The organism is Clostridium caldaquaticum, from assembly GCF_023806125.1.
Classification (GTDB): domain Bacteria; phylum Bacillota; class Clostridia; order Clostridiales; family Clostridiaceae; genus Clostridium_AT; species Clostridium_AT caldaquaticum.
Genome location: NZ_JAMSKT010000010.1, coordinates 57,672 through 115,342, shown reverse-complemented (window position 1 = coordinate 115,342; position 57,671 = coordinate 57,672). Strand labels below are relative to the sequence as shown.

The window sequence follows — 57,671 nt, the reverse complement described above, 5'->3', positions numbered from 1 at the left end:
TATTTTAGTATTACTATCTATAGCTACTGCACATCTGGCATTTACATAAATTTCTTCAGCCTTTGCCTTTAAACCTAAAATATTTATACTAAAAAAAACAGCAATCATAATATATGTTATTTTTTTAAAATTCCTATATTTCATTTATTTCACCTCACTTATAAAGCTGCCGCCTACTATTTATTTTTTTCATTTTTACTTTTAATAGTCATAAAATATTTGGAAGCTAATCATTAACTTTACAAATTATTGCTTTATTTTACTAATAAATTATATATAGTTGGTTATAATATCACATATAAGGTATGGAGGATATAATTATGCCATTAATTTGTTTTTTGTTTTTTTTAATCGTACTAATACTCTTACCAATTCCAATAAAATTAAAATTAGAATCAACAAATGAAGATTTTTCCTTTTATATATATAATTTCAAAATAATATTGAAAAGTAATATTAAAAAGAAAAAAATATCAATTAGTAATGAAAAAAAGAAAAAAAAGATTAACCTTAAGTTTAATGATTTTAAAATTATAGTTCATAATATTGACTGTTTAAAATTCAAGCCAACCTTAAGGATGCATATTAATTTAAACTTTAGCCTAGATGATGCAGCTGCAACAGCTGTAATTTCAGGTTTTTTATATTCTTTATCACCTATATTATATAGATGCTTATCAATTGTTTTTAAACCTAAATTTTATAGTTTCAATGTAAATCCTGATTATAATGATAAGATGTTAAAAACTCAGATTACCAGTATAATATTTATAAACTTAGCAAAAATTATTTATATGTTTATAGCAGTAATAAAAACTTTAAAATACATAAAAAAATTAAACCATTATAAATGTACTAACGCTTAGAATTGGAGGAATACTCATGGAAAACCATCCTATTGATAATTTAATGAAAACAACTATGGAACATATTAAAGAAATGGTAGATGTAAATACAATAGTAGGAGATCCTATACAATCTAAAGATGGTTCTATTATTATACCAATTTCAAAAGTTTCTTTTGGATTTGCTTCTGGAGGAAGTGAATTTAATTCAACTGAATGTAAAACAGAAAAATCAAAATTCCCTTTTGGAGGAGGGGCTGGCGCTGGTGTAACAATACGTCCTATAGCCTTCATAGTTATAAGAAATGAATCAATAAAGCTATTGCCTGTAGAATATGACAATCCCCTGGATAAACTCATAGATTCTATACCACAATTAATTGAAACACTGAAAAACTTGTCCAATAAAAATAAACATAAAACTACTACCTTCCATGAAAATGGAGATCCTATAGTAAAATAGACTATTTTCATAATTAAATATAAATATAAAAATATGCTGTATCTTAATCTACAGCATATTTTTATTCTGAGGCATTATCTAAGATGTTTTCACCCTCTATACTATTATCACTTAAATTTAACAGCTCCTCTAAAATGGGCATCTGATTTAAGTTTTCCAAACCAAAATGCACAAAAAATTTGTCGGTAGTAACATAAAGCATTGGTCTTCCAACTACATCCATTTTCCCAGCCTCCTTAATAAGGCCTTTTTCTAATAAAGTCTGAACTGCTCTATCACTCTTAACTCCTCTTATTTCATCAATGTTGACTCTTGTTATTGGCTGTTTATAAGCAATTATGGCTAAAGTTTCCAGAGCTGCTTGTGAAAGAGATTGTCTCGTATTAGTCTTTAAAAGCTTTTGTATATAACTACTGTTTTCGGCTTTAGTAACAAGCTGATATTCATTATTTATACTTATAAGTTTTATCCCTCTTCCTGAAGCTTTATATTCTTCCTTTAGCTCCTCAATAAATTCCTTAGTTGTTTCAATGTCGCATTCTATAATAGAAGCAATCTCCTTTAATTTTAAAGGCTCTCCTGCTACAAAAAGTAACGACTCGATAATAGAAAAATAAAAATTCTTTTTTGATAAGTTTTCAATTTCTATTTGATTAATATAATTCTTTTTCAATTTCTTCTATCCTCTCTAAATAAATTTCACTAAAATTTGTTTCTTGTACTACTTTAACACTTTTTAACTTAATCAATTCCAAAAGAGCAAGAAAAGTGACAACTACCTCTATTTTATTTGAACACTCTTTTATTATGCTTGAAAATACTATATTTTTATTTGATGATACTTTTTCCCTCAAGAAGGTTATCTTATCTTCTATTTTATATATATCTACCACTATTTCCTTATCCACAATATTTTCCTTATTTATTTTTTCTTTGTATTTATTTATTAATTCATTATAAATATTGTATAAATCAAGCATAGTAGTACCATTAAGTATAAGCTTGTCATCACTTGCACTATTTCTATCTTCAATTATTTCAGGTTTTTTAGAAAATACAATACCAAAGTTCTGTTCTCTGCTACGCAAAAATTGGGCTACATATTTAAACTTTTTATATTCCACAAGCTTATCAACAAGCACTTTTCTAGGATCATTATCTGATTCTGCTGCAACTTCTTCATCTACAGAACTAGGTAGCAACATTTTGGATTTTATCTCAAGCAAAGTTGCAGCAATAACTATAAACTCAGAAGTAACTTCTAAATCCATTTCTTTCATTGCATTAATATACTCAAGATATTGATTTGTTATTTCGTATATCATTATATTATATATATCCATTTTATTTTTCTTAATTAAGTGAAGAAGTAAATCAAATGGTCCTTCAAAATTATCAATTTTTATATTCAATGCCACTATAATCTCTCCTAATAATTTTAATAAATAGTTTCTATAAGTATTTTAAAATGTTTTAAGAATTTTTACAAATAAAAAACTCAAAGATTACCAAGAATCTTCGAGTTTTTTTATTTTTATATTGCATTTTCATATAATCTCTTCAAGTTATTCTTTAAATTTTCAAATACTCCCCCTATTTTAAAATCTCTATCACTATATATATCAACTTTATCTACTAACTTATCGTTGATATATATTTCACAATAACCTACCAATTCACCCTTTTTAACCTCTTTTTTATTTTTATCTATATTAACTACACATTTTTTCAATATATTATTTTGAGCTCCTTTTTCTGTTATTATTACTTTATCTTCTTTTGCTTTAGCTATAAAAAATTTATCACTTTGCTTTCCTAATAGTATTTTTTCAACATCTTCGTCCTTAGTTACAATCTTTTTAGACTCAAATTTTGAAAAACCATAGTTCATTAACATACTAGCATCTCTATTTCTTACTTTGTAAGTTGGAGCTCCCATTATTACTGCCAACATTCTTACTCCGTCTCTTACTGCAGTAGCTGAAATGCAGTATTTAGCTTCTTCTGTAAAACCTGTCTTTATTCCATCGCATCCATTAAAAAACCTAACAAGTTTATTATGGTTAACAAGTCCTATAGGTGTTTTTCTTCCTTCAGAGATTGTTTCCATATATGTTCCTGAATATTTTAATATTGTAGGATGTTTTAAAAGTTCCCTAGACATAATTGCTATGTCATACGCACTGGTTACATGTCCTGGAGCACTTAAACCATTGCAGTTTTTAAAGGTAGTATCATTCATTCCTAGTGCTTTTGCTCTTTCATTCATAAGTTTAACAAAGGCTTCTTCACTTCCGGCTAAGTATTCAGCCATTGCAACTGCAGCATCATTTCCTGAAGCTATTGCAATACCCTTTAAAATTTCCTCAACAGTTCTAATTTCTCCTGTTTCTAACAGCATTGTGCTTCCGCCCATTTTTTTAGCATTTTCACTTGCAGTAATTTTATCTGTTAGTTTTATTTTACCGCTGTCTATAGCTTCCATAGCAAGAAGCATTGTCATTATTTTTGTAACAGAAGCTGGAGCTAATTTTTCATGTGAATTTTTTTCATATATTATCTTACCTGATATTGGCTCCATAAGTATTGCAGATTTAGCATCAACATTTAAGCTGCTTTCCTCTGCTTTTACTTTAGTAGCGAATATTTGTGTAATAAATAATGTAGATAATATAAAACCTATTATTTTTTTAGTTTTTTTCATTTTACTCCTCCTCTCCACAACCTTAGTTTTACCACTTTCCCAAAGATTATCACATTTTTCAATTGTTAAATTATAACATATAAAGAGAGGAGAGGTATGCTTTAGACACTTTATTAAGTTTTTCTTTTTCCGTAAAATTATAATATTACTTCATAGATATACTTATTAAATTTTATTTCTTCACTTCCAATATTATAAGCATTCCTAGCCATAGTTTCAGCTTCACTACAATCTTTTAGGTTAGTATGAAGAATACATATAGTATCATTTTCTTTTACTAAATCTCCTGCTTTTTTTACCATTGTAATTCCTGCAGCATGATCTATAGTATCTTCTTTAGTTTTTCTTCCTGCACCAAGTAGCATAGCTGATATTCCTATGTTTTCAGCATTTATAGAAGTTATATAGCCTTCCTTTAATGCTTTAACTTCTATATGATATTTTGCCTGTGGAAGTTTAGACGGTATATCTATATAATCTGAATTTCCACCTTGTATTCTTATAAGTTCCTTTAGTTTTTCAATAGCTTTTCCAGAATAAATTATATTCTTTAACTTTTTATAAGCACTTTCAAAGTCATCAAAAGCGCCGCCAAGCACAGCCATATGTGATGCTATTGTTAAAGCTACTGTTGTTTCATCTTCTGAACCTTTTCCCTTCAGAACTTCAATAGCTTCTCTAATTTCATTAGCATTTCCAACTTCATATCCTAAAGGCTGACTCATATCAGTAACGACTGCCACAGTTTTTCTATTTAGGGATTTACCGATATCAACCATCTGCCTAGCTAATTCTTTAGCTTTATCAATAGATTTCATAAAGGCTCCAGAACCTACTTTAACATCAAGAACTATAGCATCAGCACCTGAAGCAATTTTTTTACTCATAATAGAGCTTGCTATAAGAGGTATGCTGTCTACTGTTGCAGTTACATCTCTAAGAGCGTATATCTTCTTATCTGCTGGAGTTAAATTAGCAGACTGCCCTACAATAGCCATTTTATAGGTATTAACATTTGTAATGAATTCCTCCATAGTAAGTTCTGTTTTAAAGCCCTCTATTGTTTCAAGTTTATCTATAGTACCGCCTGTATGGCCTAAACCTCTGCCAGACATCTTAGCCACTGGAACTCCTACGGAAGCTACAAGAGGTATTACAATTAAACTAATCTTATCTCCAACACCACCTGTAGAATGTTTATCTACCTTAATACCTTCTATCTGCGATAAGTTTATTTGATCCCCGCTATTTACAAAAGCTAAAGTCAAATCTGCAGTTTCTCTGCTCGACATACCTTTAAAGTATATTGCCATCAAAAGTGATGACATTTGATAATCAGGTATACTCCCTTTTGTATACCCCTGTATCACGAAGTCAATTTCATCCTTAGACAATTCTCCGCCAGCTTTCTTTTTTTGAATAATGTCTACCATTCTCATTTTGGATCACCTCCAAATTTTACATATTTCCAACAGTTTCTTTAACTAAAGCAACAAATTTAATCATAGCTCTATTAGCAGTTTCCACTACTCTAGAATGGTCAAGGGGTTCTAAATTATCTGCTAAAGCCATATCAGTTATACAGGATATTCCTATAACCTTCATTCCCATATGATTTGCAACTATAACTTCCGGAACAGTAGACATACCTACTGCATCTCCACCTATTAATCTCATCATTCTTAACTCTGCAGGTGTTTCATAAGTAGGGCCGGATACAGCAAGGTATACACCCTTTTGCACCTTTATGTTTAACTTTTCAGCACATTTTTCTACTACATTAGATAGATTTTTATCATAAGCATTAGACATATCAGGAAACCTTGGTCCGAGTTCTTCGTAATTTCTCCCTATAAGAGGATTTACTCCTATCATATTGATATGATCAGTTATAATCATTAAATCACCTGCCTCGAATTCTGGATTCATTCCTCCTGCTGCATTTGAAACTATTATTTTTTCAACACCTAAAGCTTTTATCACTCTAACAGGAAAAGTAACTTGTTCCATGGCATAGCCTTCATAAAAATGAAATCTTCCATTTAGAGCTATAACTTTTTTACCATTTAAATCTCCAATTATAAGTTCTCCAACATGACCTGCCACTGTAGAAACAGGAAACTCTGGTATATCCTTATATTTAATAATTATTTTGTTTTCAATTTCATTAACCAAGCTTCCTAGTCCAGTGCCAAGTATTACCGCTACATCAAGTTTTTTGGCATAATACTTTGAAATATATTCTTTTGCAACTTTTATTTTTTCTAATAAATCCATTTGTAACTACCTCCATTTATATCTTACTTATAATATTACTAACTAAAGCTATAAACCTATCCTTTGCCTTAGCAGAAGTTTCAATTACTTCCTTATGGTCTAAAGGTTGATCCAGTATTCCTGCTGCCATGTTAGTTATGCAGGAAATTCCAAGGAGCTTAAGGTCGCAGTGGTTGGCTGCTATGGCTTCAGGCACTGTAGACATTCCAACTGCATCTCCTCCTAAGATTCTAACCATTCTTATCTCTGCTGGCGTTTCATAGGTTGGTCCCGTAAACATAAAGTAAGTGCCTTCCTTAACATTAATATTCAAATCTTTTGCAATTTTTTTAGCAAGGTTAACAAGTTCTTTATTATAAACATCAGACATATCAGGAAATCTAGGACCTATCTTTTCATCATTTTTTCCTATTAGAGGATTATTAAAAGCAAAATTTATATGATCTTTAATAATCATCAGGTCACCTGGCTCAAAACTTGTGTTTACTCCTCCAGCAGCATTTGTAATAATAAGAGTTTCTACTCCTAAATATTTCATTATATATACAGGCATAGCTACTGCTTCCATGCTGTTTCCTTCATAAAAATGAAATCTTCCCTGCATCATAACTACGTTTTTATTATTTAACTTTCCAAATACAAACTGTCCCTTATGACCTACTACAGTGGATTCTGGAAGATTAGGTATATCAGAATACTTAATAACCACCTTATCTTCTACATTTTCAGCCATTTCACCTAATCCAGATCCCAATATAACTCCAATGCTTGGAGACTCGCAGATTTTTTGCTTTATACAGTTTACACTTTCCATTATTTTATTAATATTCAAGTCCTATTCCTCCCTTAAAATCTGTTTAGCAAAGCTTTGTCCATAAAGCTCATTTTTCACATTTAAAAGTTCAAGCACCGTTTTTCCTATGTCGCAAAAGCTTTTTCTAGTTCCAATATTAACCCCTGCTTTTATCTTTTCTCCATAAACCACTACAGGGACATATTCTCTTGAATGGTCTGTGCTTTCTGTGGTAGGATCACAGCCATGGTCAGCTGTTAAAATAAGTACATCTTCTTTACTCATCAAGTGTATAATCTCTGGAAGCCTGTTATCAAAGTCTTGTAAAGCTTTTGCATAACCTTTATAGTCATTTCTATGTCCATAAATCATATCAAAATCAACTAGATTAGTGAAAATCAGACCTGATTTGTTAGTTTTCATATACTCAATTGTTTTATCCACACCTTCCATATTATTTTTAATGTGCACTGCATCTGTAATGCCCTTACCATTGTAAATATCTTCTATTTTCCCTACTGCCATAACATTGTTTCCAGTTTCTTTAATATAATCAAGCATGGTTTTATTAAAAGGATCCAGAGCATAATCCTTTCTATTAGAAGTTCTACTATATGCTCCATTTTTTCCAACAAAAGGTCTTGCTATTACTCTTCCGACAATTCTATCTCCTACTAGCATTTCTCGTGCAATTTTGCACATGCTGTACAATTCTTCTAAAGGTATTACTTCCTCATGGGCAGCAATTTGAAATACGCTATCAGCAGAAGTGTATACAATAGGATAGCCAGTTTTTACATGCTCATCTCCTAATTCTTTAATAATTTCTGTACCCGAAGCAACCTTGTTCCCAAGTACCTTTCTCCCTATTTTATTTTCAAATTCTTCTATTATATCCTTAGGAAATCCTTCTGAATATGTATTTAGAGGCCTCTTAAGAATTACTCCTGCAATTTCCCAATGCCCTGTTATCGTATCCTTTCCTACAGACATCTCACTGCACTTTCCAAATGTACCTTTTGGATTATCGAATTTTACTATATTCTTTATACCATCTATATTTCCTAGTCCTAACCTTTCCATATTAGGCAGCCTAAGTCCTCCAACAGCCTTAGAAATATTGCCTAAAGTATCACTTCCTTTATCTCCGAACTTATCTGCATCTGGAAGTTCACCTATACCAACACTATCGAGCACAATTAAAATAACTCTATTAACCATAAGTGTGTCTCCTTTCGCTAATATATATTTAAATTAGATATCTATAGTCTTTAACTTTATTAAATAATAAATGCGTGCAATATAAAATTTAATGCACGCTTTCTTTATAATACAAATATAAACTTTTTACGAATTTTTGCCAAGTATTATTTTGCTAACGCATTATTAAAAGTTTAATATCATTTTTAATATGTACACGTAATTATAAAGCAATCTACTGTTTTTATCCATAACCTTACTCACAAATATACTGTTATGATAAATATTAGACTTTGATATTATAAATAATAGTTCATCAATAGCTTTAGGAAGATAAATACCTAAAATTATTATTATTAAAAAACATTTAAAGAGTATAATAATAAATTGTATTAATGTACTATATTTATTCAATCCAGAACACATCCTATGACATAATAAATTTTATTAAATTAGGTGTAACTAAAGTCTCTAATAAAAAACCAGAGCACATAACAGCAAAAATCATAACAAATATTATTGTATAGGAGACAATTCTAATACCTATACCACCAATCCAATGTTTTTTTGCTCTGCTATCCTTTAATATATTCAAAGAAAATTCCATAGCTATAACGGAAGAAAGCATAATACAAGGTATATAAATAATATTTTGAGGTAATACTCCGAGCAAAACCATACCTATACCTTTTGCTCCAAAACTTTTTATCATAAAACTTATAGTAAAACCAATAGTAAAGCCTTTTATTACATCTATTATTAAAATAACTGGTATGCCAACCATGGTCAAACCTAAAAACCAAATAGCTATTATTAGAGGAAAGTTATTTTTTAATATATCTAAAAACATATTTTTGTACTGAAAACTAACCCCAGCTATATTTTTAGTAAAATCATTTAAATAACTTAAAAGATTCTCATTTTCAACAATCCCCATATACTTAACTGCATATATTCCAAGCACAATGCCAGTAAATACACAAAGCATGCTAATTATATACAACCAAAAATTATCTTCAATATGTTTATTAAAATTAATAATTCTTCTTCCATTAGTCATAATTTTCTCCCCCTTTGTTTACCATCTCCTAATATTTATGATTTAAAAAAAGAAAATATGACTATATTAATAAAATTAAATCTAACTAGTCTTATTTAAGTCTTCACGCACACCAAGAAGATAAAAAAGTATTATAAATAATAATAAAAAATACCCAATAGAGTAATTTTTTTCATTGTCAACTCTATTGGGTACATTTTAAAATTTTATATCTTCATTAGCTTACTTTATTTTTTAATCTTAACTTATCAGCTACCATAGCAATGAACTCTGAATTTGTAGGCTTACCCTTATCATTATGTATAGTATAGCCAAAGAGCTTGTTTATAGTATCAACTTGACCTCTGCCCCAAGCTACTTCTATAGCATGTCTTATTGCTCTTTCAACTCTGCTTGCTGTAGTATTAAATTTTTTAGCTATAGAAGGATATAACTCCTTTGTTACAGCAGATAAAAGCTCTATATCATTTACAACCATACTAATAGCTTCTCTTAAATACATGTAGCCTTTAATGTGTGCAGGTACACCTATCTCATGAATTATGCTAGTAATCTCTGATTCTAAATCAATTGGTTCAGTTCTATTTACCCTTATTTCTGGAGCCTCCATAATTGATACTGTCTTTTTTACTTCATCACTAGAAATAGTATTATTGAACATTTGTCTTATTCTCTTTGTAAATACATCCATATCAAAAGGTTTAACCACATAATAATCCGCACCTAAGGTTATGGCTCTTTGTGTTATCTTATCTTGTCCCACTGCAGATAAAACAATTATTCTAGGCATAGGATTTATATTCATTGTATTTAATCTCTCTAATACACCCAAACCATCCAGATGAGGCATAATTATATCAAGTATTACTAAATCAGGTTTTCTTTCCTGTATAAGTTTTAATGCTTCAACCCCATCTTTTGCTATCCCTGTAACTAATATGTCTCTTTGATTCAACAAATAGTCATTTAGAATATTACAAAATTCTTTGTTGTCATCTGCGATAATTACGCTGATTTTCGATTCTTCCATATTCAAATACTCCCCTCATTAACTAATTCCATATACTAACAAATAATAAATTCGACAAAACTACGATAATTCCTTCTTAAAGGATAAATTTTTTTTGTAAATTTTGCCTAATAATAAATAATAAATAATAAATAATAAATGAGTATAAAACAATCCTGCTGAATTTTATACTCATTTATTTATAATACTATCACTAATATTAATAACGACTTATTTTGTTAAAATATCAGCATCTTTTAGCATCCATTCTATATAAATTCCATATCCAACATCAGGTTTATTTATGAGGACATGTGTTACAGCTCCGACAATTTTATCGTTCTGAATTATAGGACTTCCACTCATTCCTTGGACTATTCCACCTGTTTTTTGCAAAAGTTCTGAATCTGTAACTTTAATAATCATGCTCTTAGGCCCTGGAGTATCTTGTTGAAGCAGTTTTTCAATTTCTATATCGTAAGTTTTTGGACTTTCTCCATCAATAGTAGTTATTATTTTTGCAGGACCTGTTTTTATTTCATTTCTCAAACCTATTTTCATAGGTCTATTAAACTTGCTGTTTATTAAATCTTTGCTGCTACTTCCAAATATACCACAATCAGTATTTTTATATATATCACCTAGAGTTATATCTTCATCTATAAAAATACCTTTAAGTTCTCCAGGATTTCCTCTGGTACCTTTTCTAATAGATACTATTGAAGAGGATACTATCTGCCCTGAACTTATACTTAATATTGTACCTGTATCTCCATCAGTTATAGGATGACCTAATGCAGCAAATTTTTTTGTTTTTTCATCATAAAAAGTTAAGGTACCTACACCAGCAGTAGAATCTCTTATCCATAAACCTATTTTGTATTTATTGTCATCTAAACTCTTAATTGGTCTTATTTTTTTAGATAATTCAGTACCTTTTCTATCTATTATCAATGTTAAATCTTTACCTTCACAAGAATTAACTATTTGAGCTACTTGTTCTGAGCTAATTATAGGTATATCATTAATTTTTATTATATTATCCCCAATTTGTACTCCAGCTACAGCACCTGGACTGGTGGTTTTTCCATTTTCAGTTTCTACATCAGATAATGCAACTATTAAAACTCCCTTCGTATTTAATTTAACTCCTACTGGCTGACCTCCAGGATATAGACTAATTTCCGATGGTATAGCTTTAACTGAAACAGATTTAATTGGAACCAATCCTAATAATGTAGCTTTTGCTTTTCTATTATATTTATCATCTATTAAATTTGTAACTTTAATATCTTTATATTCTGTAAGCTTGACAAAGTAGCTGCTTTTTAGTTCTGCACCTTCTCTTATAAAAATTGTAGCAGGAATGCTATTTATAATATAGTAAATACCTAAAGCTAAAAAAATCATAGGAGTTAAAATCCAGCATAACATCTTCATATATTTTTTTCTCATGCTTTTTTCCTCCTGCCTTTAATGATTTTCTAACTTTAAGTTGCCCTTTAAAATATGTTATTATGCTATTATAAAGTTTCATATAAAGTTAAAGCTTTATCTTAAAATCTAATTTATGATAAAAAATAAAATATTTAATTAATAATTTTTATCATTAAAACAAAATAAAGGTATAACTTTTAAAAGTTATACCTTTATTTTTCCACACAAATAGAAATTTTATTTATAAATTGACACTATATTATAAATTTTTTAAATTTACTTTTTTCTCTTCAGCCATGTAAATTAATTCTTTAGCATGATCCAAAGTTAATTTTGTAACTTCAGCTCCTCCTACCATCCTTGCTATTTCATACTGCTTTTGTTCTTCGTTCATCTTTGTAACTAAAGTATAAGTTTTGTCTTTTTTTACTTCTTTAGAAATTAAAAAATGTATATCTGACATACATGCTATCTGCGGCAAATGAGTAACACAGAAAACTTGATGTTTTTTTGAAATTAAGTACATCTTTTCAGCTACGCTTTGAGCTATTCTTCCACTTATACCTACATCTATCTCATCAAAAATTACTGAAGGTATCATATCTTTGTCAACAAATACAGTTTTCAGAGCCAGCATTATTCTTGACAGTTCTCCTCCAGAAACTATTTTTTCCATAGATTTTAACGGTTCTCCAGGATTTGTAGAAATTAAAAATTGTACTTTATCTTCACCATCTTCGTTAAAGTTTCCAGTGGAAAGAACTTCTATTTTAAATACGCTCTTCTCCAATCCTATATAAGATAATTCTTTTTTTACTGCACTTTCAAGCTCTAATGAAACCTCTTTTCTTATTTGATGAAGTTTACCCGCTAAAATCTTAATTTCACTTAAAATCTTATTTTTTTCTATTTTAAGCTGTTCTATCCTTTCACTGCTATTTACTAAATCATGATATTGGATTTCAATTTTATTTCTGTAGTCCAATATATCTTTTATAGTACCTCCATATTTTTTCTTATAGAGACTTATTTGATAAATTCTACTATTTATGAATTCAAGTTTATTTTCATCATATTGAATATTATCTTTTAGCTTTCTAATCTCTTCTATATATTCTTCTATATTATAATATACTGTTTCTATGCCATCAGCTATAGATTTAACTTTATCTACATGTTTTTGTATGCTTCTAAGTTCTTTAATTACAATGCCTAAACTATCATATACAGAAAGAGCACTATCACTACCATTATTTAAAATTTCATAACAGCTAATTAATGCTTTATTTATTTTTTCAGCATTAGACAATATTGAATATTGGCTTTCAAGTTCAATATCTTCATCTATTTTTAAATTAGCTTTATTTATTTCGTCCAGCTGATATTTGTAAAAATCTATTAATTTGTCCTTTTCACCTTCTTTTCCTTCTATATTATAAATATTATTCTCTACTTCTAATAATTTTTTATACTTATTTCTATAATTTTTTAAAGCCTCATTTATTTTTTCACCGCCAAAATAATCCAAGTAAGAAATATGGTTACCAGAGTCTAACAGATTTTGATTTTCATGTTGTCCATGTATATCAAGTAAAGTAGAACTGATAGATTTAATGTTAGAAATCAAAAGCGACTTTCCATTTACTTTGGCAATGCTTTTACCTGATTGAAAAGTTTCACGACTAATTATAACTAAATCCTCAAATTCTACTTCTAAAGCTGAAAGAATCTCTTCTGTTTTGGTATTTTCCACAGTAAAAACAGCTTCAACAAAAGTTTTTTCTTCACCAGTTCTTATTAAATCCTTACTAAACTTACCACCTAGTACATAGTTTATAGCATCAATTAATATAGATTTTCCTGCTCCTGTTTCACCAGTTAATACATTAAAACCTTTATCAAAATTTATAGTTAAATTTTCAATAAGTGCAAAATTTCTTATATTTAATTGCAGAAGCATGTTAAGCCTCCTGTTCACTTATCATTTTTTTTATCTTTTGAACTAACTGGTTAGCTTGTTCACTAGTTCTTACTAAAATAAAAATAGTATTATCTCCCGCAATAGTACCAGCAATTCCCTCGAAATTAAGGGAATCAATAGCCTCTGCAGCTGCGGAAGCTGAACCAGACATGGTTTTTACTACAATAAATTTATCAATATTCTCTACAGAAAGTACCGTCTGGCTAAAAATGCTAACAAGTTTATCTGACATAAATTTTTCAACCGGAGAAATAGAAGCATATTTGTACTTGCCGCTGTTTGATAATACTTTAGTAAGTTTTAATTCCTTAATATCTCTAGATACAGTAGCTTGAGTAACATCCATTCCCATATTTTTCAGTTCTTCAGCCAGTTCTTCTTGAGTTTCTATATCTTTTTCATTAATAATCTCTAAAATCTTTGCTTGCCTAGCAATTTTCATTCTTTATCACCTTCACACTCTTTAGTTCTTGAAGTTATTTTTTTTCTTAAAATATTAAAATAATCATATCCATCAAGTTTTATTAATCTGCACTTATTATTGGACATACTTATATTAATTCTATCTTTTTCACTTAATTCAAGTGACTGTTGACCATCAACAGTTAAAAATACACTTTCATATTTTTTCATTATTCGTATACACACCTTACTGCTGCCATCTATAACAATGGTTCTAGCACCTAGAGAATGTGGACATATTGGGGTTATAGACATTAATTTTAAGTCAGGAAACATAATAGGGCCTCCAGCAGAAAGAGAATATGCAGTTGAACCTGTAGGGGTTGAAACTATTACTCCATCTGCTGTAAAAGAAGAATAAAATTTATCATCTATATATATTTCATATTTAGCCATTCTAGCAAGAGTTCCTTTAGAAAGCACTACGTCATTTAGACCTATAAAATTACCGTATTTTCCATCACCAACTATATTGCAATCCAGCATTATTCTATCTTCTAAATAATATCTACCTTCCTGTATACTATAAATAGCCTCTTCTACTTCTGAACTTTCAACTTCTGTAAGAAATCCAAGATTACCAATATTTACTCCCATTATAGGTATATTATATCTAGCAATCTCCCTAGCCGTACCTAGAAGAGTTCCATCGCCGCCAAGTGACATAATAAAATCTAAATCTTTAGTTGCTTTTTGTGTCAATCCTTGAGTGTCATAAAATATTCTAATATCTGAATTTAATATAATATTTTTAATAATATTTATAATTGAGGATAATATTTTTCCTTCCTTATCCTTTGACTTATTCACATTAATGCCTATATTTCTCATAATTCCTCCCAAGCGGCCATATTACTTTAAAGTATCATGTGCATATTCAACTATTTTATTTATATAACCCATTTCAAAGTTCCCCTCATATTGTTTATCTTTTGTAAAATAGATAAGATATTCTATATTCCCTTCAGGCCCTCTTATAGGCGAATAATCTAAATTTATAATTTTCATTCCTTTATCTAATATGAAGTTAGCTATTGAATAAATGACTTCTTTGTGCGTTGAAGGCTCTTTTACTACACCTTTTTTACCAACCTTTTCTCTACCAGCCTCAAATTGAGGTTTTATAAGCGCCATCACTTCACCATTATCATTAAGCAAGTTTACAACCGGCTCTATTACCTTTTTCAGTGAAATAAAAGAAACATCTATGCTTGCAAAGTCACCAATTTCACCAACCTGTTCCAAAGTAACATATCTTACATTAGTCCTTTCAAGACAAAGTACTCTAGGGTCAGTTCTGAGCTTCCAAGCAAATTGTCCATAGCCAACATCTATTGCTACTACTTTTCTTGCTCCGTTTTGAAGCATACAGTCGGTAAAACCTCCTGTAGAAGCACCTATATCAAAGCATATCTTATCCTTTAATTTTATATTAAAAGTATTAACAGCCTTTTCGAGTTTCAGTCCTCCTCTGCTTACATAAGGAAGCTGTTCACCCTTAAACTCTATATTGGCATTTTTTTTTACTTTTTCTCCGCACTTATCAATTCTTTGTCCTTCTACAAATATTTGTCCTGCCATAATACTAGCTCTTGCTTTTTCTCTAGATGAGAACATACCCTTATTAACAAGCAGTACATCTAATCTTTCTTTTGTTTCAGACATATTATCCTCCTGCATTATTTATTCTTCACATATCCATTTATCTAATCAGCTGCTTTTAATAAGCTTTTAATTATCCCGTTTACATCCAGACCATATAGCTTATATAATATATCAATACTTCCATGTGTAATAAATTCATCTTTAAACCCAAGGTTTAAAACTTTTGTTTTGTTATTTAAACTAGATACATATTGAATTACAGAAGCTCCCAAGCCTCCATGTATTACATTATCTTCTATTGTAACAATAATATTGCCCTCTTCTACCAAACTCTTCAACATATCTTCATCTATTGGCTTTATGAAGCAAGCATTAACTATTGTTAAATCTATAGGATACTGAGTTAACTTTTCCTTTGTAAGCAAAGCAGACTGAACCATTTTCCCTGCAGCTATAACAGCTATTTTTTTATGTTTTTCATTATATTTTTCAGGTGAATATAAAATTTCCCATTTACCTCTTGAAAAATTTTTCAAAGCATAAAGTTTTACTTTATCACTGTCTCCACCTCTCGGGTATCTTATGGCAACAGGATAATTTTGCTTTACAGACCATCTTAACATAAATCTAAGCTCTTCAGTACATTTAGGTGTCATGATAGTCATATTTGGCATATGTGAAAGATATGACAAATCAAATACTCCCTGATGAGTTTCCCCATCTTCTCCTACAATACCAGCTCTATCAATTGCTAATACTACAGGTAGTTTTTGTATGCATACATCATGTAGAATCTGATCATACGCTCTTTGCAAAAAAGTAGAATATACAGCAAATACAGGTTTAAGTCCTTGGCTTGCCATACCTGCAGCCATTGTAACAGCATGCTGTTCTGCAATTCCTACGTCAAAAAACCTTTCTGGAAATTCTTTTGCAAACTGTCTTAATCCTGTACTGTCTCTCATTGCTGCCGTAATAGCTACTATATTTTTGTTTGAAGCTGCCAACTCCACAATTTCTTTTCCAAAAACATTTGAATAAGTTTCAACAGTAGAAGTTACACTTACTTCTCCACTGTCACAATCAAAAGGCCCTACACCATGGTATTTATCTGGACTTTTTTCAGCATACTCATAGCCTTTTCCTTTTTGAGTTACAACATGGATTATTACAGGTTCACTTATACTCTTTGCCATTGACATAACTTTGCTAAGTTCTTTAATATTATGACCATCTATAGGTCCTAGATATTTTAGTCCCATATCTTCAAACAGCATGCTTGGAACTATAACCTGCTTTATTCCATCCTTAAGCTTCTCAAGCGAATCCGCCATACCTTTCCCAATGCTTGGTATCTTTCTTAAAGTTGTATTAAGCTCTTTCTTTAACCAATTGTACTTTGGGTCTGCTCTTAGCTTGCTAAGATAAGTGGACAATCCCCCTACATTCCTCCCTATAGACATTTCATTATCATTTAGAATAACTATTATCTTAGTTTTTCTATATCCAACATCGTTCAACGCTTCAAGTGCCATACCTCCAGTTAAGGCACCATCTCCAATAACTGCAACTACATTATATTTTTTTTTATTTAAATCCCTTGCTCTAGCCATTCCAAGTGCTGCTGATATTGAAGTGCTGCTATGACCTGTTTCAAACATATCAAAAGGACTTTCTTCTCTCTTAGGAAAACCGCTGATTCCACCAAATTTTCTTAAAGTGTCAAACTTATCTCTTCTACCAGTTAATATCTTGTGAATATAAGCTTGATGTCCCACATCCCAAATAAGCCTATCCTCATTAAAATCAAATACATTATATAAACTTAAAGTAAGCTCAACTACGCCTAAATTTGAAGCTAAATGACCGCCCGTTTTAGAAACTTTATCTATTAAAAAACTTCTTATATCATTTGCTAAATATTCTAATTCAGCAAGAGACATACCTTTAATATCTTTAATGTCCCTATATTTATTTAACATTTCATACATAAGTATCTTTCCTTTTTAAAGAGTTTATTTTGTTTTCACTTTATTATCTCTATTTTTAAACCACTATTTATTATGCTAACCTTATAATAAAATCAATATACTATTAATCTAAATTTGAAAATGTAAAGTTTTCCCTTTATAAGCATAATAAAAGCTACTAACTTATCCTTCTTAGTAGCTTACAATTGTTATTATATCATAGTGATATACTTTTTTCAAAATATGTTACTATCTAATGTTAAAATTGTCTTTCAAGCAAAAACATTGTCAACTCTTGCAAGGAATCAGTATTTCTTCCTAATTCTTTTAACAATGAAATACACTCTTTTGTAAGACTTTCGCACATCACTTTACACTTCTCAAGGCCATAAGCAGTTATAAAATTAGTTTTTTCATTTTCTAAATCACTGTTTACGCTTTTACCTAATAATTCCTTATTGCCGATGACATTTAATATATCATCTCTAATTTGGAAAGTTAAACCTAACTTTTCACCATACTCTTTAAGCAATTTTATATCATTTTCCGGCACCTCTGCAAGAAATGCACCTGCTAGTATTGATGCTGTAATTAATGCTCCGGTTTTTTTACTGTGCATATAGGTCAATTCATCACTAGATATGCTTTTACCTTCGCTTAATATATCTACTACCTGGCCACCAATCATACCTTCAGCTCCAGCGGAATCTGCTATAATACTGCAAGCTTTTAATTCCTTGTAACCTCTTTGAAGACAATAGCTGAACATTATGCTTACAGCCTCATTTAAAAGAGCATCTCCTGCAAGCACAGCTATTGCCTCTCCAAAAACTTTATGATTAGAAGGTTTTCCTCTTCTAAAATCATCATTATCCATGCAGGGTAAATCATCATGAATTAATGAATATGTATGAATCATCTCTATAGCTGCAGCTACAGGTAAAATTTCTTTATAATCCTTATTGTACATGTTATAAACCAGAAGCATTAATATAGGTCTAATCCTTTTACCGCCTAAATTAATACTGTAACTCATAGCCTCGTAAATTTTTTTATTATAAGAACCCTTAGATTCAAAATATTGCTTTAAGAAAGTTTCCACTTCCTCTTTTAACCTTTTTATATCCATTTTTATTCCTCATTATTCAAAAAATCTTCTTCTTTATTATCAATAAGTATTTTTACCTTATTCTCAGCATCATTTAAAGCTTTATACAGCTTATTGCAAAGCTTAATACCCTCTTCATAGTGTTTCATAGATTTCTCTAAGCTTAACTGCTCACTTTCCATAATTTTCACAAGATCCTCTAATTTATTCATCATATTTTCAAAGGATTCACTTTTTTTTGTCATATTAAGTTCCTCCACAATATACTTATAGTTCATCTAAACATTGAATATTTGCATTAATATTTCCATCTTTAAATATAATTTTAACAGAGTTACTTTCTTTAAGTACCCTTTTTTCACTTATTATGTTTCCTGCCAAATCTTCAATTACTGCATATCCTTTACTTAATACCTTAAGAGGATTATGTGCTTCAATTAAAGCATAAATTTTGTTAAGATTTTCTTTTTTCATAGCTATATTAATATTCATTGTATAATTCAGCTTATCTTGTAAACTAGATATATAATTATATTGATTTAATATGTAATTCATAGGACTGTGTATATTTAAAGATTTATTTAATATTTGAATTCTATTATACTTATCTCTTATAATTCTATTCATATTAAAAATTAAATTTTCTTTAAGATTATCTATTCTTGAATTTAATTCCAGCAAGCTAGGAATAACTATTTCTGCAGCTGCTGAAGGGGTTGATGCTCTTCTGTCACTTACAAAATCAACTATAGTAAAATCAGTTTCATGGCCTACACCAGTTACGATAGGCTTTTTAGAATTATAAACTGAGTAAGCCAATTTTTCATTATTAAAAGCCCAAAGCTCCTCTAAAGATCCTCCACCTCTAGCCAAAATAATTACATCTACATTTTCGATTTTATTTAATGTTTCTATACCCTTTATAATATCTTCACTGGCATTTTCTCCTTGAACTAAGGCAGGATATATAAGTAGCTCTACAGAGCTGTTCCTTCTAGTAGAAACATTTATAATGTCTCTTATTGCAGCTCCTGTAGGAGAAGTTATTATTCCTACTTTTCTAGGATATTTAGGTAAAGGCCTTTTGTGTGCTGAACTAAACAAACCTTCTCTTTCAAGCTTTAATTTAAGCTGCTGAAAAGCAACATAGAGTTCTCCAATGCCCTGTTGTATCATTTCATGACAGTACAGCTGGTAGACTCCTTCTTTTTCATAAACGGACAGCTTTCCTTTTATTATTACATTATCTCCATCTTTTGGAATAAAATTTAAAGCCCTCGCATAGTCTTTAAACATTATACAATTTATTTTACTTCTATCATCTTTTAAGGAAAAATACAAATGTCCGCTTGAATGCATTTTAAAGTTTGATATTTCACCCTTTACATTTATATTGTTCAGTATAAAATCAGAATCAATTATCTTTTTTACATAGTTATTAAGTGCAGTAACAGATAAAGTTTTAATATACATTTTTAATCCAAGCCTCGCATGTATTTTTTATCAGCATTGTAGTAGTCATAGCTCCAACTCCACCTGGTACTGGTGTTAAGAAAGAAGCTATAGGCATTACTTCATCAAATAGTACATCACCTTTTATTTTACCTTCAACCATAGTAGTTCCAACATCTATAACTATAGCTCCCTCTTTAACATATTCCTTATTTATAAAAGAAGGTTTTCCAAGAGCACAAACCAATATATCTGCACTTTTGCAAACTTCTTTTAGATTCTTTGTTTTTGAATGACATATAGTAACAGTAGCATTTTCACTTAAAAGAAGTGCAGCAGCAGGTTTTCCTACGATATTGCTTCTTCCAACTACTACTGCGTGCTTGCCTTCAATACTACAACCAGTATTTTTTATAAGTTTTATAATACTTTGAGGAGTACATGGCACAAAAGAACTCTCACCTTTATAAAACTTCCCTAAATTAATATCTGTTAATCCATCTACATCTTTTAAATAGCTTAATCTTGATGTTATTTTCTTTTCATCTAAATGCTTAGGCAAAGGGAGCTGAATTATTATACCATCAACTTCTTTATCATTATTTAATCTATCTAAAAGCTCTAAAAACTCTTTCTCACTTACTTTATCACTTAAAGAAATTTTTCTATACTCCACACCTAATTCATCGCAAAGTTTCTTTTGATTGTTAGTATAGCTTATAGAACCTCCATCACTACCAGCAAGTACTGCAGCTAGGCATGGTCCTCTTAACCCTTCAGCTTTTTTTTTATCAATCTGCTCTTTTATTTCCATTTTTAAGTTCTTGGCAATAACTTTTCCATCAATTATGTTTCCCATTGATTTACCCCCTTGTTCTAAACATTACTCTCTTTTATCATTCTATCTAATACTCCATTAATAAATCCAAAAGATTTTTCATCTGAATATTTTTTTGCAAGTTCCACGCCTTCATTAACAGAAACCTTTTCAGGTATATCTTTTTCATAAAATATTTCAAAAGTTGAAATTCTTAATATTGCCAAATCGATTTTAGACAATCTATACAGCTTCCAATTCACTAAATATTTTTCAATTTTACTGTCTATATCTGTACTATTTTCCTGAACCCCTTTTAACACTCTTATAATGTAATCAAAATCTAAATTCTTTAAATCTAAGTCTGTATGTTCCTTAAAATTCTCTAAAATATGCTCGTAACTCTCTTTATTAATAGACATTTCAAAAAGCAACTTCATAGCAATTTCTCTAGATTTTCTTCTGTTCATTTTGTTCCTCCTAATAATAAACTAGCACCATTGGTAAGTTCATCAATTATTTATATTATTCTATATTTGAATTATTATCAAGTTAAATATAATTATACCAATATAAGATTTTTTTACAATAATTGTTTAGCTTTTATCTTAAAATAAAAGCACAAGAAAAAACCCTCTGTAATCTCAGAGGGAAATATTACTCTTCATATTCAACCTGATTTTCATCTTGCTTAGGGATTACCACATTTTGAACATGTACGTTTACTGCAGAAACTTCAAGTCCTGTCATAGTTTCTACTGTCTTTTTAACATTTTCCTGTACTTGCCTGCAAACATCCGGTATCTTAACCCCATACTCAACAACCACATATAATTCAATTGTTGAACTGCTCTCTCCTACATTTACCTTAACTCCCTTGGAAAGATTCTTCTTTCCTGTGAGAATTTGAGTTATACCTCCTACAAGATTAGCACTCATTCCTACTATGCCTTTAATCTCCGTAGCAGCTAAACCCGCAATAACTCCAACAACCTCATCAGATATTTTTACTATCCCCATATCCATTTCTTCTCTTTGATTTTCTTCCATCTCAGTACCTCCTTGCTTATGCAAGTAATAGTTTTTTCTTATGTACATTATATCAAATGTATTATAATTTTACAAATATTATTGTTTCATAGCAATTTCAACGTCCTTAATCTTTGTTATGCCTAATACTATATTTTTAATATCTTTAGTCTGCTTTTCTGTAAGCTTCTCAGCAGTCTTTACATATACCATAACCTTATCTTCTGATATTTGACAGAAAGAATCTTCATATCCTTTTCCTTGCAGTGCAGCTTCTATTTTTTGTTCGTTTGTATTATTTGTAGTTAATGTTTGAAGCTTCTTAGCCATAGTTTCTTTTGTTTCTTTTGCAGCATTGGGGTCATCTATTATAGTTTTATATGTAGGAACATCCGTAGCATACCTTTGCTCACGTTTCAGCTTTTGCTCTGTAAAGAAGTCACTTTTGGAACTTGAAGCATCTGTCTTCTGTATTTCTGTGGAGTCAACATATAATGGGCTGTTGACCTTTGTGGCAAGTATTCCTGCACACACAATTAATACTAGTAAAGTGGCAATAATAAAGGCTTGTTTCTTATTCATTTATATCTTCCTCCCATCAAATCTTTCTAATGCATTATATGATTATTTTTTATAATATATTCTAATTTTCCATAGGATATACGCTAACTTTATCTGATGTCAGGTTATATAGTCTAGTTACAACCTGTGTTATCTGAAGTTGTACTACTTTATCCTTTGCCCCTTCTGCAATAACGCAAACCCCAATAATCTTTGGTTTTTTAGTTTGAACTATAAGAGGTTGATTTTTCACTCCATCATTTGTTACTACAATAGTACTTCCACTATTTTTTTGGGTTGTATCCCTAGTCCCTCCTGCATCATCCCTTTCCTTTGTAATACTTGTTGAATCATTTATATTAACAGCAGGTATCTGTTCTTCGCTTCCTTCTACAGTTATCATAACTTTTGTTTTTCCAACACCTTTCATGTCCTCAAGAACAGATTTTAATTTATTTTCAGCTGCTGTTTCGTAATCCTCAGTACTTGTATTAGTTTTCACCGATACAACATTAGCTTCTGTATTTATTTTAGCTGTGCTGGTACTTTTAAAATAGTCAGTACCTATCACCACTAATATGCCAATGAGTACAATACTTAAACAGGCAATTAAGAAATTGGGCAGCTTATTATTCTTGCTTTTTTCAACTTTGTTCTCCTTAGATGTAAATAACTTCTTTAATTCTTTAATAATACCATCTAAAATTTTATTTAAATCCATAGTTTACCCTCCTGTATTCCTATTCTGTACACAAAGATTATTAATCTTCGCGCCTCCTGTATTCCTTATAAACATATAACAATTAACAATTGTTATGCTTCTTGTTATATTTAAATTTTATGTAAATATCCATAAAAAACTAAATACAGACTACTGCTTGTATACTTCAATTACATCTGAAGAAACTCCCAGCTCCTTGCTTAAGTAATCTTTAAGCAGCCTGCTCTTTTCGTCATTCAATACCTGTACTGAGTTTTCCAGATCACTTTTTGTGCTTACTTCTACCTTTTTAACCTTTTCCACTTTTCCATCTTGTAATCCTATCTTTAAATTTTTAATAAAAACACTGTTATTGCTTTCGTCATAACCAACAGCTGCATCAACTTTATAGTTGTTTTTAGGAAATTTTTCCTTTAACTTTTTCTCACACTGATTTTCTAAATTTAACTTAAAAATATTCAAAGTATTAGTCATGCTGTTTTCTTTATATTTTTCAAAATTTTGTTCGTAACCTTTTTGGTCAAAATATTGCACAGCTTTGTTTGCATAATCATCAATATTAAAGTTCCTATCGAACAGCTTGATAATTGGATTAATTAAAACTGTAATAAGTATTAATCCTAAAACAAATTTTGTATACTTTTTAAAGCTGTTATTTGGCATAACCATTTCTACGGCTGTTATAAATATTACAGCTGTACATATAGAAATAATCCAAGTCCTTAGTTCTTCAATCATATTCACACCTACTTTTATCCTATTATTTGATTTTCATCACCCTCCTACTGCCATTTTTCCAGCGGATGCTATTATAGATACCATAATAAAAAACATAATCGATACGCTTATAACACAAGACATAAGCATCGTTAAGGAATTTCCTACTGATGTTATACAATTTACAATTTTACTGTCACTTATAGGCTCAATTAACGCAGCAGTAAGCTTATACATAAAAGACATTATAAGTATTTTAAGTATTGGGAAAATCACAATAGCTAAAATTATTACTAATCCTAAAGCACTAAGTGCATTTTTTAACAAAAGAGAATATCCAGCAACTGTAGCAATAGCATCCGATAAAGCCTTTCCAATAATAGGTACAAAATTATCAACAGCATATTTAGCTGTTTTAATTGTAACTTGATCTATGGTCTTAGAGGTTATTCCTCGTATTGTTATAATTCCTATGAAAATAGTCATCACAAAGCCTTGAGTCCATAAAGCTATCTGATTGAGAAGCTTTGTAAGCTTCTCAATTTTAAATTCATGAGATATATTATTTACAAACTGAAGAACAAAACTCATAAAAATTATAGGTATTATAATGTTTACATATATTTTTGCATTAATATTAATTGCAGCTATTATTATAGGATCCATAACTGCCGCCTCTGTAAAACCTCCTACACTTGCCAACAGTACCATAAGTACAGGTATGAGAGCTGACATAAAATCTGAAGTTCTATTTATAGTATCCTTTGCTACTCCAACTGCAGTATAAAAACTTTTTGTTACAAGTATGATTATCATAGCATAGCAGGCAAAATAGGCTATATTTGATAGTTCTTCTTTACTAAAAGCCTTTTGCAAATTATTCAAAAGAGCACATACTATAGCGATTATTACTAGTATAGATACTGTCTTAAGTATTGCTGCTACTTCTCTAAAACTGTAGATAAATAAAGCGTTAGATATTTTCTTAATAGAAAACTTCCCATCTCCTGTTTTCATAAATTCATTGACAAATTGTTTTGCATCCAAGTCTTTTAAAACTTCATATTCTGTTTTCATATTTAATATATAATCATATAATCGTTCAACCTGCTGACTTTCATCTTTATCTATATTATTTCCGCTTCCTTGTGCAGCCTGGACATTTAAAGGAAAAAGAATAATCATTAAAACTACTATAATAATTTTTTTCATAATTCCCTCCTGTATTCCTTTTAAGCATGCAATAATTTTTAATCATTGCATCTTTTACATTATCTTCAGAATTGATTGAAGCACTGCCATTAATATTGGTATGGCAAGTACCAATATTAATATTTTTCCTGCAAATTCAACCTTAGAAGCTATATTCCCTTCCCCTGCATCCCTGCATATTTCTGCACAAAATGAAGCTAAATATGCTATACCTAATATTTTAAAAACAGTGTTTATATATACATAATCTATGTTCGCTTTTATAGCTAACTGCTGAAGCAGCTGTAATATAGCTGTAATTTTTGATATCATAAATAGAAATATTAGTATACCTACCACTGTGCTCAGCTGTATTGCCAATACTCCATTTTCTTTTCTTAATATAAACACTATAAACAGAGCAATAAATGCAAATGCTACAATTTTGACTATTTCCATAATCCCTCCTGTATGCCTTTTAAGCACATAACAATTATTAATCGTTATGACTTCTATAATGTAAACATGGTTTTTACGCTGCTAAATAACTTACTTATTAGATTTATAACCATAGTTAAAATTATAATAATACCTGTAAGATTAGCTATTGTAGCAAAGTCATCCTTTCCTGAGGATTTAAGAACCTTGTCTAGTATTATTAATATTATTGCTAAACCGCCAATTTTGAATATTATATTTATATCCAACATCTTGTCCACCTCCTATACCAAAACTATTACTATCATGGCACCAATACTAAAACCTAAGTAGCGGTACATCTTAACATTTTTATTCATTTCAATCTCTGCACTACTTATTCTCTTTTTTAAATTACTAATAAAAAGAGAAAATATTTTTTTATGACCTTCTAAATCTGACTCCCCCAATGATTTGGACAGATCTAAAATTATATTTATATCTTCTTTATTTATATTTAAAGCTATATCCTTATCATTAAAACATCTGATAAATGCCTCATGTACAGTCTCTACTTCATTTGAATAAAGTAAATTTGACGCTTTCATAAAAATATCACTGATTGGATTTTCGCTCTTTTTTGACACATTGTACAAGGCTTCTGGCAAAGGAGTATAGGTATATTCTATTTCATTTTGAAGCTGGTTTATTGCTCTTTCTAATTCATTAAGCTGTTTAACCCTTTTTTTAAAACCTTCACCATATATAATGCCTCCTGCTGTTGATGCCGCCAAAATTAATAAACAACCCATAACCTTAATCATTTTATCCCCTCCATAGTTCTTCTTTTTTTTCAAAGTCATAAACATATTCTATTGTGCCAGCCCCGTAACGAGTACTTAATACTACAGCTCTCCTAAATACATGATTTTCAACTATTTCTTTAAAAACAAGCCTGTTGAATAAATCTTCAATTCCATAACCATGTATAGTAGTTATAAGATTAATGCCTGAATTAAGAGCCATTATAATACTTTCCATATCTTTATGAGTTCCGATTTCATCACAAACTATGGCTTCTGGGGACATACTTCTAATGGCCATCATAATCCCTTCTGCTTTAGGACAATTGTCTAATACATCAGTGCGAACTCCTACATTCATTTGAGGAATACCATTATAGCATCCGCTTATTTCACTTCTTTCATCTATGATACAAACTTTTTTACCTTTAAAATTTATTTTTTTAATACCATCTGATAAATTTCTAGCTATATCTCTAATTAAAGTTGTTTTTCCACATCTAGGAGGAGATATAATTATTGTATTCATTAATTTATTATCTTTAACAATATAAGGCATTAAATTATCAGAACAACCTTCTACTTCCTTACATACTCTTATATTTATAGAACCTATACTTTTAATAGTTTTTATTTTGTTATTCTCAATGACACAGCTACCGCACAAACCAACTCGATGTCCACCCTTTATAGTTATATATCCCTGCTTAATTTCTTCTTCAAAAGCATAAATAGAATAATTGCTTATATGCTGAATAATAAGCTTTATATCTTGTACTGATACTATAACTCCTGTAATTACCTCTTCATTCCCTAATTGTAAAATCAATGGTTTGTCCACTTTTAATCTAATCTCCTGCAAGGTATCCAGTCCCTTTATGTCCTTAATTACAGACTTTATATTACTAGGTAAGATATCTAAAACATCTTTAGTATTCTTCATCTTTTATCCTCCCTTCCTATATAATTCCTATTATAATTTTAGTGAAATTATTCCACTTAATTCTAAAATTATTCAAGCAAAAAAAGACACATAAGGCAAAACCTTGTGTGTCTAATCTCTTTTACTTTTCCTTTTCTTTACAGCAATCAAGTAGAACTTCCTTATGACAATTTGGGCAGGTTATCTTCTCATTACATCTGCATATATCTCTGTCAATATAAACGGTCTCCTCACAATGAGGGCACTGTAAATTTATATAACTTCCAAGATCATCTTCTTCACACTCTTCATCATCATAAATGTCTTCTTCTAAATTACTTAAATCTTCATCAATTGCATCTACATAATCTTCCATTTCATTTTGATTTTCTCTTAATAAATCAATTTCCTCCGCCATCGTTTTTAGTATACTTGCTATTTCGGATATTGCTCTACCTTCTTTTGTAGTTTTATCAATATCCATTCCATCAATTAAACCATTTAAATAAGCTACTTTTGAAACCATTGATTCCATATTAACACATCCTTTTTAAGTAAAAAATTAGCAGTATAAAATCATTATTTTATACTGCTATTATCTATTAAACTATTTTATATTATGTTCTAAACTCTCTCCATATATTCACCAGTTCTAGTATCTATTCTTATCATTTCACCTTCGTTCACAAATAAAGGAACCATAACAGTTGCACCTGTTTCCACTGTTGCAGGTTTTAGTGTATTTGTAGCTGTATTTCCTTTTGCACCTGGTTCAGTATATGTTACTTGAAGTTCTACAAAGTTTGGTGGTTCTACTGAAAATGCTTCTCCTTTATAAAATTTAATTACAGCAAACATGTTTTCTTTTAAGAATTTAATAGCCTCCTCTACCTTTTCATGATTAAGAGGAATTTGATCAAAGGTTTCTGGATCCATAAAGTAGTAAAGTTCTCCATCAGAATATAAATACTGCATTTCTTTTCTTTCTATAACTGCTTCCTGTAATTTATCGGTAGGGTTAAAAGTTCTATCTGTTACCCCGCCTTGAATAACATTTCTTAACTTTGTTCTAACAAAAGCAGCTCCCTTTCCTGGCTTTACATGTAGAAAATCAACTACTGTGTAAACTTGTCCATCTAATTCAAAAGTAGTACCTTTTCTTAAATCTCCTGCTGATATCATTAAGTATCCCTCCAAAAACTATAAATTCATTTATATTATAACCCTTTCAGGTGAATTAATACCAAAATTATTTAATATAGTTAACTAATGATTTTATTAAATACTATAGTAGATTAATTTCTATGGAATTCTTACCAAAGATATTTTATCAAAACTTGTGATTATTTGCAAACATTATTATTTATTTCTTTAAATTCTTTAAATTTCTTTATGCTTTTAATGCTATTTATTTTTTATAAAATAGAGTTTTGAACTTATATTCTGTTTATTACTGTAATCTATCACTATTTTTACATTGTCAGCATAACAAAAATTATCTAAGTTCTGAAAATCTTGTAGGATATTATAGAAAGAATTAATATCTCCGCTATATTCTATTTCTATGTTAGCAATATTTTCATCTTCCAAAGCACTGCCAATATTTTTAATTGTTATATTGCTATCTTTTAACAATATACTCAAAATATCACTGTATCCGTACTTTTTATGTATACTAGAATAACTAAAGGTATGGCTACTAACATTTATAGATTTTATACTTGAAAATAGTTTATAATTTTCTTCACATAACAAAAAAATAATAGTTACAAACACTAATACTATCAGTTTATATAAATTTAAGTTATATTTTTTCATAGCTTAACCTCTAAAATAAAATTAAAACTAAAAACATTATCTTTTTCATAAAGAGGAGAAAGAGACAAAATACTATACCCACCATAATTTTCAATATTTTTAATAATACTATAGTATTGATCTTTATTATAAATTATTAAGTCAGCAGTTATCTTATTATCATTTATTTCAACGCTTTTATAATTTAAATCTTTATTTAAATCCGCTAAAAATTTTTTAAAACTCTGTATAGTATAGCTAGTTTTTTTTAAATGAGCATTAGATATTTCAGTTTCACTTAGTTTATAACTTATTATAGCTTTTTTCTTTTGAATCAATTGTTCGTTTTTGCTTTTACCGAATAACATAGTACCATATAAAATTAAACATAACAGCCACAAAACTAATATACAAGTTTTATATTTTTTTATCTTAATATCTATAAACTTTTTTTCTAATTCTTTTGGTATAAAATTCAAGTTTTCCATAAAATTTATCCTCTTTTTGCTGCAATACCTCTAAATAATCTCTTTTGGTTTAAATCTCCTAAATCTTCACACTTAAAATCCCGTGAAATTAAATCTATAATTTTTTTGCTTCTTATATTAGCAAAGTATATATTTTCAATATTTTTTTCCGAATATTTTTTACTTTTGTTTATAAAATCATAAAACTTACGTATTAAATTTTCTTCATTAACATAATCTTTTATTATACTGTTATAAATAACTTTATTGTAGATACAACATAACAAATATAGCTTATCTCTATACTCAAAAATAAAAATATAATTTTCACTTTTTATTTTTCTTTTAAAGTAGTTTATAACAGAAAACTGGAGCAAATAAATGCCTCTAATATTGATATCAGTATGCATAAGTTCATTTATTACTGCTAATTTATTACTATTTACACAAAATACTGCAAATTGCTGATTATCTTTATCTTGCTTAATAATCGAATAAGCAAAAATTAAATTATCAATATTTCTGAAATAATAATATAATTCATCCTTTATTAAATCATAAACTTGATTTGACTTTGTCTTTGGAAGTATAAAATTTCTTACATTAACCTCTTCCCCTTCTAATACAATATTCACTTTGCTTTTTTTTATATCTATATTAATGCCTTCAGATATATTAAGCTTATATTCAAAACTTTTATAACTATTATGCTTTGCTATATATTCTTCACCTAACTCAATCACTATTTGCCTTCTAAACATTTATTCTATCCTGCCTTCTACGAATATAGTCTTATTATAAATAAACTTTAAATTTCCATTTGTAATTTTGTATTCATAAATCTCTCTTTTAAAGCAATAATCATCTACATAACTCTCAAATAAGAATTTTTTGCTTACTAAATCATATTTAAGACTTCCTTTTTTACCATCTATATCATAACTAATAATATTATTATTTAAGTAAAAATCAACACAATCAGAAGTTAGCGGGATTACATTCTGTATTATGTTTTTATACAATTCAGTAAACAAATATTCTCTATATTCATCCTCTTTTTTATTCATAATAATGTAATCTTTATAACTCACAACATCTTTAGTCTTTTTTAACTCCATTGTAAAAAAAGACAAAACTATAAGCAGACAAAGCATACCTATAAAAAGTATATATATGAGTATATAGCCCTTTTTTATGTTTCCAGCTTTATTCCAAAACATCGTTCGTATCTTTCTCCACTTCTAGCAGTTATACATATGTATGTTGTATTTCTTTTTTGAACAACTGTAAAACTGCTAATATTATTTAATATATTATTAACTGCTTTTACAACATTATTTTCTGTATGAACAAGTACAATGCACCCATTTGTGTTTTGTTGTATGTATTTTTTTGTAATACCATCAGAATAATTTATTTGTATTACATTATTATTAATCCTTACATTTTTTCCATTATTAATTTCCTGTTCTATAAACATAAGAGCCTCAAAACAGTAAAAATATTCTCTATATTCTTTTGTATTTTCTTTATAGATTAAATTGTATTTTAAAAATATTGGAATTAATATACTTACTAAAATACTAGCTATTCCAGCAGAAACAATTACTTCTAAAAGAGTAAATCCTTTTTTCATATATAATTACCTTTATAAAATTCACATTTTATTTTTTCTTCCCGGTTATTTATTTTTACATAAAGCTCTAATTCTATTTTTAAAACTTCACCATCAGTTATTTTCATAACTAAATAGCTGTCATCATTTTCCTTATCCACATCGAATATTTCTTCTAATTTAAGAGTTTTTATATTATCAATAGTTAACTTATCTTTCCTAATATATTTTCTACCATTATTATTTAAATTTTTTATGCTGCTATAGGTAGAATTAAAAATTATCTCCTTCTTAACTGCCTCTAAAACATATAAAAAGCTTGATAACTCTTTGTTGTACTTTTTAAGCTTCATATTATTTAATTGAATACACATTATACAGTTAAATAAAATAGAAAAGATACTAAGTGCACATAAAACTTCAATTATAGTAAAGCCTGATTTCTTATTTGATTTCAGCATAGCCAACTCCTACATTAACAGTAATGCTGTATAGATTGTTTTTATTATCTCTCAAAGTAATTGTTCCAGCATCGCAAGCTATTCCATTTTTATTAATATCTATCTTTGAAAGTTTCATATTTATTGAATTTATTTTTATTCCTTCTGGCAAAGTAAAACTATCTATTTTTTTACCATCACACTTAAAACTAACTTCATTATTGATAATATTAAAAAATACAAATCCAGGCTTTTGTTTTTTTCTGCAATACTGCTTTCCATCATTTATAATACCTAATATCATATTTTCACTCATGATTAAATCTATATCGTTTTTCATTCTATTATAATTAGAAGAAGTTATTAAGCTTGAAGCACTAAGCAAGATAACAATTGAAATAACTATTAAAATTTCTAATATTGTAAAACCTTTTTTAATCTTCAAATTAATCACCGTTTAATTATTGATTTGAATTAAATATTAAAGTATCATCCTTCATAATGGTATAACCACTAGTATTAGCATTAATGTTTATTACATAAACATTATTGTCGTTAGTAAACTTTATAGATACATTTTTAGAATCTGCAATAGTGATAGAATCACTTGTAAGTCCTTGTACTCCAGTTACATCATTAATTGCATTTAAAATATTTGATTTGTTACTGAAACTGCTTTCTTGTTCAGAGTAACTCCACATAGCTGCAGAATATATTTCCTTTCCCATACTAATTGCCTTTGTGTTCTTTGCTTTTTCAATATAACCTGATACTTTTGGAACAGTAAGACTGGCTAAAATAACCACTATAGAAACTGCTATAATTACTTCTATAAGTGTAAAACCTTTTTTTACTTTCATTATCTAATCTCCTTTTTATAAATTATCCATTATACTTATCATAGGAAGAAGCAGGGATACAAGCATTGTTCCAATTACAAGTGAAAGCACTATAATCATGGCTGGTTCAATAAGCGTTGTAGATTTATCAATTGAATTATATACTTCTTCTTCCATAACTTCTGAAAATTTTAACAACATTTCTGGCAAAGTACCTGTTTCTTCACCTATTCTTATCATAGAATATAATATAGACGGAAAAATCTCTGTACTTTTTATACTTTCTGACATACTTTTACCTGCTCTAATTTCTTTTAAACATATTTTAACTTTAGAATTTAAATATTCATTACTTATTACACTGCAGGCTATTTCAAATGCATTTATAATATGAATACCGCTTTGTAAAAGAATTCCTAAAGTTCTAGAAAACCTAACTGAAGCCAATTTTACCATTAAATCTTTGATTATCTTATTATACAATATAAAGCGATGAAAAAACTTTTTAACGCCAGCTAACTTATCATAATAATTAAGCATTAAAAACGTAACTACTATAGCAGCTGCAAAATAAATAAAATAATTATTTACAAAAGTTGCAATTAAAATAAACCAAGAGGTAAGTAGTGGTATCTTTGCTCCTAAACTATTTAAGGTAGTTAAAAAAACAGGAATTACATTAGTAATCATAATTTCCATAATTAAAATACTGGTTAAAAATATGATACCTGGATACAGCATTGACTTAAGTATTTTTCTCTTAACTTTATCTTCATAATGATAAAACTTTGATAAGTTGGATACTACATTTTCCAGCTTACCACTTTCCTCACCAACTTTTATCATATTTATTAAATACTCAGGATAAATGTTATTATATATTTTCATGCAGTAGGATAACTCTGCCCCTTGGTAAACCATTTCCCTTATTTCATATAAGCTTTTTCTTATATTTTTATTTAAGCTTTCGTTGTAAAGTATGGACAATGCTTCTGATATATTTATACCTGCAGATAAAAGTGTAAAAAAATGTGCACAAAATAAAGATAAATCCTTTGAAGACACATTTTTATTTACTAGACTATTTTTTTTATATCCAAGTTCTTTATATTGAATTATATAAAAACCTTTATCTCTTAAGGATACTACTAACTCTTGCTTATCAGAACACCAACATTTGCCTTCTAATTCTTCCCCTTTTAAATTTTTAATTTTATAAATACAAAAAGCCATACTTCTACACCCCAATTATTGTTTACATAATAGATAACTACAAATAACTACTGCAAAGTTTTATATATTCTTCATAAGTAGTTACCCCTTTTTTTACTAGTTCTCTGCAGTAATCCCTAAGAGACAGCATTCCTTTTATTTCATTATAACTTCTAAGCTTACCTGCACTATTTTCATTAACTATGAGTCTTCTCAGTTTCTCATCTACATACATTATTTCATATACCACAGTTCTATGCTTGTAACCTGTATTATTGCAATGATGGCAGCCTTTTCCTTTATAAATCTGCTTATTTTTGTTTAAAGCTAAATCAATTATTTCCTTATCAGAAGCTTTATACTTTACTTTGCAGCAGCTACATATGACTCTGACAAGTCTTTGAGCTATACAAACTAATAGTGAATCTGCTGCAAGATAATTTGGTACCCCCATATCAATAAGCCTCAATATAGAGGATGCAGCATCATTTGTATGCAAGGTAGAAATTACCAGATGTCCTGTAATAGCTGCTCGGATGGCTATTTGCGCAGTTTCCTCATCTCTAATTTCTCCTATCATTATTACATTCGGATCCTGCCTTAAAATACTCCTTAAACCGCTTTCAAAAGTTAATCCTGCTTTAGAATTTACATTCACTTGATTTATTCCTTTAATGGTATATTCTACAGGATCTTCAATAGTAACAATATTTTTGTGTATTTTGTCCATTTGATTAAGCATTGCGTATAAAGTAGTAGTCTTTCCACTTCCAGTTGGACCTGTAACCAGAATAATTCCGTGATTGCTCTTTAAAACTCTTTCTATGTCTTCTATACCTGAGTTACTGAACCCCAAAGCTTTAAGTGTCATTAAACATTCTCTCTTATATAAAATTCTTATAGCTATTTTTTCACCATGCATGGTAGGTAAAGAAGATATTCTTAAATCATAAGCTATTTCTTTAACTTTAAACTCAAGCTTTCCATCTTGAGGCAATCTCTTATCTGCAATATCCATTCCTGATTGAACCTTTATTCTAATACATAAAGCAGGGTAAATATCTTTAGGTATTTTCATATGTTCATGAAGAATTCCATCAACTCTATACCTTACTAAAACAATATCTTCAAAGGGTTCAATATGAATATCACTTGCTCCCCTTTTAATAGCTCCTATAATTATAGAATTCGTTAGTTTGATAATAGGAGAGTTTTCCAATGATATATGCTCTGCTGTATTTACTTCTAATTTATTATTATTTTTTCCGTATTCTCTCTTCAGCTGTTCCATCGCAATATCTGCATTTTCTTTTTCATTAATTGCACTCAAAATGTTTAATATTTGATTTTTATCTGCAGCAAAAGTTTTTATTTTCTTTTTTATTAAAAAATGTAAATCTTCTATAATTTTGTTATCCTGCGGGTTACTCATAGCTATATAAACTATATCTTCATTTATATTAAAAGGAATAAGACAATGTTTAGACATAATTTCTTTTGAAACCATTTTTAAAGCAATAGGATTTATTTCTACATTTTTTAAATCTATATAATTCAGAGAAATATTAATTGATTGAGAAAAAAAACTCATAATACTCTACACCTTTTTTGCTGATTTTATACTTATCATTATAGCCTTTTCTATAAAATTTAAACCTTATAGTATGAGCAAAAAATAAAAAAATATGCTATCAAAAAAGATTGATAACATACTTGTTTTATATATTATTTTACTACTTCAATTTGTTATACTCTCCTTGAAAAGACACTACTGCTGGACCAGTCATAAAAACTCCTTCATTAGTAATCTCAATAAAAAGGCTTCCACCAGGGATTAAAACAGTAGCTTTATCTTCTATAAGCCCCAGTTTATTAGCAACTACTACTGCTGCACAGCTTCCTGTACCGCAAGCTAAAGTAGGTCCCGCTCCCCTTTCCCAAGTCATTACTTTGATTTTATTTCTATTTATAACCTCGCAAAAATTAACATTTGTTCCTTGTGGAAACATGCTGTGTTTTTCTATAAGTTTTCCATCATTTACATCAAATGATTCCAGTTGTCCTAGTATTACAGTATGAGGAACTCCCATAAGCAGAGAACTTATAACAAATTTTTTTTCTCCTGCGGTAATAGTTTTATTAATAATTTCTTCATCTGCTTTAGCTGGTATTAAATGAGGTTTGAAGGAAGATGTCCCCATATTAATAGTAACAGTTTTAACTTCATTATCCTCAATAGTTAAGTAAGCTTTTTTAATTCCATCTCCTGTTTCTATGTCTATATTTTCACTGCTTACCAGATTATTTTCCCATACATATTTTGCAAAACATCTTATGCCGTTTCCACACATAGCTGCATACGAACCATCTGAATTTATAATTACCATCTGTATATGAGCTATATTACTTTTTCTTACAATAAGGATTCCATCTCCTCCTATACCAAAGTTTCTGTTACATAATTCTCTAGCCAAAGCACCTTCATCTGTTATCTTATTATCCAAATCCTCTATAACAATAAAATCATTTCCGTTTCCATGCATCTTAGTGAATTTCATTCAACTCATCTCCTTATAATTAAATATTATTTTAGAAAGCATATACTTAGTAACTGAATAAATTTTAATACTTATATTTTACCATATAAGTAGACTATATTTAAATTTTTATTATATATATTTTGATTTTAAAAATATAAAATGATATACTAACTTATATCTAAAATTGTATAAAACTATGAAAGGATGATTTTCATGCCTTTAGATGGAATTTACATATATAGTCTTGTTGATGAACTAAACAAAAAACTTGTGGGCTCTAGGGTAGATAAAATATCTCAGCCTGAAAAGGACGAAATAATATTAGGCTTAAGAGGTGATAGGGTAAATTTTAAGCTTCTTATAAGTGCAAATTCATCTTACCCGAAAATGCATTTAACTGATATTACTAAACCCAATCCTATTAAAGCTCCAATGTTTTGCATGGTACTTAGAAAGTATTTAAATGGAGCGAAAATTTTATCTATTAACCAAATTACTACTGACAGAATAGTAATAATAGATTTTGAGAGTTCAGACGAACTAGGGTTTAACAGTATATATTCTCTAATAGTAGAAATTATGGGAAGACACAGTAATATAACTTTAGTAAGAAAAAGAAATAATTTAGTTGTAGACTGTATTAAACATATAACTCCTGATATGAACAGCTATAGAAGCTTATATCCTGGAATAAGTTATGTGTTTCCACCTGACTCTTGCAAGTTAAATCCTTTTAATTTTTCCTATGAGGATTTTTGTGATTTTATAACAAGCAATAGTATAAAATTTGAATCAAATATTTTTTCAAAGTTATTTACAGGAATAAGTACTCAGCTATCTAAATCTATAGTGCTTCTTTTAAAGGAAAGAAACATAGAATTTAATTTATCTTCCTTGGATAAAACATATGATTGCATAAATAATGTATTTAAAGTTTTAAAAAGCAATAAATTTAATTTTATATCTTATATAGATGAAAATACAGTTAAAGATTTTTATTGTATTGAGCTTCATCAGTTTGAAAATCTTCCTAAAAAATCCTATAGTTCTCCTTCTGCATTATTAGAAGACTTTTATTACGAAAAAGATAAGTCTGAAAGATTAAATACTAAAAGTGCAGATTTGCAAAAAATCATTAATAATAATTTAGACAGATGCTATAAAAAATTAGAAATACTAAACAAATCTTTAAAGGAATGTACAGAAAAAGATTTGTTTAAGATTTATGGCGAACTCCTAACTGCTAATATTTACAATATTAAAAAAGGAGATAAAAAAATAAAAGTTTTAAATTACTATTCTCAGGATGAAGAATATATATATATTAATCTTGACGAAAATAAAACTCCATCTGAAAACATTCAATCATTTTTTAAGAAATATAACAAGCTGAAAAAGACAGAAGAAATGGCTCTTATACAAATAGAGGCAACAGAACAAGAAGCTCTATACTTACAGTCTGTGCTTTCAAATATTAAAAATGCAGAAAGCTATGATGAAATAGAAGAAATTAAAAGAGAACTTATTGAAACAGGCTATATTAAATTTAAAAAAGAACATAAAAAAAATGTGAAGACTTCAAAACCTCTTCATTTTATATCCAGTGACAATATTGATATATATGTAGGAAAAAATAATATACAAAATGACTTTTTAACTTTAAAATTTGCTGATAGAAATGATATATGGCTTCATACAAAAAACATACCAGGTTCTCATGTTATAATAAAGTCCAATGGTAATATCCCTCAAAGCACTCTTAAAGAAGCCGCCATTTTAGCAGCTTATTACAGCAACGCAAAAAATTCTTCAAATGTTCCAGTTGATTATACTGCAGTAAAGAATGTAAAAAAACCCTCTGGTGCTAAACCAGGTATGGTAATATATTACACAAATAAAACTCTTTATGTAACACCTTATGATTTAAAACTTAAGAAAATATGATAAAATAAGGGAGCTGAAATTATTAGCCCCTTATTTTCTATTTGGTATCTGATGTATATATTGATAATAATAGCATTGAATTCTCCCATTATACAGCTTTCTGTTTTTATCAGCCTTTTGCTTAAAATACTTCTGAAATTCTGGATGTGAAGTTAGTACATAGAAAGACCATGCATCTAATTTTCTATATAATTCTCCAAGATCGTTGTAAATTTGCACAACCTCCTCAGCTTCTCCCAATCTTTCTCCATAGGGCGGGTTAGATATTAATACTCCATATTTCTTTTTTGAACTAAACTCCTTCATAGGTAATTTTTGAAATGATATATACTTCATTACTCCTGCCTTTTGTGCATTTTCCCTAGCAGTTTTTAAAACTCTTCCATCAATATCAGAGGCATAAATAGTAAAATCTATATCTTTTATGCTTTTTTCTGCTCCTTCCCTAACCTGCTGCCACAGCTCTTTATTCATTGTTGGCCAATCCTCACAAATAAACCTTCGTTTTAAACCAGGAGCTATGTTCTTACCTATAAGAGCTGCTTCAATAGGAATTGTACCTGAACCGCAAAATAAATCTGCCAAGACTCTTGAAGGATCCCACTTGCTGATAAGTACCAGCGCTGCTGCCAAAGTTTCCTTTAAAGGTGCAGCACCTGCTAATTCTCTATAACCCCTTTTATGAAGCCCTGGTCCTGTAGTATCAATTGTTAAAGTTACTATATCCTTCAATATGGCTACTTCAATTTTATATACAGGTCCGTTTTCTTCAAACCACTCTTTATTATAAGTATTTTTCATTGACTGTACTACTGCTTTCTTAACTATGCTTTGACAATCTGGTACACTGTACAGCTTAGATTTAATAGATTTTCCAACTACATGCATAACTCCATTCTCTGGAATAATGCTGCTCCAATTAACTGCTAAAGTTCCTTGAAACAGCTCTTCAAAACTTTCTGCTTTAAACTCTGCAACCTTTATTAGAACTCTATCTGCAGTTCTAAGCCAAGTGTTGCAAATTGCTATATCCATTTCATCCCCTTCAAAGGTTATCTTACCATTATCACTTTTTAAATTTTCATAGCCTAATGCCTTAAGTTCAGCTGAAGTAATAGCTTCTATTCCAAATGTAGTTGTAGCGATTAGTTCATAGTTCATAGTTCATTTTTTTCCTCCCTTAGAAAACAACATCAATTTATATACTTATTATTTCTGTTACCTAATAATAAGTATGTATCCTATTTTATCAAGTTTACCCTAAGTCAGTTAAGCAAATAAAAAATTAAAGGTTTAAAGAATTTAGTTTATCCTTTAACCTTTAATTTCATATAACCCTAGTTATTTTAATTCATTTCTAAAAATATTTAAAACTTTTTCGAAATAGTTTGGAATCTCAGCTGTAAATTCCAGATATTCACCAGTTGTAGGATGAATAAACCCTAGTACTCTAGCATGAAGCATCTGACCATTTAAATTAAATCTCTGCTTTTTATAACCATAAACAGGATCCCCTACTAACGGATGTCCAATGTGTGACATATGTACTCTTATTTGATGTGTTCTTCCTGTCTCAAGTCTGCATTCTATTAAAGTATTATTTTTATATCTTTCAATCACCTTATAATGAGTAACTGCCCTCCGACCATCTTTAACTACGGCAATTTTAATTCTTTCTATCGGATGCCTTCCAAGAGGAGCATCTATAGTACCTTCCTCACGTTTAATTACACCTTCTACTAATGCTATATATATTCTCCTCATAGAATGATCCTTCAATTGCTGAGATAGCTTATTATGAGCATAATCGTTTTTTGCAACTACCAACACCCCAGAAGTATCCTTATCAATTCTATGAACTATTCCTGGTCTTGTAACCCCATTTATACCTGATAAGTCCGTACAATGATTCATAAGCGCATTAACCAAAGTTCCTTTATTTATACCTGGAGCTGGGTGTACAACCATTCCTTGTGGCTTGTTAATTACTATTACATCACTATCTTCATACATAATGTCTAATGGTATATTTTCAGGTTCTATATCAAGGGAAACAGGCTCTGGAATAACTACCTTTACTTTATCATTTACCTTAACTTTGTAATTGCTCTTTTTTGACAAGTTATTTACTAATACCTTTCCTTCTTCTATTAAACCTTGAATAAAGGACCTGGATTTATCTTGGAGTTTGCCAGATAGATATACATCTAATCTGATTTCATTCAAATCATTCTCTACAATAAACTCTTTATATTCCATTATTTTTCATCCTTTATAATACAAATGGCAAGCAATATTGTACCTATAACTACCAACATATCTGCTATGTTAAATGTTGGATAGTAATATACATCCTTATAATGCAGCAATATAAAATCAACAACGAACTTATAAGAAAATCTATCAATTAAATTTCCTATTGCACCGCTAATAATTAACGCTATACTTATTCTAAGTACTTTAGAAGATGGTTTAAATTTTATTAAATAATAAACCATAGCTAAAATAACTATTGAAGTTATAACGGCTAAAATCATTACCCTATTTTGAAATATTCCAAAGGCTGCTCCTCTATTTTCAAGATAGGAAAAACTGAATATATCTTTTATTATAACTTTTTCATCTATAGGTTTTAAGCTTTTCGATGCCCAAATTTTAGTTATTCTATCTAAAATCAATCCTAAAATAATAATTAAAATTTCCATCCCCATCTCCACCTTTTAAATATATTAATCTGGAAGTTGATTTTTATATTGTTCATTACTTACAAGTTCAATTGGCTCTACATAGCCAGGGTCTTCATCTAAAAAATCATGGTCTACATTTCTTCTCCATTCAAACCTTTGCACATCTTGATAACTATCCTCTGCATCATAGCCAGCCTCATAGTTTATTTCATCAAAATCATTAAAACCATATCCAAAGGGCCGACCCAATACATCTTCTTCAACAGGCCTATTATTTTTATCTCTTGGTATCATATCATTTGCTTTGTCCTGACAATTTACACAAAATTCAGCGTAAGGAATAAATTCTAATCTTTCCTCTGGAATTTCTCTACCGCACATATGGCATTTTCCATAGCTTCCATTTTCAATATTATGTAAACTATCTTCAATTTTTTTTATAATAGTTAATTCATGCTCTTTTAATGCCATACCTCTTTCAGCATCAAAAATTTCAGACGCCATATCAGAAGGATGATTATCGTATATTGAAAGCTCTGATAATTCAGTTGATAATTCAACTTTTGAATTAAACACTTCATTTTCTTCCATCTGCTTTAGTAAAGCATATACATTATCCATTTCTTTTAATAGCTTTTTTTTAAAGTACTCCATTTTTTTCTTATCCATAATTCCACCATCCTATTGTTAATATTATCTTCTACTTATTTTCTCAAAAGTAGAGAATTTTATTACAAGTGGAATTATATATTTGAAAATTTAATTAAAAACTTTCCAACATATTTTTTAATATTCTAACGGAATTCTCAACTGCAATGTATTTAAATTTTTCAAAATCCATATGTGCACCATTATTTGCATTATCAGAAATTGACCTTATAACAACAAATGGAATATTATTAAGATAGCATACCTGAGCTATACTTCCACCTTCCATTTCACAGGCGATAGCACTAAATTCTTCATTTATCCATCTAATTTTATCCACATGAGCTATAAATTGATCTCCAGTTGCTATTATTCCAGTAAAACTGTTCCCTTCCTTTAGAAATTCACAAGCTTTTTTAGCTTTTGCTACTAAATCAGAATCACATTTAAAATCAAAAGTATCAAGTCTTGGTATTTGTCCAATCTTGTCACCAAAAGCAGAAGTATCCATATCATGTTGAACCAAGCTTTCAGCAACAACAACATCACCAGGGTATATATCTTTACCTATTCCACCAGCTATACCTACATTGATAATACAATCTGCATTAAAATTATCTATCAGAATCTGAGTACATACTGCTGCATTGACTTTTCCTATGCCACTTCTTACTACTACTACCTCTTGTCCCCATAAAATTCCATGATTAAATTCCATCTTTGCCTTAAATACCTTTTTCTGCAGCTTAATCTCTCTAAGCAGTATTTCAACTTCTTCATCCATAGCTCCAATTATGCCTATTTTCATCTTAACACTCCTTATAAAACTTTTGTTATCATGATTATTAGCATACAAAAACAACAGTTAATTGTCAACTTTAAACATAAAAATCTCACCCTTAAGAGTGAGATAGTACTAGTCTCCTTTTACAAAAAAGCTTTTTATTTCACTTAAATCTTCTTCATATAATTCTTCTTCATTTATATTTTTAACTTTAAAATCAAATACATCTTCATTATCAATTTCTTTTTCCTTTAGAGAATCTTCTACAGTAGAACCAATATTATAATTTTTAATCAAATCTTTCTCTAAAGTGTTAAACATTTCTACCTGAGTGTTCATAAAGTTTTTAAATTTTGCTCTAAACTTAATAAATTCCTGTTTTAATCTTTCATAATCATCATTTATTTTTATAACATCATTATGAGCTTTATCTAAAATTTTCTGTGCTGATTCATTAGCATTTTTTATAATCAAATCTGCTTCTTTTTGTGTATTTATCTTTGATTGCTCTGCTGCATTTTGAGCTAACAAAAGAGTATTTTGAATAGTTGTTTCCATCTTAACATAATGATCCAGCTTTTCATTTAAAACTGCAAACCTCTCTTTTAATGAAGAATTTTCTTTATAAATAGCCTCATAATCCTCAGCAATTCTATCTAAAAATTCCTCAACCTCATCAGGAGAATATCCTCTTAAAACCTTTTTAAACTCCTTATTGGTTATATCCATAGCAGTTATCTTCAAGTTTACCACCTCTTTTAAATATATTTACGTATAAAAAGCTTTAATCTTCCTTTTTGAGTAGAACCACTTTCTTCTACAATTTTATATTTACCGTAACCTCTTATAGTTACAGTAGAGCTAAATTCAACAAGCTTATCTTTTTCATAAACTTCCATATAATCTACTAAAACCTTGCCGCTTCTTATCACATCCACTGACTTAGCTCTGGAAATATTACATAAAGCACTGACAATACTATCTAGTCTCAACGAAGTACTTATTAATTGAAAATCTTCAGTATTAACTTTTATATTTTCTATATCGGCTTCTTCAAGTATCTCTACAATACATGGGCACTTTCCTACAGAATTTAGATTATACACTATAAATTCTGCTATATCCTCACAAAAAGCTCCATAGCAACAATTATCCTTTACTATTAAATCGCCAAATTTTTCTCTTTTAATACCTAGCGCCATAACAGCACCAAGATAATCCTTATGTTTTAATTTTTGAAATTTAGATTTATTAGTTATTTTTATAACTTTAATAGGGTAGGTATATACCTCTTCCTTACTGAAAGAAAGCATCCTTCTTTCACAATCTTCAAAAACTCCATAGGCATATATCCCAGTATTAAATTCTCTTTTCAAATTTATAACAGCTTTCCATATGTTAGGCCCATAATACTCATTTGTAAAAACAGGTCCAGTTATCTTTTCTGCCAATTTAATCTTATCATATATATTTGACAGTAAATTTTTATCTTCTGTATTTATAAAATTTAAAAAAGTTTTCTTGTCCATTTATTAAAACATCCCAAGCAGTTTATTTACAATAAAATATCTAAGTATATTTAATATAAAGTAAGCTAATATAGGTGAAAAATCAAGCATTCCTCCTGGAACAAATCTTTCTTGAAGTCTTCTTGCTGGTGCCATGAATGGCTCGGTAAATATATGCAGAATATCAATTAAACTATTTCCTCTTCCTCTGTATACCCAAGATAATATAACATCTATGAAAATTGCATATTCTATGATGTTAAACAGCATATTTAACGCCGTTCTTAAAGTTATAATCATATCTTCCTCCAATTTTACTTATTCCAGCTAAGTATTCCCCTGCTGCTAAGCTCATTTTTCAAGTCATTAGATACTTCTACGTTAGAAGGTGAAAGTATATATACTCCTTTTTCAACTTGCTGAAGCTCTCCACCAAGTGCATAGCAAGCACCACCTATAAAATCAAGAAGTCTTTGAGCTATTTTGGAATCAAGAGATGTAGTATTAACTACAACTATTTTTCTGTTTCTTAAATTATCAGATATATTAGCTGCTTCCTCATAGTCATTTGGCTTTATAATAACTACCTTTGCAGCTGCTGCAGTATGTATATTTACAACTTTATTAGAGTTTTGCTTTTTACTTGAAGTAAATATAGACTCTACATCTTTGCTTTCTGTATCCTTTATAATTTCTTCCTGTTCATCTTTTGTTTCAATTTCCACATCTTCCTCTAAACCTAAAAATCCCATCATTTTATTAATCATCTTTGCACTCATGCTTCCATTCCCCCTAAATTTATTATTTTATTACCTAACACCAAATATACCTGTTCCTACTCTAATCATATTTGAACCTTCGCTTACAGCAATTTCATAGTCTTCAGTCATTCCCATTGAAAGATACTTCATTTCAATATTTTTATAATTTCTTTCCTTTAAACTGTCCCAAATATCCTTCATCTTCTTAAAATACTTTCTACAGCTTTCCTCATCACCCTTTGGTATTATGGCCATCAACCCTTTAACTTTTACATGCCTGCATAACTCACAAGCACTAACCAAACTTTCAAAGTCTTGTAATGAAACACCTGTTTTGCTCTCTTCTTCACCTATATTAATCTGTATTAAAGTATTTGCTATACAATTTTTTATTCCATACTGCCTTTCAATTTCTTCTAATAGTCTTATACTGTCTAAAGAATGAATAAGTGTTACCTTATCTACTATATATTTCACCTTATTTCTCTGAAGATGACCAATTAAATGCCATCTTATATCAGAAGGCAAATATTCAATTTTTGCCATTAGTTCTTGAACCTTATTTTCACCAAAATCCCTAATCCCAGCATCATAAGCTTCTTTAATAGCGTCAATACCTTTAGTTTTTGAAACTGCTATAAGTGTTACTTCTCCTGGCAGACCAAGCTTAATACGGTTAATATTCTCTTTAATAGACAATATTATCGTCTCCTTTAAACTGTTAAATTGTACTATCAATATTTATTATTCTGCATAAAAACCAAAAATCCTTCAATTTAATTATATTTTAAGATTAAATTTAACCTGTTATATTTAAATATAACAGGCATAAATAACAATTAATTACCTTTAACTTCTGCAATATACTGTTTATCAATAACGTTAGTATATGCTTGAATTTTTATGTTATCCGCTTCCTCTAAATAAACATATATTTGTCGGATTTTTAAATAATTTAAATACCCCTCATCAGACAGCATATAATTCTTTAATACTTCTTTTTTTCCTATAGCATTTATATAAAAAGGAGCAGCAATCTTTACGCCATTTACTCTTAAAAGAGGTCCATCACAATACACTTCTGTTCTGTCAATAACCCTTTGCCCATTGATGGATATAGCCTCTGCACCAGCATTTCTTAAATCATTAATAACATAAAAAATATCATAATTGTGAACTATTCTATCCAATATACTTTCATCATAGCTGTCATAAAAATCATTACTCCCATCATTTAAAGTTAATTTTATTCCTTCACCTTCTACATCAAGCTGTCCTGTTATCATTTTATTTTTATATAGCTCATCTTTCAGTTCTCCAATAACAGAATAATAATTTTTATCTCCATACTCATATTTCAGTAATTTACTACTCAACTCCTCATATTCATCTTGTAAATTACTTACTTCATTTCGAAGCTTTGTTCTATCATTATAAGCATCTTGATATTCTTTAGTACTTAAAAAAAATCTATTATAAGTCCTATTAAAATTTATATTTAAAGAAATAAGTATACCTATTATAACAGAAGCAATGAATACAAATAATGAAGCTTCATTATTCTTCATTTAACCACCTCATTATTTGATTTTGCTTTTTCAAGCATAAGCCTTCTTATAATTGCAAAGTTGTCAAATATCCTTCCTCCAAAAACTATAACTGCCGCTAAATATATAGGAACGCTGAGCTTATCGCCTAAATAAGCAAGTCCTGCTGCTAAAACTGCATTTCCAAAAAAGCCAGATATAAATATATCCGCTCTAAAGTTTTTTGATAACCCTGCTCTTAAAGCTCCAAATACAGAATCTAAACAAGCAAGTATTGCTACAGACATATATGGAGAAAATTTATCTGGAATATTTACATTCCAAAACAATCCTACTATTACTCCTAATAATAAACCTATTACTGCTATCATAATACCACCTCAATTACCCCTTTATTGGTTTAGCATATTCAAATTTAAAGCTTTTATTATATCTTTTTATTTCTATTTTATCATACCTCTCATACTCCGGCGTACTTATATGAAGAAAATCCGTAAAAACTCCTGGAAAGTCTAAAGTTTTATATAGAAGTTCTTTGTTTCCAATTGCTTTTATAGTTATCCTCTCAAAAGGCGAAATTCTTTCTTCATTTATTAAAATGTTATTTCCTGATGTTCTTATTCCTGTTCTAGGAGTTATTCTGGCATCATTAATAGATATAGCCTCAGCTCCTGCTGATATAAGCTCATTTACAATATAAATTAAATGCTTATCCGTTATATGTTCACCTGGAATATCGTTACCTAATATTTTTGTTTTAGGATTCAGATATAATATAATTCCGGGTCCCTCTACATCTTTTGTTCCTGTAAGAAGTCTAGTTTTTTCTAGTTCTTCTACTATATTTTTAGTCTCATCACTTCTACTGGCTGCAGCATCTTCATATTTTTTTAATTTCGCCTGCAAATCATTTATGCTTTTCTGAAGCTCCTCTTTTTCTTTTTTATACTGCTCAATTTCCACAGTAATATCTGTAGTGGCTGCTTTAAGATTAGGAGAATTTGTACGCTTATTTAATATCTTAAATTGATAAGCTAACATAAAACCCAATATGCAGCAAACCAAAGCTACAGTAATTTGTGACTTGTATTTTGTCATATATATTCCTCCTCATATAGCTGTAATTAAAGTTCTAGTCCTCAATAAAAACTACCGGATTCCCCTTAAAACTTACATCTATATATCCTATTTTTCCATTTAAATTATTATTGTTGATTATATTTAAAGCTAAGTTAAGTTTGTCCTTTAAATCGTTACTGTCGCCTAGTTTGATACATAAGTCCCCACTGTAAGTTTTTATATTAAAAATATCAGTTAAATCTACTGAAGTTATTTTTATGCCGCTTGAATTAGAAGTAATTAAGTCAGTAATCAAACTAATAAAACTGATTTTTCTGCTATCATCACAGGGAATTAATTTTCCTACCTCAGCTATTTCAAAATCAAAGCCTTGTAGATTTGTAAGCTGCATATTGCTAATATCTTCTCTTTCTTCAAGAACTATACCTTGCTTATCTATAATTAATTTTTTTTTGTCAGCATTTATATAAAATACAGCTTCTCTTTCCTCAACAGTTATTACTATAGTGTTGGGGAGCTTTCTGCTTACCTCTGCCTTTAGTATATACGGAATACTTAACACATTAGTTCGGATTTTATTTAAATTCATATAAAAAATATTTGTTCCTTCTTTTATTTTCGAAATTGCTATAATCTCATCTTTACTTATAATATTATTGTTTCTTACTATAATATTAGAAACATTAAAATAAGAAAGTTTTAAACATAATGTAATTAAAGTTGAAATAAGCAGCAATGAAAAAATTATACTGCGTCTTATAGTCCTTTTTCTTCTTCTCTTATTTATAAATTCATTTTCAGTATTACGTAAAGCTGTTTTCAATTTGTATTCACACCTTAATTCTTAAGTATATAAAGCTACATATATATAATAGCACTTATCACGATTAAATTCATCACATTTTAATTAAATTTTAAATAGAGTAATTATAATTTTAATTAATATAACTATTTATACTTATTTTCTTAAACATCTTAGAATGAAAAAAACACTGCAACTGCAGTGCTTTTTATGTATTACATTGTCTTGATATATTAAGAAGTATACCCATTGCCATAAGGTTAAAAAGCAGTGCAGAGCCTCCATAGCTAATAAATGGAAGAGGCACTCCTGTAACAGGCATTGAACCTGTTACAACAGCAATGTTTATTATTGCTTGAACAGCAATAACAGAAGTAATTCCAACAGCCATAAGTGTGCCATAAGTATCCTTCGCTCTCATAGCAGTTCTAATACCTCGCCAGATTACCACTAAAAATAGAATTATTATTAAAGTACATCCTATTAATCCTAATTCTTCTCCTATTATAGCAAATATGAAGTCTGTATGTGGTTCTGGTATATAGTAAGCCTTTTGTCTTGACTTTCCTAAAGTTACTCCTGTTATACCACCTGAACCTAATGCCAGAAGCGATTGAATAAGTTGATAACCTGTTCCTTTTGCATCCTGCCAAGGATCTAAAAAGTTTAAAACTCTTTTAATTCTGAATGGTTCTATTAATATTCCTACAACTCCTAAAACGCCTACTCCTCCAATTAATGCCATAAAATGAGACCATTTAGCCCCTGCAACAAAAAGAATTATTAATGTAACAAACATAATAACAGTTGCAATACTTAAATTAGGCTCAAATAAAATTACAGCTGCATATAATCCTGATACCAAAAGATACGGAAGTATTCCATAAACAAAAGTTTTAACCTTTTCTCCTTTAACTTCTAAACTTTTTGCCATATATAGTACAATCATGTATTTTGCTATTTCTGAAGGCTGAAGTGAAAAGCCCGGCAGCGGTATCCATCTTCTTGCACCATTAACATCTTTAAAGAAATAAACAACTATCAAAAGAACCATAGTTACAAGCATAGTTGGTAAAGTCCATTTTTTAAGCTTATGATAATCATATCTTATCATGAAAAACATGCCAATTCCACCAATAACAGCAGCAAATCCTTGTTTTTTCAGAAAAGCCATGCTGTCATTATTCTTAAAAAAGGCTTGATATGAACTGGCACTAAATACCATTACAACTCCAATAGCAACTAGTATCATCACAGCTGAAAAAAGAATAAAATCAAAAGGTGCCATTTTCACATTCGATTTTTTCATATAGAGTATATCCTCCTAGATAATTGCTGGTAAGGATAAAAACGCAACAAGACATAAAATAACAGTTATTATTGAAAATATAGAAACAATTTTAGTTTCATGCCATCCTGAAAGTTCAAAATGATGATGCAGAGGACTCATTTTAAATATTCTCTTTTTGGTCAATTTAAAAGAAGCTACTTGAAGTATTACAGAAAGTGTTTCTATTGCGTATATCCCACCTACTATTATAACCAATAATGGTAATTTTAACATCATAGCAACAGTGGCAATTGCTCCTCCTAAAGCCAAAGAACCTGTATCTCCCATAAATATTTGGGCTGGAAAAGCGTTATATCTTAAAAAGCCTAATAAAGCTCCAGCTATAACTCCGCAAAATATAGCCAAAGTATAATGTCCAAGCCCGTAACTAACAAGTGCAAAGAATGTCATAACCAAAAGCGTTACTGATGTAGCAAGACCATCTAGCCCATCAGTTAAATTTACTGCATTAGTAGTAGCTGCATAGTATAAAACTATAAAGGGTACATACCACTTGCCCAAATTTACACTTTTTTGTATAAATGGTACTATTATGATAGTTCCATCACTAAAAGACATAGCTGAATAATAACCAAGTATCCCTGAAACTATCAAAAGCAAAATCATCTTTTGTCCAGACTTAAGTCCTAAATTCTTCTTATGTATTATTTTTAGTCCATCATCAAGAGCACCAATAATACCGAAGGCTATAAAAGCATAAAGTGCTATCATAGCTTCATCACTTGGCTTCTTTATAAGTATAGCCATTGTTATAAAAGAAGCAGCAATAAATATTATACCTCCCATAGTAGGTGTTCCAGCTTTTTTCTGATGACTCTTTGGTCCTTCTTCTCTTATGTTTTGTCCAAATTTTAACCTGTGAAGTATTGGAATGAGAATAGGACCTAGTGCCAAAGATATAAAAAACGCTATTAAAACTGAATAAACAATCCTATACATTTTTCTATCCCCTCTTTAGTAATTTATTATCTTTAGTTCTTTTACTATAGTCTCAAACTTCATAGATCTTGAAGCCTTTACAAGCACAACATCATCTTTATTTATAATGGTGTTTATATACTGAACTGCTTCATCATTGCTAGAAAAGGCTTTAAACTTTTTATCATTGTTAAAACCTCTGCTGAAAACTTCTGCATATTCACCTACAACAATCAGTTCATCAATATTTCTAAAGGAAGCATACTCTGCAACCTCTCTATGAAGCTCAGAAGATTTGTCTCCTAGTTCCTTCATAGTACCAAGTACAGCTATTTTTTTATTTCCATTCATATTACATAACACATCTATTGCAGCCTTCATAGAATCAGGACTAGCATTATAAGAATCATCTATTATTGTAAATTTTTTACCTCTTAAAATGTCTAATCTCATTGAAGTAAATTCTAAATTTTTTATTCCCTCAATCATTTCTTGATAACTTAATCCTAAAATTTTTCCACAAGCAATGGCTAATAATGAATTTGATATATTATGCTTACCAGGCACATTTATAAAAAACTCAGAGCTAGTTTCCTCATAATTGCTGCTAACTCTAAATTTTGAGCAGTCTTCTCCAAGATATATTTCAACTGCTTTTAAATCTAAGTGTTTTTCTTCCATGCCTACCCTAACAACCTTATAATTACTGGAGCCAACTCTTTTTAACAAATCATTATCTGCATTTATAATTAAGCTATTTTCTTTATTAAAAAAGTCTGTTATTTCAAGCTTAGCTTTTAAAATATTTTCTCTTGTTTTCAAGTATTCAATATGAGACACCCCTATATTAGTAATTATAGCAATATCTGGCCTTGCAACTTCAGCTAATCTGTGTATCTCACCTAGGCTGCTCATTCCCATCTCCAGCACTGCTACATCATAGCTGTTATCTAGATTGAAAACCATTAGAGGTAATCCTATCTCATTATTAAAATTTCCTTTTGTTTTAAAAACCTTATATTTTGAGCTTAAAACTGCAGCAACTAAATCCTTAGTAGAGGTTTTTCCAGTAGACCCTGTTATTCCAACAACCTTTAAATTTAACTTACTTCTATAATATTTTGACAAATCCAATAAAGCCTTTTTCCCATCTTGAACTTTTACAACAAAGGTATTATTTGAAAAGTCCTCCAAACTGCATTTAAGTTCATCAACAATACAAAGTCTGGCTCCTTTAATACTAGCTTCCGCTGCATAATCATTGCCATTAAATTTTTCACCCTTTAATGCTATGAATATACTGTTTTCTTTTATAGTTCTTGTATCAGTACTAACTGACTCGTAAGTTACTTCCTTACCTTCTTTGATTATTTTACCATGTACAGCTTCAACAATTTCTACAAAGGTTAAATTCTCCATCTAAAACAGCTCCTTTATTATATCAGCAATGATTTCTCGCTCATCAAATCGTATAATGCCATGTTTGAATTCCTGATAATCTTCATGGCCTTTTCCTGCCACAAGTATAATATCATCTTTTTTCGCTATCTTAATTGCTTTTTCTATAGCCTCTCTTCTATTTTCTATAACTACATAATTATTACCTTTTACACCTTTTAATATATCATCTATAATTGCTTCTGGATCTTCACTTCTTGGATTATCTGAAGTTATTACTGTTATGTCACTTAAACTGCTGGCAATTCTCCCCATAATAGGCCTCTTTGTTTTGTCTCTATCGCCACCACAGCCAAAAACAGTGATAAGTCTCCCTTTAGTAAATTCCCTAACAGTTTTTAATATATTTTCCAATCCATCAGGAGAATGTGCATAATCAACTATAACTTCAAAATCTAAGTTATAATCTTTAGTAACTATTTCGCACCTTCCTGGTACAAAAACTCTTTCTAAGCCTTTTTTTACAGCTTTAAGACTTACACCTTCATTTAGGCAGGCTGCAGCACTCCCTAAAGCATTATATACATTGTACTTTCCAGGTATATTAAGCATAATATGTTCCATTTGATTTTTGTATTGAATATCAAATTCTACTCCCTTAGAATGTATATAAATATTTTTTGCCATTATATCACTAATTCCATCAACTCCATATGAAATTTTTCTGCAGCTTACATCCTTATAAACCTTTTTCCCATATTCATCATCAATATTAATTATAGCAGTACTGCTGCTATTAAACAGCTTAAGTTTCGCTTCATAATAATTCTCAAAGGTTTTATGAAAATCCAAATGATCTTGAGTTAAATTAGTAAATATACCTTCAGAAAACTCTATGCCAAATACTCTATCTAATGAAAGTGAATGAGAAGAAACTTCCATCACACAGTGGGTAACCTTGTTATCAAGCATTTCTTTAAATAACTCGTGAAGTTCTAAAGATTCAGGGGTTGTTCTATGAGATGGTATTTTCTTATCACCTATATAATTTGCTACGGTTCCAATTAAACCAACCTTAAAACCTGCCTCCTCTAATATAGCCTTCATCATATAAGTAGAAGTAGTTTTACCATTTGTACCAGTAATACCAATCATTTTAAGACTTTTCCAAGGTTCACCATAAAAATTAGAAGATGCAACCGCTAAAGCCTTTCTTGAATCCTCTACTCTAACTACAGTACATGAATCAACACTATCCAAAACTTCCTCACATACTACGGCAGCAGCTCCCTGCATAACAGCTTTTTTAGCAAATTCATGTCCATCAACTTTAAAACCTTTGATACAAAAAAACACATCACCAGCATGTACTTTTCTTGAATCATATTCTACTTTATTAATATCTATATCTTCCTGACCACTAACTATGCTGTAATTCAAGTTTTTTAACAAATCTTTTAATCTCATGCTAACACACTCCCATTATAGGTAATTAGATGATTATGTAAACACATAATATTGGCATGCAATATTATTTAAAATTCACTAAGCTTTATTGCTCCATAGTCCTCTTAAGTGAATCTAAATTCTTAATAATATACGCATGCCTAAATACTTAATATACTGTTTAATCTGGAACAATATCTAATTCTAAAAATAAAGTAGTACCCTTACCTACTTTCTGACCTTCCTCAATGTTCTGCTCAGCTACCAAGCCCTCTCCTGTAAATTCTGCCTTAAGTCCCAGTTCTTCTAGTATTTGAGAAGCTTTTTCCTTACTATAGCCGATTAGGTTAGGCACAACCACTTCTTTATTATAATTTGAGCCAGTTCCTGTGTAAAGCACAATTTTCTTGCCTTCTTTAACACTATATCCAGGTTTAGGATTCATATCTACAATATATTCACCTTTACTATCTATTTCGTATTCCAGTTTTAACTCTTTCAATATCTTCACAGCTTCAGTCTTTTTCATACCTCTAAGCTCAGGTATTAAAACGTCTTTTTTCATACTTTCAGCAATTTCCACAGCAGAAGCATCTGCCTCTATTCCAAGATAATTAAATATATCATTGAATATTTGCTTAGCAACTGGTGCGGCAATTTGTCCTGCGTAGTAGTTAGACGGATCTGGCTCATCAATTGATACAAACAAAGAAATTATAGGTTTATCTGCAGGAGCCATACCTCCAAAAGAAGCTATATATTTTCCAGCAGCATAAGTTTTGGTAACACTATCTACTTTCTGGGCTGTTCCTGTCTTTCCTGCTATATGATAACCTGGTATATAAGCATTTTTACCTCCACCTTCTGAAACAACCTTTTCTAAATATTCTCTTAAAGTATTAGCAACATCTTCCTTTAATATACTTCTTTCATTATATTTTTCATATTTTTGGTCTATAACTTTTTTATTATCTTCATCATAATGTATTACTTCTTTCATTATATGAGGAGTTATAAGCTTTCCTCCATTAGCTATTGCATTTAATGCAGTTAAATACTGTATTGCTGAAACTGTATTGCTCTGTCCAAAAGATATGGTAGCTACGTCTACATCTGTTATGTCTTCAACTTTTCTTATTATACCTTTTGCTTCACCTGGAAGATCAATGCCTGTTTTCTTTCCAAATCCAAATTGATTTATGTATTTAACCAAGTTTTGCTTGCCAAGTCTCCTCCCAAGTTCCATAAATCCCACATTACAGGAATTTTTTAGTATATCTACAAAATTTTGCTCTCCATGTCCTGTCCTCTTCCAGCAATGAATTGTTCTATTTAATATTCTACTGCTTCCTCCACAAACAAATCGATCATCCTCTTCCACTAACTTTTCTTCCATTGCAGCATATGCAGTTATTACTTTAAAAATAGATCCTGGTTCAAAAGTATCGCTTACTGCTCTATTTCTCCACATCTTCTGCAATTCATCATCTGTTTTACCTTGTTCCCAAGGATCATTTGGGTTAAAATCAGGCTTATTAGCCATTGCTAAAATCTCGCCATTGTTAGGATCCATTACTATAATTGTAACTGCTTTAGCTTTGTTATCACTTAAAGCCTGTGCTGCAGCTTTTTCTGCAAAATGTTGTATCATCTCATCTATAGTTAAAACTAAATCTTTTCCATCAACAGGTTTAGTAAATTCTGATATTATGTAGGGCTGACCTTTACTTTTATTATCTGTTTCTGCAATTAGTCTCCCTGGAATACCAGACAATACTTCGTCATAGCTAAGTTCTACCCCATTCAATCCTACTCCGTCACTTCTAACAAAACCTAAAACATGAGATAGAAAATTATCATTAGGATAATATCTTTTAGTATCTGAAGACACTAAAAGCCCTCTAATATTTAAGTCCCTCACCTTATCTGCCTCAGCCTTTTCAATCCTTCTTGCAAGATTTGCTGAAGCCATTGGGAGTCCTCCAGGAAGAGTTTTATTTAAAATTTTTAAAACTTCATCAGACTCCATGTTTAATGCATTCGCTATTTTAGGTGCAATTTGTTCCTTTGTTAATCCATTCTCATCCAGATATTGTCTAAAGGTATTCATATCTAAATCAACTCTAAAAACATTAGCACTTACTGCAAGCTCACGACCATATCTATCAAGTATTCTTCCTCGCTTGGCATCTATTTTTACATCACTTGTCCATTGTTCTTTAGCTAGCTTTGTCAGATGTTCGGATTGAACTATCATTATATAGGACAATCTTATACACAACAAAAAAAACAAAATAAAAAGTATGCTAAATGAAATCAGCATCCTTTTTTTTATTATGACCTTGTCCCTATATTCATCTCTAGCCAACTTATATACCCCCACTAAAACAACATATTCTTTATTTTTGCAATTAAGTCCTCCTGAACATTTTTTTCAGTTTCCTTAGTATCTTTTGCAAAATAATCTTTAGTGGTTTCTAAATAAATAACATTTTTCTTATCGGGAGTAATCATATTAAGTTTTGATTTAGCAACTTTTTCAACCTGCTCCATATTGCTTGCTTTTATCAATTCAACCTTTAGATTCTCATTTTCCATAGTTATATTATGCATTTCAGTTTTAATGTTTGTTAAACTCTTTTGAAGTTTGTATACTGCAGAATAACGCAGTATGAGTATAATTCCTGTTACTAGAGCAAGTACTATAAGCTTCATTGTTTGTTTCTTTTTTTCAAGCCTTTTTTCAATTAAGGCTTTTCTTTCTTCCTCTTTTGCTTTTTTTAGCTTTTCATACTCTTTATCCCTATCTGGATAATAAGGCTTATGTTTAGGAGCCAAAACCGTATTACCATTTACTAAGTTTTTATTTTCCATTACTATCACTTTATTCACCCCATCCCAAAATTAGAACTAAATTTTCTCTGCAACTCTTAGTTTAGCGCTTCTGCTTCTAGGATTTACCTCTACTTCCATGGCAGAAGGCTCTATAGGTTTTCTCGTTATTACCTTCAATTCAGGTTTCTTGCCACATACGCATATTGGGAACTCTTTTGGACAAGTGCATGGTTCTTCTAACGTTTTAAATTTATTTTTTATAATTCTATCTTCTAAAGAATGGAAAGTTATTATAGCTATCCTTCCTCCAGTATTTAGCTTTCTAACTGCTCCATCGATAGTTTTATCTAATATCTCTAATTCCTTGTTAACCTCAATACGTATAGCCTGAAAAGTCCTTTTAGCTGGATGTGGTCCCTCACGCCTCATCTTTGCAGGTATAGCACTTTTAATTATATCTACAAGCTGAAAAGTAGTTCTAATAGGACCCTCTTTTCTTCTATTTATAATAAACTTAGCTATTCTACCAGCAAACTTTTCTTCTCCATAATCTCTAATTACTTTATATAATTCTTCTTCACTATAATTGTTTACAACATTATAAGCAGAAAACTCACTCTCTCTATTCATTCTCATATCTAAAGGTGCATCCTGCATATAGCTAAAGCCTCTTTCACCTTTATCTAACTGGTAAGATGAAACTCCTAAGTCTGCTAAAACTCCATCTACCTTATCAATATTTAAATCATTAAGAATAGCTTCTATATTTGTAAAATTATCATGAACAAGTATCACATTGTTGTATTCCTTGAGCCTTTCTTTTGCAGCATTTAATGCATCTCTATCCTGATCTATGCCGATTAGCCTTCCCTTTGAACTTAACTTTTTTATGATTTCACTTGAATGACCAGCACCACCTAAAGTACAGTCAACATATATCCCGTCTTCTTTAATATTCAAAGCTTCAACAGTTTCATGAAGCAATACTGACACGTGTTTAAAGTCCATTTTAATTCTCCTTTGCATTAAGCCTATATTCCTAGCTCGCTCATCTTTTCCGCAATATCCTCATAATCTATATTTTGATTATTATATTCTTCCCATTTTTCTTTACTCCAAATTTCTATTCTAGTAGAAACTCCTATACTTACTATTTCCTTTTTTATCTGTGCATATTCCAAAAGATTTTGCGGTATTAAAGCTCTTCCTTGTTTGTCTATATCTATTTCATTAGCTCCTGAAAAGAAAAATCTTACAAAGGCTCTTGCATCCTTATTAGTAAGTGGAAGTTTTTTTAATTTTTCTTCCATGATTCTCCATTCTTCCATAGGATAAGCATACAAACATCCATCTAGGCCTTTGGTAAGCACAAAATTTTCTCCAAGCGACTCTCTGAATTTCGATGGAATAATTATTCTGTTTTTATTATCAAGGGCATGCTGATATTCTCCTATGAACATTACTCCACCTCAACAAACACTTCACTCCACTTTACACCACTTTACACC

Annotated in this window: 68 protein-coding genes (1 of these 68 only partly in view); 3 read left to right on the top strand and 65 right to left on the bottom strand. The window is 29.7% G+C overall.

What is annotated here, in order from left to right:
• Positions 1-144, bottom strand: partial view of a D-alanyl-D-alanine carboxypeptidase family protein gene (locus M2651_RS08505; RefSeq protein ID WP_252131920.1) — the start only. 963 nt of this gene lie to the left of the window's left edge; 144 of the gene's 1,107 nt are visible here — the first part of the coding sequence; the start codon lies at positions 142-144; the stop codon falls past the left edge of the window.
• Positions 145-320: 176 nt separating this feature from the next.
• Between M2651_RS08505 and M2651_RS08500 the strand changes: the two genes are divergently transcribed.
• Positions 321-866, top strand: a complete 546-nt coding sequence (locus tag M2651_RS08500) for a DUF2953 domain-containing protein (protein ID WP_252131919.1) — start codon at positions 321-323, stop codon at positions 864-866.
• A gap of 16 nt (positions 867-882) precedes the next feature.
• Positions 883-1,308, top strand: a complete 426-nt coding sequence (gene ytfJ, locus M2651_RS08495; protein WP_252131918.1) for a GerW family sporulation protein — start codon at positions 883-885, stop codon at positions 1,306-1,308.
• Between the two features lie 61 nt (positions 1,309-1,369).
• On the opposite strand, the gene scpB is transcribed toward ytfJ, so the two are convergent.
• The 42 genes from scpB to dapF all read right to left on the bottom strand — a co-directional run bounded on the left by scpB (position 1,370) and on the right by dapF (position 36,472).
• A complete protein-coding gene (gene scpB, locus M2651_RS08490; RefSeq protein WP_252131917.1) occupies positions 1,370-1,981 on the bottom strand; it encodes an SMC-Scp complex subunit ScpB in 612 nt (203 codons plus the stop codon).
• A complete protein-coding gene (locus M2651_RS08485; RefSeq protein ID WP_252131916.1) occupies positions 1,962-2,726 on the bottom strand; it encodes a segregation/condensation protein A in 765 nt (254 codons plus the stop codon). The genes scpB and M2651_RS08485 overlap by 20 nt, the downstream gene beginning before the upstream one ends.
• A 116-nt stretch (positions 2,727-2,842) precedes the next feature.
• On the bottom strand, positions 2,843-4,012 hold the full coding sequence (locus M2651_RS08480; protein WP_252131915.1) for a D-alanyl-D-alanine carboxypeptidase family protein: 1,170 nt from the start codon (positions 4,010-4,012) through the stop codon (positions 2,843-2,845).
• A gap of 137 nt (positions 4,013-4,149) precedes the next feature.
• Positions 4,150-5,451 (bottom strand): pyrimidine-nucleoside phosphorylase, encoded by a 1,302-nt coding sequence (locus tag M2651_RS08475; RefSeq protein WP_252131914.1) that lies wholly within the window; start codon positions 5,449-5,451, stop codon positions 4,150-4,152.
• Positions 5,452-5,470: 19 nt separating this feature from the next.
• Positions 5,471-6,289: a purine-nucleoside phosphorylase gene (locus M2651_RS08470; protein WP_252131913.1), complete on the bottom strand. Its 819-nt coding sequence runs from the start codon at positions 6,287-6,289 to the stop codon at positions 5,471-5,473.
• Positions 6,290-6,305: 16 nt separating this feature from the next.
• Positions 6,306-7,121, bottom strand: a complete 816-nt coding sequence (locus tag M2651_RS08465) for a purine-nucleoside phosphorylase (RefSeq protein WP_252131912.1) — start codon at positions 7,119-7,121, stop codon at positions 6,306-6,308.
• A 3-nt stretch (positions 7,122-7,124) separates the two neighbouring features.
• Positions 7,125-8,303 (bottom strand): phosphopentomutase, encoded by a 1,179-nt coding sequence (locus M2651_RS08460; protein ID WP_252131911.1) that lies wholly within the window; start codon positions 8,301-8,303, stop codon positions 7,125-7,127.
• 406 nt (positions 8,304-8,709) lie between these two features.
• Complete coding sequence (spoIIM, locus tag M2651_RS08455; protein ID WP_252131910.1) at positions 8,710-9,342, bottom strand: stage II sporulation protein M; 633 nt, start codon at positions 9,340-9,342, stop codon at positions 8,710-8,712.
• A 217-nt stretch (positions 9,343-9,559) separates the two neighbouring features.
• Positions 9,560-10,372 carry a sporulation transcription factor Spo0A gene (spo0A, locus tag M2651_RS08450; RefSeq protein WP_252131909.1) on the bottom strand — a complete coding sequence of 271 codons (813 nt, stop codon included), beginning with the start codon at positions 10,370-10,372 and terminating at the stop codon, positions 9,560-9,562.
• Positions 10,373-10,582: 210 nt separating this feature from the next.
• Positions 10,583-11,806: a SpoIVB peptidase gene (gene spoIVB, locus M2651_RS08445; protein WP_252131908.1), complete on the bottom strand. Its 1,224-nt coding sequence runs from the start codon at positions 11,804-11,806 to the stop codon at positions 10,583-10,585.
• 241 nt (positions 11,807-12,047) lie between these two features.
• A complete protein-coding gene (recN, locus tag M2651_RS08440) occupies positions 12,048-13,748 on the bottom strand; it encodes a DNA repair protein RecN (RefSeq protein ID WP_252131907.1) in 1,701 nt (566 codons plus the stop codon).
• A gap of 1 nt (position 13,749) precedes the next feature.
• The gene (locus M2651_RS08435) at positions 13,750-14,211 is read right to left on the bottom strand and encodes an arginine repressor (RefSeq protein ID WP_252131906.1); all 462 of its coding nucleotides are present in this window, start codon (positions 14,209-14,211) and stop codon (positions 13,750-13,752) included.
• On the bottom strand, positions 14,208-15,062 hold the full coding sequence (locus tag M2651_RS08430) for an NAD(+)/NADH kinase (RefSeq protein ID WP_252131905.1): 855 nt from the start codon (positions 15,060-15,062) through the stop codon (positions 14,208-14,210). Before M2651_RS08430 ends, M2651_RS08435 begins: the two co-directional genes overlap by 4 nt.
• Before the next feature lie 21 nt (positions 15,063-15,083).
• The gene (locus tag M2651_RS08425) at positions 15,084-15,896 is read right to left on the bottom strand and encodes a TlyA family RNA methyltransferase (RefSeq protein WP_252131904.1); all 813 of its coding nucleotides are present in this window, start codon (positions 15,894-15,896) and stop codon (positions 15,084-15,086) included.
• A 41-nt stretch (positions 15,897-15,937) separates the two neighbouring features.
• A complete protein-coding gene (dxs, locus tag M2651_RS08420; protein ID WP_252131903.1) occupies positions 15,938-17,827 on the bottom strand; it encodes a 1-deoxy-D-xylulose-5-phosphate synthase in 1,890 nt (629 codons plus the stop codon).
• Positions 17,828-18,065: 238 nt separating this feature from the next.
• Positions 18,066-18,935 carry a polyprenyl synthetase family protein gene (locus M2651_RS08415; protein ID WP_252131902.1) on the bottom strand — a complete coding sequence of 290 codons (870 nt, stop codon included), beginning with the start codon at positions 18,933-18,935 and terminating at the stop codon, positions 18,066-18,068.
• 2 nt (positions 18,936-18,937) lie between these two features.
• The gene (locus tag M2651_RS08410; protein ID WP_252131901.1) at positions 18,938-19,159 is read right to left on the bottom strand and encodes an exodeoxyribonuclease VII small subunit; all 222 of its coding nucleotides are present in this window, start codon (positions 19,157-19,159) and stop codon (positions 18,938-18,940) included.
• A gap of 22 nt (positions 19,160-19,181) precedes the next feature.
• Complete coding sequence (gene xseA / locus M2651_RS08405) at positions 19,182-20,387, bottom strand: exodeoxyribonuclease VII large subunit (RefSeq protein WP_252131900.1); 1,206 nt, start codon at positions 20,385-20,387, stop codon at positions 19,182-19,184.
• Positions 20,377-21,225, bottom strand: a complete 849-nt coding sequence (locus M2651_RS08400) for a bifunctional 5,10-methylenetetrahydrofolate dehydrogenase/5,10-methenyltetrahydrofolate cyclohydrolase (protein ID WP_252131899.1) — start codon at positions 21,223-21,225, stop codon at positions 20,377-20,379. Before M2651_RS08400 ends, xseA begins: the two co-directional genes overlap by 11 nt.
• Before the next feature lie 17 nt (positions 21,226-21,242).
• Positions 21,243-21,653 (bottom strand): transcription antitermination factor NusB, encoded by a 411-nt coding sequence (nusB, locus tag M2651_RS08395; protein WP_252131898.1) that lies wholly within the window; start codon positions 21,651-21,653, stop codon positions 21,243-21,245.
• Between the two features lie 187 nt (positions 21,654-21,840).
• On the bottom strand, positions 21,841-22,233 hold the full coding sequence (locus M2651_RS08390; protein WP_252131897.1) for an Asp23/Gls24 family envelope stress response protein: 393 nt from the start codon (positions 22,231-22,233) through the stop codon (positions 21,841-21,843).
• Between the two features lie 78 nt (positions 22,234-22,311).
• Positions 22,312-22,794: a SpoIIIAH-like family protein gene (locus tag M2651_RS08385; protein WP_252131896.1), complete on the bottom strand. Its 483-nt coding sequence runs from the start codon at positions 22,792-22,794 to the stop codon at positions 22,312-22,314.
• A 61-nt stretch (positions 22,795-22,855) separates the two neighbouring features.
• Positions 22,856-23,494 (bottom strand): stage III sporulation protein AG, encoded by a 639-nt coding sequence (gene spoIIIAG / locus M2651_RS08380; RefSeq protein WP_252131895.1) that lies wholly within the window; start codon positions 23,492-23,494, stop codon positions 22,856-22,858.
• Positions 23,495-23,644: 150 nt separating this feature from the next.
• Entirely contained in the window at positions 23,645-24,232 is a 588-nt protein-coding gene (gene spoIIIAF / locus M2651_RS08375) for a stage III sporulation protein AF (protein WP_252131894.1), read from the bottom strand.
• Between the two features lie 36 nt (positions 24,233-24,268).
• On the bottom strand, positions 24,269-25,423 hold the full coding sequence (gene spoIIIAE, locus M2651_RS08370; protein WP_252131893.1) for a stage III sporulation protein AE: 1,155 nt from the start codon (positions 25,421-25,423) through the stop codon (positions 24,269-24,271).
• 54 nt (positions 25,424-25,477) lie between these two features.
• Positions 25,478-25,861, bottom strand: coding sequence for a stage III sporulation protein AD (gene spoIIIAD / locus M2651_RS08365; RefSeq protein WP_252131892.1), 384 nt, complete (start codon positions 25,859-25,861; stop codon positions 25,478-25,480).
• Between the two features lie 53 nt (positions 25,862-25,914).
• Positions 25,915-26,112, bottom strand: coding sequence for a stage III sporulation protein AC (gene spoIIIAC / locus M2651_RS08360; protein ID WP_252131891.1), 198 nt, complete (start codon positions 26,110-26,112; stop codon positions 25,915-25,917).
• A gap of 12 nt (positions 26,113-26,124) precedes the next feature.
• A complete protein-coding gene (spoIIIAB, locus tag M2651_RS08355; protein ID WP_252131890.1) occupies positions 26,125-26,643 on the bottom strand; it encodes a stage III sporulation protein SpoIIIAB in 519 nt (172 codons plus the stop codon).
• Between the two features lies 1 nt (position 26,644).
• The gene (gene spoIIIAA / locus M2651_RS08350; protein WP_252131889.1) at positions 26,645-27,565 is read right to left on the bottom strand and encodes a stage III sporulation protein AA; all 921 of its coding nucleotides are present in this window, start codon (positions 27,563-27,565) and stop codon (positions 26,645-26,647) included.
• Between the two features lie 121 nt (positions 27,566-27,686).
• Positions 27,687-28,079, bottom strand: coding sequence for a CD1247 N-terminal domain-containing protein (locus M2651_RS08345; protein WP_252131888.1), 393 nt, complete (start codon positions 28,077-28,079; stop codon positions 27,687-27,689).
• 89 nt (positions 28,080-28,168) lie between these two features.
• Positions 28,169-28,726 (bottom strand): elongation factor P, encoded by a 558-nt coding sequence (efp, locus tag M2651_RS08340; RefSeq protein ID WP_252131887.1) that lies wholly within the window; start codon positions 28,724-28,726, stop codon positions 28,169-28,171.
• A gap of 222 nt (positions 28,727-28,948) precedes the next feature.
• Entirely contained in the window at positions 28,949-29,362 is a 414-nt protein-coding gene (locus M2651_RS08335) for a hypothetical protein (protein ID WP_252131886.1), read from the bottom strand.
• Entirely contained in the window at positions 29,359-29,829 is a 471-nt protein-coding gene (locus tag M2651_RS08330; RefSeq protein WP_252131885.1) for a hypothetical protein, read from the bottom strand. Before M2651_RS08330 ends, M2651_RS08335 begins: the two co-directional genes overlap by 4 nt.
• 5 nt (positions 29,830-29,834) lie before the next feature.
• Positions 29,835-30,569 carry a hypothetical protein gene (locus M2651_RS08325; protein ID WP_252131884.1) on the bottom strand — a complete coding sequence of 245 codons (735 nt, stop codon included), beginning with the start codon at positions 30,567-30,569 and terminating at the stop codon, positions 29,835-29,837.
• Positions 30,570-31,028, bottom strand: a complete 459-nt coding sequence (locus M2651_RS08320) for a hypothetical protein (protein WP_252131883.1) — start codon at positions 31,026-31,028, stop codon at positions 30,570-30,572.
• Positions 31,001-31,444 carry a type II secretion system protein gene (locus M2651_RS08315; protein WP_252131882.1) on the bottom strand — a complete coding sequence of 148 codons (444 nt, stop codon included), beginning with the start codon at positions 31,442-31,444 and terminating at the stop codon, positions 31,001-31,003. The genes M2651_RS08320 and M2651_RS08315 overlap by 28 nt, the downstream gene beginning before the upstream one ends.
• Complete coding sequence (locus tag M2651_RS08310; RefSeq protein WP_252131881.1) at positions 31,441-31,884, bottom strand: type II secretion system protein; 444 nt, start codon at positions 31,882-31,884, stop codon at positions 31,441-31,443. Before M2651_RS08310 ends, M2651_RS08315 begins: the two co-directional genes overlap by 4 nt.
• The gene (locus M2651_RS08305; protein ID WP_252131880.1) at positions 31,868-32,308 is read right to left on the bottom strand and encodes a prepilin-type N-terminal cleavage/methylation domain-containing protein; all 441 of its coding nucleotides are present in this window, start codon (positions 32,306-32,308) and stop codon (positions 31,868-31,870) included. Before M2651_RS08305 ends, M2651_RS08310 begins: the two co-directional genes overlap by 17 nt.
• A 16-nt stretch (positions 32,309-32,324) precedes the next feature.
• A complete protein-coding gene (locus M2651_RS08300) occupies positions 32,325-32,723 on the bottom strand; it encodes a prepilin-type N-terminal cleavage/methylation domain-containing protein (protein ID WP_252131879.1) in 399 nt (132 codons plus the stop codon).
• A gap of 15 nt (positions 32,724-32,738) precedes the next feature.
• Entirely contained in the window at positions 32,739-33,935 is a 1,197-nt protein-coding gene (locus M2651_RS08295; protein WP_252131878.1) for a type II secretion system F family protein, read from the bottom strand.
• 37 nt (positions 33,936-33,972) lie between these two features.
• Positions 33,973-35,505 carry a GspE/PulE family protein gene (locus tag M2651_RS08290; RefSeq protein ID WP_252131877.1) on the bottom strand — a complete coding sequence of 511 codons (1,533 nt, stop codon included), beginning with the start codon at positions 35,503-35,505 and terminating at the stop codon, positions 33,973-33,975.
• Positions 35,506-35,647: 142 nt separating this feature from the next.
• Entirely contained in the window at positions 35,648-36,472 is an 825-nt protein-coding gene (gene dapF / locus M2651_RS08285; protein WP_252131876.1) for a diaminopimelate epimerase, read from the bottom strand.
• A 195-nt stretch (positions 36,473-36,667) separates the two neighbouring features.
• On the opposite strand from dapF, the gene M2651_RS08280 reads away from it, so the two are divergent.
• The gene (locus M2651_RS08280) at positions 36,668-38,398 is read left to right on the top strand and encodes an Rqc2 family fibronectin-binding protein (protein ID WP_252131875.1); all 1,731 of its coding nucleotides are present in this window, start codon (positions 36,668-36,670) and stop codon (positions 38,396-38,398) included.
• A gap of 30 nt (positions 38,399-38,428) precedes the next feature.
• Here M2651_RS08280 and M2651_RS08275 read toward each other — a convergent pair whose 3' ends face one another.
• From M2651_RS08275 to mraZ, 22 genes are all read right to left on the bottom strand, one after another.
• Positions 38,429-39,559, bottom strand: coding sequence for a THUMP domain-containing class I SAM-dependent RNA methyltransferase (locus M2651_RS08275; protein ID WP_252131874.1), 1,131 nt, complete (start codon positions 39,557-39,559; stop codon positions 38,429-38,431).
• A gap of 180 nt (positions 39,560-39,739) precedes the next feature.
• Positions 39,740-40,657: an RluA family pseudouridine synthase gene (locus M2651_RS08270; protein WP_252131873.1), complete on the bottom strand. Its 918-nt coding sequence runs from the start codon at positions 40,655-40,657 to the stop codon at positions 39,740-39,742.
• Positions 40,657-41,103, bottom strand: a complete 447-nt coding sequence (gene lspA, locus M2651_RS08265) for a signal peptidase II (RefSeq protein ID WP_252131872.1) — start codon at positions 41,101-41,103, stop codon at positions 40,657-40,659. Before lspA ends, M2651_RS08270 begins: the two co-directional genes overlap by 1 nt.
• A 24-nt stretch (positions 41,104-41,127) precedes the next feature.
• Positions 41,128-41,754 carry a TraR/DksA C4-type zinc finger protein gene (locus tag M2651_RS08260; RefSeq protein WP_252131871.1) on the bottom strand — a complete coding sequence of 209 codons (627 nt, stop codon included), beginning with the start codon at positions 41,752-41,754 and terminating at the stop codon, positions 41,128-41,130.
• Between the two features lie 94 nt (positions 41,755-41,848).
• Positions 41,849-42,541: a 5'-methylthioadenosine/adenosylhomocysteine nucleosidase gene (locus M2651_RS08255; RefSeq protein ID WP_252131870.1), complete on the bottom strand. Its 693-nt coding sequence runs from the start codon at positions 42,539-42,541 to the stop codon at positions 41,849-41,851.
• Positions 42,542-42,649: 108 nt separating this feature from the next.
• Positions 42,650-43,261, bottom strand: coding sequence for a DivIVA domain-containing protein (locus tag M2651_RS08250; protein WP_252131869.1), 612 nt, complete (start codon positions 43,259-43,261; stop codon positions 42,650-42,652).
• A gap of 14 nt (positions 43,262-43,275) precedes the next feature.
• Complete coding sequence (locus M2651_RS08245; RefSeq protein WP_252131868.1) at positions 43,276-44,046, bottom strand: YlmH family RNA-binding protein; 771 nt, start codon at positions 44,044-44,046, stop codon at positions 43,276-43,278.
• 3 nt (positions 44,047-44,049) lie between these two features.
• Positions 44,050-44,325: a YggT family protein gene (locus tag M2651_RS08240; protein ID WP_252131867.1), complete on the bottom strand. Its 276-nt coding sequence runs from the start codon at positions 44,323-44,325 to the stop codon at positions 44,050-44,052.
• Between the two features lie 14 nt (positions 44,326-44,339).
• Positions 44,340-44,804: a cell division protein SepF gene (locus M2651_RS08235; RefSeq protein ID WP_252131866.1), complete on the bottom strand. Its 465-nt coding sequence runs from the start codon at positions 44,802-44,804 to the stop codon at positions 44,340-44,342.
• Positions 44,805-44,834: 30 nt separating this feature from the next.
• Positions 44,835-45,485, bottom strand: coding sequence for a YggS family pyridoxal phosphate-dependent enzyme (locus M2651_RS08230; protein WP_252131865.1), 651 nt, complete (start codon positions 45,483-45,485; stop codon positions 44,835-44,837).
• Between the two features lie 140 nt (positions 45,486-45,625).
• The gene (locus M2651_RS08225) at positions 45,626-46,354 is read right to left on the bottom strand and encodes a DUF881 domain-containing protein (RefSeq protein WP_252131864.1); all 729 of its coding nucleotides are present in this window, start codon (positions 46,352-46,354) and stop codon (positions 45,626-45,628) included.
• Positions 46,351-46,704 (bottom strand): small basic family protein, encoded by a 354-nt coding sequence (locus M2651_RS08220; protein ID WP_252131863.1) that lies wholly within the window; start codon positions 46,702-46,704, stop codon positions 46,351-46,353. Before M2651_RS08220 ends, M2651_RS08225 begins: the two co-directional genes overlap by 4 nt.
• Before the next feature lie 13 nt (positions 46,705-46,717).
• Positions 46,718-47,431 carry a DUF881 domain-containing protein gene (locus M2651_RS08215; protein ID WP_252131862.1) on the bottom strand — a complete coding sequence of 238 codons (714 nt, stop codon included), beginning with the start codon at positions 47,429-47,431 and terminating at the stop codon, positions 46,718-46,720.
• A 34-nt stretch (positions 47,432-47,465) separates the two neighbouring features.
• The gene (locus tag M2651_RS08210; protein WP_252131861.1) at positions 47,466-48,236 is read right to left on the bottom strand and encodes a cell division protein FtsQ/DivIB; all 771 of its coding nucleotides are present in this window, start codon (positions 48,234-48,236) and stop codon (positions 47,466-47,468) included.
• A gap of 187 nt (positions 48,237-48,423) precedes the next feature.
• Positions 48,424-49,524: a stage V sporulation protein E gene (gene spoVE / locus M2651_RS08205; RefSeq protein ID WP_252131860.1), complete on the bottom strand. Its 1,101-nt coding sequence runs from the start codon at positions 49,522-49,524 to the stop codon at positions 48,424-48,426.
• Between the two features lie 15 nt (positions 49,525-49,539).
• The gene (mraY, locus tag M2651_RS08200; protein WP_252131859.1) at positions 49,540-50,505 is read right to left on the bottom strand and encodes a phospho-N-acetylmuramoyl-pentapeptide-transferase; all 966 of its coding nucleotides are present in this window, start codon (positions 50,503-50,505) and stop codon (positions 49,540-49,542) included.
• A gap of 15 nt (positions 50,506-50,520) precedes the next feature.
• Positions 50,521-51,903: a UDP-N-acetylmuramoyl-tripeptide--D-alanyl-D-alanine ligase gene (locus M2651_RS08195; protein WP_252131858.1), complete on the bottom strand. Its 1,383-nt coding sequence runs from the start codon at positions 51,901-51,903 to the stop codon at positions 50,521-50,523.
• A complete protein-coding gene (locus tag M2651_RS08190; RefSeq protein ID WP_252131857.1) occupies positions 51,904-53,349 on the bottom strand; it encodes a UDP-N-acetylmuramoyl-L-alanyl-D-glutamate--2,6-diaminopimelate ligase in 1,446 nt (481 codons plus the stop codon). It abuts the gene before it with no gap.
• Positions 53,350-53,509: 160 nt separating this feature from the next.
• Positions 53,510-55,696, bottom strand: a complete 2,187-nt coding sequence (locus tag M2651_RS08185) for a stage V sporulation protein D (RefSeq protein WP_252131856.1) — start codon at positions 55,694-55,696, stop codon at positions 53,510-53,512.
• A 14-nt stretch (positions 55,697-55,710) separates the two neighbouring features.
• Positions 55,711-56,202 carry a cell division protein FtsL gene (locus M2651_RS08180; RefSeq protein ID WP_252131926.1) on the bottom strand — a complete coding sequence of 164 codons (492 nt, stop codon included), beginning with the start codon at positions 56,200-56,202 and terminating at the stop codon, positions 55,711-55,713.
• A gap of 36 nt (positions 56,203-56,238) precedes the next feature.
• Positions 56,239-57,171, bottom strand: coding sequence for a 16S rRNA (cytosine(1402)-N(4))-methyltransferase RsmH (rsmH, locus tag M2651_RS08175; protein WP_252131855.1), 933 nt, complete (start codon positions 57,169-57,171; stop codon positions 56,239-56,241).
• Between the two features lie 23 nt (positions 57,172-57,194).
• Positions 57,195-57,623, bottom strand: coding sequence for a division/cell wall cluster transcriptional repressor MraZ (mraZ, locus tag M2651_RS08170; protein ID WP_252131854.1), 429 nt, complete (start codon positions 57,621-57,623; stop codon positions 57,195-57,197).
• Between the last annotated feature and the right edge of the window lie 48 nt (positions 57,624-57,671).

Excerpts from the sequence above, each read along its gene's own strand:
- M2651_RS08500 (WP_252131919.1), top strand. The coding sequence starts at position 321 with ATGCCATTAATTTGTTTTTTGTTTTTTTTAATCGTACTAATACTCTTA.
- ytfJ (WP_252131918.1), top strand. The coding sequence starts at position 883 with ATGGAAAACCATCCTATTGATAATTTAATGAAAACAACTATGGAACAT.
- M2651_RS08480 (WP_252131915.1), bottom strand. The coding sequence starts at position 4,012 with ATGAAAAAAACTAAAAAAATAATAGGTTTTATATTATCTACATTATTT.
- M2651_RS08475 (WP_252131914.1), bottom strand. The coding sequence starts at position 5,451 with ATGAGAATGGTAGACATTATTCAAAAAAAGAAAGCTGGCGGAGAATTG.
- M2651_RS08470 (WP_252131913.1), bottom strand. The coding sequence starts at position 6,289 with ATGGATTTATTAGAAAAAATAAAAGTTGCAAAAGAATATATTTCAAAG.
- M2651_RS08460 (WP_252131911.1), bottom strand. The coding sequence starts at position 8,303 with ATGGTTAATAGAGTTATTTTAATTGTGCTCGATAGTGTTGGTATAGGT.
- spoIIM (WP_252131910.1), bottom strand. The coding sequence starts at position 9,342 with ATGACTAATGGAAGAAGAATTATTAATTTTAATAAACATATTGAAGAT.
- spo0A (WP_252131909.1), bottom strand. The coding sequence starts at position 10,372 with ATGGAAGAATCGAAAATCAGCGTAATTATCGCAGATGACAACAAAGAA.
- spoIVB (WP_252131908.1), bottom strand. The coding sequence starts at position 11,806 with ATGAGAAAAAAATATATGAAGATGTTATGCTGGATTTTAACTCCTATG.
- recN (WP_252131907.1), bottom strand. The coding sequence starts at position 13,748 with ATGCTTCTGCAATTAAATATAAGAAATTTTGCACTTATTGAAAATTTA.
- M2651_RS08435 (WP_252131906.1), bottom strand. The coding sequence starts at position 14,211 with ATGAAAATTGCTAGGCAAGCAAAGATTTTAGAGATTATTAATGAAAAA.
- M2651_RS08430 (WP_252131905.1), bottom strand. The coding sequence starts at position 15,062 with ATGAGAAATATAGGCATTAATGTGAATAAGTCAAAGGATAAGGAAGGA.
- M2651_RS08425 (WP_252131904.1), bottom strand. The coding sequence starts at position 15,896 with ATGTCTGAAACAAAAGAAAGATTAGATGTACTGCTTGTTAATAAGGGT.
- dxs (WP_252131903.1), bottom strand. The coding sequence starts at position 17,827 with ATGTATGAAATGTTAAATAAATATAGGGACATTAAAGATATTAAAGGT.
- M2651_RS08415 (WP_252131902.1), bottom strand. The coding sequence starts at position 18,935 with ATGGATATAAAAAGGTTAAAAGAGGAAGTGGAAACTTTCTTAAAGCAA.
- M2651_RS08410 (WP_252131901.1), bottom strand. The coding sequence starts at position 19,159 with ATGACAAAAAAAAGTGAATCCTTTGAAAATATGATGAATAAATTAGAG.
- xseA (WP_252131900.1), bottom strand. The coding sequence starts at position 20,387 with ATGTATATTAAAACTTTATCTGTTACTGCACTTAATAACTATGTAAAA.
- M2651_RS08400 (WP_252131899.1), bottom strand. The coding sequence starts at position 21,225 with ATGGGAAACATAATTGATGGAAAAGTTATTGCCAAGAACTTAAAAATG.
- nusB (WP_252131898.1), bottom strand. The coding sequence starts at position 21,653 with ATGAACAGAAGAAAATCTAGAGAAATTGCTATGAAGTTGCTTTTTGAA.
- M2651_RS08390 (WP_252131897.1), bottom strand. The coding sequence starts at position 22,233 with ATGGAAGAAAATCAAAGAGAAGAAATGGATATGGGGATAGTAAAAATA.
- M2651_RS08385 (WP_252131896.1), bottom strand. The coding sequence starts at position 22,794 with ATGAATAAGAAACAAGCCTTTATTATTGCCACTTTACTAGTATTAATT.
- spoIIIAG (WP_252131895.1), bottom strand. The coding sequence starts at position 23,494 with ATGGATTTAAATAAAATTTTAGATGGTATTATTAAAGAATTAAAGAAG.
- spoIIIAF (WP_252131894.1), bottom strand. The coding sequence starts at position 24,232 with ATGATTGAAGAACTAAGGACTTGGATTATTTCTATATGTACAGCTGTA.
- spoIIIAE (WP_252131893.1), bottom strand. The coding sequence starts at position 25,423 with ATGAAAAAAATTATTATAGTAGTTTTAATGATTATTCTTTTTCCTTTA.
- spoIIIAD (WP_252131892.1), bottom strand. The coding sequence starts at position 25,861 with ATGGAAATAGTCAAAATTGTAGCATTTGCATTTATTGCTCTGTTTATA.
- spoIIIAC (WP_252131891.1), bottom strand. The coding sequence starts at position 26,112 with ATGTTGGATATAAATATAATATTCAAAATTGGCGGTTTAGCAATAATA.
- spoIIIAB (WP_252131890.1), bottom strand. The coding sequence starts at position 26,643 with ATGATTAAGGTTATGGGTTGTTTATTAATTTTGGCGGCATCAACAGCA.
- spoIIIAA (WP_252131889.1), bottom strand. The coding sequence starts at position 27,565 with ATGAAGAATACTAAAGATGTTTTAGATATCTTACCTAGTAATATAAAG.
- M2651_RS08345 (WP_252131888.1), bottom strand. The coding sequence starts at position 28,079 with ATGGAATCAATGGTTTCAAAAGTAGCTTATTTAAATGGTTTAATTGAT.
- efp (WP_252131887.1), bottom strand. The coding sequence starts at position 28,726 with ATGATATCAGCAGGAGATTTAAGAAAAGGTACTACTTTTGAATTAGAT.
- M2651_RS08335 (WP_252131886.1), bottom strand. The coding sequence starts at position 29,362 with ATGAAAAAATATAACTTAAATTTATATAAACTGATAGTATTAGTGTTT.
- M2651_RS08330 (WP_252131885.1), bottom strand. The coding sequence starts at position 29,829 with ATGGAAAACTTGAATTTTATACCAAAAGAATTAGAAAAAAAGTTTATA.
- M2651_RS08325 (WP_252131884.1), bottom strand. The coding sequence starts at position 30,569 with ATGTTTAGAAGGCAAATAGTGATTGAGTTAGGTGAAGAATATATAGCA.
- M2651_RS08320 (WP_252131883.1), bottom strand. The coding sequence starts at position 31,028 with ATGTTTTGGAATAAAGCTGGAAACATAAAAAAGGGCTATATACTCATA.
- M2651_RS08315 (WP_252131882.1), bottom strand. The coding sequence starts at position 31,444 with ATGAAAAAAGGATTTACTCTTTTAGAAGTAATTGTTTCTGCTGGAATA.
- M2651_RS08310 (WP_252131881.1), bottom strand. The coding sequence starts at position 31,884 with ATGCTGAAATCAAATAAGAAATCAGGCTTTACTATAATTGAAGTTTTA.
- M2651_RS08300 (WP_252131879.1), bottom strand. The coding sequence starts at position 32,723 with ATGAAAGTAAAAAAAGGTTTTACACTTATAGAAGTAATTATAGCAGTT.
- M2651_RS08295 (WP_252131878.1), bottom strand. The coding sequence starts at position 33,935 with ATGGCTTTTTGTATTTATAAAATTAAAAATTTAAAAGGGGAAGAATTA.
- M2651_RS08290 (WP_252131877.1), bottom strand. The coding sequence starts at position 35,505 with ATGAGTTTTTTTTCTCAATCAATTAATATTTCTCTGAATTATATAGAT.
- dapF (WP_252131876.1), bottom strand. The coding sequence starts at position 36,472 with ATGAAATTCACTAAGATGCATGGAAACGGAAATGATTTTATTGTTATA.
- M2651_RS08280 (WP_252131875.1), top strand. The coding sequence starts at position 36,668 with ATGCCTTTAGATGGAATTTACATATATAGTCTTGTTGATGAACTAAAC.
- M2651_RS08275 (WP_252131874.1), bottom strand. The coding sequence starts at position 39,559 with ATGAACTATGAACTAATCGCTACAACTACATTTGGAATAGAAGCTATT.
- M2651_RS08270 (WP_252131873.1), bottom strand. The coding sequence starts at position 40,657 with ATGGAATATAAAGAGTTTATTGTAGAGAATGATTTGAATGAAATCAGA.
- lspA (WP_252131872.1), bottom strand. The coding sequence starts at position 41,103 with ATGGAAATTTTAATTATTATTTTAGGATTGATTTTAGATAGAATAACT.
- M2651_RS08260 (WP_252131871.1), bottom strand. The coding sequence starts at position 41,754 with ATGGATAAGAAAAAAATGGAGTACTTTAAAAAAAAGCTATTAAAAGAA.
- M2651_RS08255 (WP_252131870.1), bottom strand. The coding sequence starts at position 42,541 with ATGAAAATAGGCATAATTGGAGCTATGGATGAAGAAGTTGAAATACTG.
- M2651_RS08245 (WP_252131868.1), bottom strand. The coding sequence starts at position 44,046 with ATGGACAAGAAAACTTTTTTAAATTTTATAAATACAGAAGATAAAAAT.
- M2651_RS08240 (WP_252131867.1), bottom strand. The coding sequence starts at position 44,325 with ATGATTATAACTTTAAGAACGGCGTTAAATATGCTGTTTAACATCATA.
- M2651_RS08235 (WP_252131866.1), bottom strand. The coding sequence starts at position 44,804 with ATGAGTGCAAAGATGATTAATAAAATGATGGGATTTTTAGGTTTAGAG.
- M2651_RS08225 (WP_252131864.1), bottom strand. The coding sequence starts at position 46,354 with ATGAAGAATAATGAAGCTTCATTATTTGTATTCATTGCTTCTGTTATA.
- M2651_RS08220 (WP_252131863.1), bottom strand. The coding sequence starts at position 46,704 with ATGATAGCAGTAATAGGTTTATTATTAGGAGTAATAGTAGGATTGTTT.
- M2651_RS08215 (WP_252131862.1), bottom strand. The coding sequence starts at position 47,431 with ATGACAAAATACAAGTCACAAATTACTGTAGCTTTGGTTTGCTGCATA.
- spoVE (WP_252131860.1), bottom strand. The coding sequence starts at position 49,524 with ATGAAAAAATCGAATGTGAAAATGGCACCTTTTGATTTTATTCTTTTT.
- mraY (WP_252131859.1), bottom strand. The coding sequence starts at position 50,505 with ATGTATAGGATTGTTTATTCAGTTTTAATAGCGTTTTTTATATCTTTG.
- M2651_RS08195 (WP_252131858.1), bottom strand. The coding sequence starts at position 51,903 with ATGGAGAATTTAACCTTTGTAGAAATTGTTGAAGCTGTACATGGTAAA.
- M2651_RS08190 (WP_252131857.1), bottom strand. The coding sequence starts at position 53,349 with ATGAGATTAAAAGATTTGTTAAAAAACTTGAATTACAGCATAGTTAGT.
- M2651_RS08180 (WP_252131926.1), bottom strand. The coding sequence starts at position 56,202 with ATGGAAAATAAAAACTTAGTAAATGGTAATACGGTTTTGGCTCCTAAA.
- rsmH (WP_252131855.1), bottom strand. The coding sequence starts at position 57,171 with ATGGACTTTAAACACGTGTCAGTATTGCTTCATGAAACTGTTGAAGCT.
- mraZ (WP_252131854.1), bottom strand. The coding sequence starts at position 57,623 with ATGTTCATAGGAGAATATCAGCATGCCCTTGATAATAAAAACAGAATA.